This is a genomic window from Enterobacter sp. ECC-249, from assembly GCF_043965265.1.
In the GTDB taxonomy this organism is placed as follows: Bacteria; Pseudomonadota; Gammaproteobacteria; order Enterobacterales; family Enterobacteriaceae; genus Enterobacter; species Enterobacter quasiroggenkampii.
The window spans coordinates 969,684-1,027,086 of the sequence record NZ_CP143660.1 but is presented as its reverse complement, the minus strand read 5'-3'; the positions used below and the strand labels follow the sequence as shown (position 1 = coordinate 1,027,086).

The window sequence follows — 57,403 nt, the reverse complement described above, 5'->3', positions numbered from 1 at the left end:
AACACCCCTATGCCTGTGGCGACCTTACACGCAGTCAATGGCCATTCCATGACCAACGTGCCGGATGGCATGGAAATCGCCCTGTTCGCTATGGGCTGTTTCTGGGGCGTTGAGCGCCTCTTCTGGCAGTTGCCCGGCGTTTATAGTACGGCGGCCGGCTACACGGGCGGTTATACGCCGAATCCTACCTATCGCGAAGTCTGCTCCGGCGAAACCGGGCATGCGGAAGCGGTACGCGTGGTCTATGACCCTGCGGTAATCAGCTACGAACAGCTCCTGCAGGTCTTCTGGGAGAACCACGACCCGGCGCAGGGCATGCGTCAGGGCAATGACCACGGCACCCAGTACCGCTCGGCTATTTATCCGCTCACGCCTGAGCAGGATGCCGCCGCGCGCGCCAGCCTTGAGCGTTTCCAGCAGGCCATGCGTGAAGCGGGCGATACGCGCGAGGTAACGACGGAAATCACCACCGCGAAACCGTTCTACTATGCCGAGGACGACCACCAGCAGTATCTGCATAAAAACCCGTACGGCTACTGCGGCATTGGGGGCATCGGCGTTTGCCTGCCGCCACAGCTGGCCTGATCACCGATCCAGCGCCACGCGAGCCGCGTGGCGCTCAAAGAGGCGACAGCGTTGTCTCATAACGTAACAACCACTCCCCGGACGCTCCCCTCAGGCACTTTCGCCAAAAATGTGACCTCTGGCAGATTTACATCTCTTTACGCTATACTACCCGCTGAAATAATCGGCTCAACGCTACGAGCTGACGTTCAATGTGTTTTCACACAAATGGTATCAACTCCCCTTCTGAGGATCTGGCGAGAAGCCGGATAAACTATGTTAAACAGTATTTTAGTAATACTTTGTCTGATTGCCGTCAGTGCATTTTTCTCGATATCTGAGATCTCGCTGGCCGCGTCCCGTAAAATCAAACTGAAGCTGCTTGCCGATGAAGGCAACATCAATGCCACCCGCATCCTGAAAATGCAGGAAAACCCCGGCATGTTCTTCACCGTGGTGCAAATTGGCCTCAACGCGGTCGCCATTCTCGGCGGTATCGTGGGTGATGCGGCGTTTTCCCCTGCGTTTTATAGCCTCTTTGTTAAGTACATGTCCGTTGAGCTGGCCGAACAGCTGAGCTTTATTCTCTCCTTCTCGCTGGTAACCGGCCTGTTCATTCTCTTTGCAGACCTGACCCCGAAACGCATCGGTATGATTGCGCCAGAAGCTGTGGCTTTGCGTATCATCAACCCGATGCGCTTCTGTCTGTACGTGTTTCGTCCGCTGGTGTGGTTCTTCAACGGCCTGGCGAACGTGATTTTCCGCATCTTTAAGCTGCCGATGGTGCGTAAAGACGACATCACCTCTGACGATATTTATGCGGTCGTGGAAGCCGGCGCGCTGGCCGGGGTGCTGCGCAAGCAGGAACATGAGCTGATTGAGAACGTATTCGAACTGGAATCCCGTACCGTGCCCTCTTCCATGACCGGCCGCGAGAACATTATCTGGTTCGATTTACATGAAGATGAGCAGAGCCTGAAGAACAAAGTGGCGCAGCATCCACACTCCAAGTTCCTGGTCTGTAATGAAGATATTGACCACATTATCGGTTACGTCGACTCCAAAGACCTGCTGAACCGCGTGCTGGCAAACCAGAGCCTGGCGCTCAACAGCGGCGTGCAGATCCGCAATACCCTGATTGTGCCGGACACTCTGACGCTCTCAGAAGCGCTGGAAAGTTTCAAAACCGCCGGGGAAGACTTCGCGGTGATCATGAACGAATACGCGCTGGTGGTGGGTATTATCACCCTCAACGACGTCATGACCACGCTGATGGGCGACCTGGTAGGCCAGGGGCTGGAAGAGCAGATTGTTCAGCGTGACGATAATTCATGGCTGATTGATGGCGGCACGCCGATTGAAGACGTGATGCGCGTGCTGGATATCGACGAGTTCCCGCAGTCCGGAAACTACGAGACCATCGGGGGCTTTATGATGTTTATGCTGCGTAAAATCCCGAAACGCACCGACTCGGTGAAGTTCTCCGGCTACAAGTTTGAGGTGGTGGATATTGATAACTACCGCATCGACCAGCTGCTGGTGACGCGTATCGACAACAAACCGACCGTACTGGTGCCAAAGCTGCCGGATGCGGAAGAGAAGGTGTCGGCGTAAGGTTCCTGCCCCCACAAACATCAACGGCTCCCATCGGGAGCCGTCTTTTTATCTACTACTACTGCATAGCACGTTGGTTAAGCCATCTCAGTTTGCAGACGCATAACCTGACGGTTGACTTCGGACATCACAGACAGGTGCTGTTTGTCCTTCACTTTTGGGACAAGGATTTTGCCCTTATCAAACTCAAAAGCGCCAACATCCTTGATGTACAACCGTCCACGGAACAGGATCTTCACGTACTTCGCCACCTGAAGCGGGTTGTAGCGTTGGAAAATTTTCATTCTTGTATCTCCTGCGAATCATACGCTCTTGCGGTGCCACAATCGGCCCGACTGTCCTGAGCGCAAATTTTAATGCCCAATGACTATAGACCAGAACTACGGTGTTACCCAGTGTGCATAAGTTTATTTACCGTTTGATTACAATTATTCAGAATAATCTTTGCAAAGCGTGACTGAGCGCAGTATAAGCCGTCGTTTTTTCATGGATATGTGCGTTCGCCCGCAAACTGGCATCGGGATTGCGGGAAAACCACATTGATCGCACTTATGATTAAAAGCGCAAGACCAAGTGGTCGGATCACCTGCAAACAATAAGGAAACGCCATGACCCTACGTAATATCCTTACAGCAGCCTGCCTGCTGCTGCCCCTGTGGGCTTCCGCTCACAGCATTGAAAAAGGACAACGTGTACCGCCAGTCGGCATTGCTGACCGGGGAGAATTGATTCTCGACAATGATAAGTTTAGCTACAAAGCCTGGAATAGCGCGCAGCTTGCGGGCAAAGTGAGAGTTGTACAACATATTGCCGGTCGTACATCCGCAAAAGAGAAAAATGCCAACCTGGTGGAAGCGATCAAGGCCGCAAAATTCCCTCATGACCGCTACCAGACGACCACCATTGTTAACACCGATGACGCCATTCCGGGCTCCGGGATGTTTGTGCGCTCAAGCCTTGAGAGCAATAAAAAGCTCTACCCGTGGTCGCAGTTTATCGTCGACAGCAACGGCGTAACCCGTAAGGCCTGGCAGCTGGAGGAAGAGAGCTCCGCGATTATCGTGCTGGATAAAGAGGGCCGCGTACAGTGGGTGAAAGACGGCGCCTTAACCCAGGAAGAGGTGCAGCAGGTTGTCGACCTGCTGCACAAGCTTCTGGCTCAATAAATCGAGACGCGGAAGCCGGGGTTGAGGAAGGATTCGCGCGGGGTATAGTCCAGCGGCTTGCCTTGCCAGTCATGAACGTGCGCCCCGGCGGCCGCGGCAACGGCATGACCTGCCGCGGTATCCCAGACGTTGGTTGGCCCAAAGCGGGGGTAGAGCTGCGCATGGCCTTCTGCCACCAGGCAGAATTTCAGCGATGAGCCAATCGAGGTGGTCTGGTGTTCACCCAGCTGCTGCAGGTACTCCTGCAGCTCGCTGTCGCTGTGCGAGCGGCTAATCACCACCAGCGGCGGACGCGCATCGCGCACCTGGATCTGCTTGCGCACGCCGCACTCTTCCTTCCACGCCTTCCCTTCTGCGGCGCTGTACATCACCTTCATGACCGGCGCGTAGACCACGCCCAGCACCGCTTTACCCTTCTCAACCAGGGCGATATTGACGGTGAATTCACCGTTACGCTTGATGAACTCTTTTGTCCCGTCCAGCGGATCGACCAGCCAGTAGCGCTGCCAGTGCTGGCGCTCGTCCCAGCTTTGCGGCGCTTCTTCTGACAGAACGGGGATGTCCGGCGTCAAGGACTGTAACCCTTTCAGGATCACCTTATGCGCCGCGATATCCGCCGCCGTGACCGGAGAGTCGTCCGCTTTGCTGACGACCTCCATAGGCTTAATACCGTCATACACCTGCATGATGGCGTCTCCCGCATCCCGTGCGAGCTGACAAATTTTATCTAGCATTTTCCACCTCTTTGTTAACGCAGTGAGGTTAACTCTTTGTTTTAGTTATATCGTAATGTGAACAATTCCGCTATCTGTGAAGCAATTCCGGTTTCAGGTTACTTTTTTCTGTCAGGATTCACATTTCTGTAAGCAACAAGCTATAGATACATACTCTTTTGTGGTCTGCATCGAAAAAAGGACTCCTCTGATGATTAAGTTTAGTGCAACGCTTCTGGCGACGCTGATTGCAGCAAGCGTGCAGGCGGCGACGGTAGATCTGCGTATTCTGGAAACGACCGATCTGCACAGCAACATGATGGACTTCGATTACTACAAAGATACCCCAACGGAAAAATTCGGACTGGTACGCACGGCAAGTTTGATCAATGCGGCGCGTGGCGAAGTGAAAAACAGCGTGCTGGTCGACAATGGCGATCTCATTCAGGGCAGTCCGCTCGGAGATTACATGGCGACCAAGGGGCTGAAAAAAGGCGAGATCCATCCTGTTTATAAAGCGATGAACACCCTGGACTACACCGTCGGCAACCTCGGCAACCACGAATTCAACTACGGTCTGAAATACCTGCATGACGCCCTGGCCGGTGCGAAATTCCCGTACGTTAACGCCAATATCATCGACGTTAAGACCCAAAAGCCGCTCTTTACCCCTTACCTGATTAAAGAGACAAGCGTCGTCGATCGGGACGGTAAAAAACAGACGCTAAAAATCGGCTATATCGGTTTTGTCCCGCCGCAGATCATGACGTGGGATAAAGCCAACCTGGACGGTAAAGTGACCGTTAACGACATCACCGAAACCGCGCGCAAATACGTGCCGGAAATGCGTAAAAAAGGCGCCGATCTGGTGGTCGTTGTCGCCCACTCGGGTCTCTCCGCCGATCCGTACCAGGCCATGGCAGAAAACTCCGTTTACTACCTGAGTGAAGTTCCCGGCGTCGACGCGATCCTGTTCGGCCACGCCCACGCGGTCTTCCCGGGCAAAGATTTCGCCAGCATCAAAGGGGCAGATATTGAGAAAGGAACGCTCAACGGCGTGCCGTCGGTAATGCCGGGCATGTGGGGCGACCATCTTGGCGTGGTGGATCTGGTGCTGAATAACGACGGCGACCGCTGGAAGGTGACGCAGTCAAAAGCCGAAGCGCGCCCGATCTACGACGCTGCGGCTAAAAAATCTCTGGCGGCTGAAGATAAAAAACTGGTCGACGTGCTGAAGCACGATCACGACGCCACGCGCGAATTCGTCAGCAAGCCGATCGGCAAATCCGCCGACAACATGTACAGCTTCCTGGCGCTGGTTCAGGACGACCCGACCGTTCAGGTCGTCAACATGGCGCAGAAAGCCTATGCCGAACACTTTGTGCAGGGCGATCCAGATCTGGCAAAACTGCCGGTCCTGTCAGCCGCTGCGCCATTCAAGGTGGGCGGGCGTAAGAATGACCCGGCAAGCTATGTAGAGGTCGAAAAGGGCCAGCTCACCTTCCGTAATGCCGCCGACCTCTATCTCTATCCGAATACGCTGGTGGTGGTTAAAGCCACCGGGAAAGAGGTAAAAGAGTGGCTGGAGTGCTCAGCCGGACAGTTTAACCAGATTGACCCGCACAGCAGCAAGCCGCAGTCGCTGATTAACTGGGACGGCTTCCGCACCTACAACTTCGACGTGATCGACGGCGTGAACTACCAGATTGACGTCACCCAGCCGGCGAAATATGACGGTGAGTGTCAGACAATCAACCCGCAGGCGGAGCGCATTAAAAACCTGACCTTCAACGGCAAGGCAATTGACCCGAATGCCACCTTCCTGGTCGTGACCAATAACTACCGTGCCTACGGCGGTAAATTTGCCGGTACGGGGGATAGCCACATCGCCTTTGCTTCTCCAGATGAGAACCGCTCGGTGCTGGCGGCGTGGATCAGCGCGGAGTCGAAAAAGGCGGGAGAAATTCATCCGGCAGTGGACAACAACTGGCGTCTCGCGCCGATCCACAGCGATACGCCGCTGGATATCCGCTTTGAAACGTCACCGTCCGACAAGGCTGCCGCGTTTATTAAGGAGAAGGCGCAGTATCCGATGAAACAGGTTGCGACGGATGATATTGGGTTCGCGATTTATCAGGTGGATTTGAGCAGGTAGCGGCGATTGTGCCGGGTGGCGCTTCGCTTACCCGGCCTACGGGATGGAAGATTACGGGTAGGCCGGGTAAGGCGAAGCCGCCACCCGGCTTTTACGCCGCACGATCGTCCCGATTCGCCATCACCTTCGGCGTATTCACCTCAATCCAGTCCGCCAGCGCGGCGACCTTCTCGCTCACCTCAATACCCAGCGGCGTCAGGCTATACTCTACGTGCGGCGGCACCACTGGATACGACACGCGATCGACAAACCCGTCCTGCTCCAGCGCCTGAAGCGACTGGGACAGCATCTTTTCACTCACCCCGCCCATTTTACGGCGCAGATCGCTAAAGCGATGCGTTCCCTGGCGCAGGGCCAGCAGAATCAGGACTCCCCAGCGGCTGGTCACGTGTTTGAGCACCTCGCGCGAAGGGCACTGTTCCGCGAAAAGATTGCCATCGCGCATTTGTTCGCTGAGCGTCGGTATCGTTGTTTTCATACTTACCTTTTTGTACGTACTTACTAAAAGTTAGCTATGGTGCTAGTGTGCCACAACACCAGACAAACACGAAGGAGATTCATCATGATCGCGATTACCGGCGCCACCGGCCAGCTTGGCCATCTCGTTATCGAACAGCTGTTGAAAACAGTACCGGCCAGCCAGATTGTGGCCATCGTGCGTAACCCGGCGAAAGCGCAAGCCTTAAGCCAGCAGGGGATTGTGGTGCGTCAGGCAGACTACACGGATGAAGCCGCCTTCGCCGCCGCGCTGAGCGGCGTGGATAAACTGCTGCTGATCTCGTCCAGCGAAGTCGGCCAGCGCGCAACCCAGCACCAGAACGTGATTAACGCCGCCAAAACGGCAGGCGTGAAATTTATTGCCTACACCAGCCTGCTGCATGCGGATACATCGCCGCTCGGCCTGCACGTAGAACACGTTGCCACTGAAAAAGCGCTGGCGGCGTCCGGGATTCCTTATGCCCTGCTGCGCAACGGCTGGTATACCGAAAACTACCTGGCGAGCGCGCCGCCAGCACTGGAACACGGCGTGTTTATTGGTGCGGCAGGCGAAGGCAAAATTGCCTCTGCCACCCGCGCAGACTATGCCGCAGCGGCAGCTAAAGTGATTGCTGAAGAGGGCCATGCGGGCAAGGTGTATGAACTGGCGGGCGACCACGGCTGGACGCTGAGCGAACTGGCGGCTGAACTCAGCAAACAGAGCGGAAAGCCGGTCAGCTACCAGAATCTCAGTGAAGCGGATTTTGCCGCCGCGCTGAAGAGCGTCGGCCTGCCTGCCGGTCTGGCCGATATGCTGGCGGATTCCGATGTCGGGGCCTCCAAAGGCGGACTCTTTGACGACAGCCATACGCTGAGCAAACTGATCGGACGCGCCACCACGCCGCTGGCGCAGAGCATTAAAGCCATTCTGTAACGGCCTGACCGTTATCTCCCGCGGCCGGGTGATTCCCCTTACCCGGCCCGCTCAAATTTATTAATAATAAAATCAGATATAACAATTAAAAATCCGGGTATTCTTTTTCCGTCGCGTACGTTATCGGTTTTTCAAATCCGGGAAGGGTGATGCCGTTCATATCAATCTTAATATCTTCCTCATTTATCCCCTGCTGGCCGAACAGATAAATGACGTTGAGTTCACCCTGCGAAGCCGCCTCGTCGTAGGCGTTCGCCTGACGCCGCACCTGGCGGTTACGCTGCTGATAATCCGCATACACCGCGTCCCCGTAGCGTTTGCGCAACCATTGATGGGTCAGCTTTGGCGAGTAAACCACCCCCGTGGCGTTATTCCCGCCAAAGCCTTTTGAATTAATAAAGGCGATTTGTCCCTGGCCTTCCTCTAATTTGCAGTCCTGAAGAGGAATGGTTAAGCGTGCGTTATTCACCTGCGGCGCGATGTGCGTCACGCTTTTAATTCCCGGTAAAATGCCATAGCGGAAGACGCCAAGGCAGCTGATGAGCTGGTCGCCGCTGGCGGATCCCAGGGAGTGACCGAGATACGATTTTACCGCCGTCACCGGCCAGTCGCGGATCGCAAAGGCTTGCGCAACGCGGTCAAAAATATCCGCTTCGGAGACGCAATTCTTCGGCGTGCTTGAACCGTGCGCCTGAATAAACGATCCCTTCTGCACCGCCTCCATTCCGACCATCGACACCGCCGAAGCCACGGCTTTCGCCATGGTGATGTAGTTCCCCGGCCCCGGTGATGTAATAGAACGCTTAAAGCCGTCAGCGTTGATGAAGACATTCCCCACCGAACCGTGGATCTCTGCCCCAAGCTGCAGCGCCAGCTCATCGTCCATTAACACGACATACTGGCTGGATTCTGCGATCACAAAACCGCAGCTGTTGCCAAACGGGCGGCTGCTGTTGCTCCAGTCGGCCGTTTCCGTTTCATCAATATGCTTAAGCTTGCTCTCCGTTGCCAGGGCGCCCATGGCGTCGAATCCTTCGATCGCTTCGGAGGTGACCGGCGCTTCGGCGCTGCCCACAACGGCCACGCGAATGCGCCCCGCTTTGATATCTTCAACTGCCGCATTGAGGTTATACAGAAACGTGGCGCACGCCCCCAGCGTGGCGCTGGTATGACCGACGCTACCCAGCACATACGCATTGAGGAAATCAGCGCACATGCTGTTCAGGCCCAGCGGACACTGTTTGGCGCTGACGCGCTGGCCTTTCAGGCGCGACTGGAGCATACCGCCAAAGCCATAATCGTCGAGCTGTCCCATGATATTGCCAGAATAGACCCCGAGCTGATCCGGCGCGATAGCTGCCTGTATCTCGCGCCACGGGATCCCCAGAGCGTTGATGGCATCCGATGCCCCGACAATCGCCATTTGTAACGCCCGCGGATGGAACTGCGAATGGTAATGGTCACCCGGGCGGAATCCCTGCGGCAGCAAGCCTGCAGCCTGAACCTCGGTGCGCAACAACGCCTCAATTTTACAGTCCATCTCTCCCTGAACGGTAATGCGCACGCGCTGATCCGGTAATTCCTCGGCCTGCCATCCCGCCGGTAAGGGATGAGGTAACTGTCTGGCAGAGATATTAAAACTGAATCCTTCTTCGCCAGAAACCATATTCAATTTTGCATGGCTGGCGATAGCATCGACATCAAAATAGTCGCGCGTAATTTTTCTGATAAGGGTTCCTTCCAGCGCCTCGTCTTTTATATTTGCGGCAGCCTGAGCAGGGGTAAATCTTTTACCGGAACTGTCGCAATACCCACCTTTGTCATATTTAAGCACGCCCATCAGGATGGCTAACGATAATAAAGCCTGCTGCCTTTCCTCTTCCGACAATGATTCAATAATCATTCGGCGAAATGCATGATGATAAGAACTACGACCAGCTGGACTATAGCCACCAAAAGCCGTTATTACGGGTAATTTCGCCATAATTCATCCTGTAGTGGTCGTGGATTTATTTTGTTAAGCAAGTACGATCATTTCAGATATTAGTTTACAAATTACCGACAAAAGCTAATATGAAAATCCAGCCAAAATACTGACTTTTTTGGCCAGGGTAACGATGAGCCACCAAAAATAATAGTCAAAACAGGTATTAATCAAAAAATGACAAATACACAAATAGGATTTGTGTTATGCGAACGCATGCTAAGTTCCGGTCTCAGTCTGCCGATTGAAATGTGGAAAGCCGCAGCCAGTAGCTATTTAGCCGAGCAAAAAACAACATCCCACGCAGACACGCACAAACCGGAGACGTCTTCATTCAGGCTCTGTCGTCCGGAGAATATACTGAAAGTTCATACTATTGGCATAAATAACGAGCCCATCCTGACGCACAGTGGCTTTAGCATTACCGCCGATACCACCCTTGCCGCAGACAGGCACTACGACGTTATCTATCTTCCTGCCCTGTGGCGCAATCCTCGCGCAGTGGTCAGACAACAGCCTGAACTCCTGGCATGGTTGACCGAAAAGGCTGCGCAAGGAACACGCATCGCGGCCGTTGGAACGGGCTGCTGTTTTCTGGCGGAATCAGGATTGCTCAACGGAAAACCCGCCACCACCCACTGGCACTACTTCAAACAGTTCTCGCGTGACTACCCCAACGTAAAATTACAAACCAAACATTTTCTCACGCAGGCCGATAATATTTACTGTGCCGCCAGCGTTAAAGCCCTCTCAGATTTGACCATCCATTTCATCGAAACGATATACGGGAAATGTGTAGCCACGCATACCCAACGGACCTTTTTCCATGAAATTCGGAGTCAGTTCGATCGCCAGTGTTACAGTGAAGAAAACAAACCGCATCCGGATGAAGATATTGTTCAAATTCAGATCTGGATAAAAGCCAACTGCGCCTCGGATATATCCATGCAGGATCTTGCCGATATGGCTGGCATGAGTTTGCGCAACTTCAACCGTCGCTTTAAAAATGCCACCGACATGTCCCCCCTGCAGTATTTATTAACCGCCAGAATTGAATCCGCCATGACGATGTTGCAATCCACCAATCTGAGCATTCAGGAGATCGCCAATGCGGTGGGATATCAGGATATTGCGCATTTTAACCGCCAGTTTAAGCATAAAACCACGGTGTCACCGGGGGATTATCGTAAGACGGTGCGGGCAAAGATGTTTAGTGCATAAACTCCGGTCATCTCTGATAATGAAAAGATGACCGCGAGGAGGCTCACCGTGCAAGGCGTACCGGAACAGTTTAATGATGAAAGAGACAGCGCGCGCTTTCGCCATCTGGCGCAGCTGCCGGGCCTGGAGCTTTATCATGCCCATATTTCTGACTACGCCTTTGAGCCTCACACCCATGAAGCCTTCGGGATCGGCACAATTGAAACCGGTGCCGAACGCTTTCGCTATCGCGGCACCCAGCATCTCGCGGCGGAAAAATCCGTCGTCACCATGAACCCGGACGAGATCCATACCGGCGAATCCGCCACCGAAGGCGGCTGGCGCTACCGGATGGTCTATATCGAACCCAATCTGCTGGAAGAGATGACCGGTCTGCGGCACTGGTGGTTCAGCGACGTGACCCGTCATGACCCGTTGCGCTCGCAGCAAATCGGCAGGCTTATTTACGGCCTGTGGCACACGGACGATCCGCTTGCGCAAAAAGGATTGCTGCTGGATCTGATTGAGACCTTCCAGCCGTTTGCCCATCACGCGCCGCAGGTCCAGGAAGGCGCGCACCGCTTCGAACGGGTACGCGAGTACCTGCACGACAACTATATGCGCGCCCTGACGCTGGACGAGCTGGCCAGCGTCGTTTCACTCAGCCCGTATCATTTCCAGCGCCAGTTCAAAGCCCATTTTCACGTGACGCCGCATCAGATGCTGATGGCCATTCGCCTCTGGCGCGCCAAAGCGTTCCTCACCCACGGCATGCCCGCCGCAGAGGTCGCCGCCGCAACCGGACTGACCGATCAGTCGCATCTCACACGCGCGTTTACCCACCGCTATGGCATTACTCCCGTGCGCTACCAGAAGCAGGTCACCCGGCGCTAATGCGCAATCTCATACAATACGCGCGCACTTGCCCCTCCTACACTGGCTACAGCGTAAATACCTGTGGATGGAAAAATGATTAGTGGAGTGTTGTATGCCCTTCTGGCCGGGATGATGTGGGGGCTGATTTTTGTCGGCCCGCTGATCGTGCCCGAGTATCCGGCAATATTGCAGTCGACCGGACGATATCTGGCGCTGGGGCTGATTGCCCTGCCCCTGGCGTGGCTGGGGCGCGCGCGCTTGCGTCAGCTCAGCCGTCAGGACTGGGGGACCGCGCTGGCGCTGACCATGATGGGCAATCTTATCTATTACGTTTGCCTGGCGAGCGCCATTCAGCGTACCGGTGCGCCGGTGTCGACCATGATTATCGGTACGCTGCCGGTCGTCATCCCCGTCTTTGCTAACCTGCTCTACAGCCACCGCGATGGCAAACTGGCGTGGTCAAAAATGGCACCGGCGCTGGTCTGCACTGTCCTGGGGCTGATATGCGTCAATATTGCCGAGCTGCGTCATGGCCAGGCGGATGTTGACCTGTGGCGTTACGGTTCTGGCATTCTGCTGGCGTTCATTTCCGTGGCGTGCTGGGCATGGTATGCCCTGCGCAACGCGCGCTGGCTGCGGGAGAACCCGGACAAGCACCCGATGATGTGGGCGACAGCGCAGGCGCTGGTCACGCTGCCCGTATCCGTCGTAGGGTATCTCGGCGCATGCCTCTGGCTGGGCCATCAGCAGCCGGACTTCGCCCAGCCTTTCGGGCCAAGACCGTGGGTGTTTATCGGCCTGATGGTGGCGATTGCGGTGCTGTGCTCGTGGGTGGGCGCGCTGTGCTGGAACATTGCCAGCCAGAAGCTGCCGACGGTGATCTTAGGACCGCTGATAGTCTTTGAAACCCTGGCCGGGCTGCTTTATACCTTCCTGATGCGCCAGAGCGTACCGCCGTTGTTCACGGCCTGCGGGATCGTGCTGTTGGTCGTAGGGGTAGTGATGGCGGTGAGAGCGAAGCCGGAAAAACCAAGTGTTGTTCCGGCGTCGGAGATGTGATTTTTGCCCAGCGGCGCTGCGCTTGCAGGGTCTACAAAACCGTAGGCCCGGTAAGGCGTAGCCGCCACCGGGCAAGCCCTTAAAACGTTTCCCAGTTCCCTTCTGACGCCGCGGCTACGGGCTGCGCTTTTGGCACATAGGTTTTCACCGGCGCCGCTTTAACCGCCTGGTTGCGGGTGATTTTGAACACCGCTACCGCTTCGTTCAGACGTGCAGCCTGATCTTCCAGCGCCGCCGCCGCGGCCGCAGATTCCTCCACCAGCGAGGCGTTCTGCTGGGTCACGCGGTCCATCTCGGCTACCGCCTGGCCCACCTGGTCAATACCGCGGCTCTGCTCGTCAGAAGCCGAGGCAATTTCGCCCATGATGTCCGTGACGCGGGTAACCGCATTAACGATCTCGGCCATCGTCTCCCCGGCTTCGTTAACCAACTGCGAGCCCGCGTTCACGCGCTCGCCGGAATCATCGATCAGTGCTTTGATCTCTTTCGCCGCCTGGGCGCTGCGCTGGGCGAGGGTACGTACTTCCCCAGCCACCACCGCAAAACCGCGGCCCTGCTCGCCCGCACGCGCCGCTTCCACCGCCGCGTTCAGCGCCAGAATGTTCGTCTGGAAGGCAATGCCGTCGATCACGTTAGTAATTTGCGCGATTTTGCTGGAACTGGTGGCGATTTCGTCCATTGTACGCACCACGCCTTCAACCACGTTACCGCCCTTCTTCGCCGTTGAGGAGGCGTCCAGCGCCAGACGGGAAGCCTGACGCGCGTTATCGGCGTTCTGCTTCACGGTTGCCGTAAGCTGCTCCATGCTGGCTGCCGTCTCTTCCAGAGACGCGGCCTGCTGCTCGGTGCGGGAAGAGAGATCGTTACTGCCTACAGAGATTTCGCCTGCACCGGTGTAAATGGTATCTGCGCCTTCACGCACTACGCCCACGGTGTTTGCCAGCGAGGTTTGCATCTCCTGCACGTTGCGCGCCAGGATAGCCATTTCATTTTTACCGTCGGCCTGAATCGGCTGGGTGAGATCGCCTGCCGCAATGGCGCGAATATGGTTAATCACCTCTTCCAGCGGCAGCAGCAGCACGCGGCGCATAGCAATCCAGCTGGAGATAATCACCACAATCACCAGCAGCATGACCGCAGAGAGGATCCACAGAATGCGTTTGTAATCACTTTCGTTATCCTGAATGCCTTTATCCGTGAGCGCGGCCTGCGCTTCACGCCATTCACGATAAACCTTCTGCATCGCGTTCTGTTTTTGTTCGGCATTCTGCTTGAACATATCTTCCAGATTGCCCTGACTCAGCAGAACGTTCATTTGCGTGAGCGTTGCAGAGTAAATGCGATACTGCTCTTCGAGTTGGTTGGTCAGGTTCTCATCCATGCCTGGCGTATTCGGCAAGGCATAGTATTTATCATAATGAACCTGCGCTTCAGTCAGCAGATTTTTCGCCGTGGTCACCAGCTCATTCAGCTGACCGCCGTTAATTTGCGAGGCCATGCTGCTTTGCAGGCGCAGCATCCCGCGGTTCAGGGTGACACGCGCCTGGTTCAGACTGATCCACGCATCGGTAAACTCCGCCACGTTCTTGCTGGAGAGCTGCGCCACGGTGAAGTTGTCTTTATCGTTGTTAAGGGCGTTGATAAAGATACCGGCGGAAATCACTTGCATGATGCCGAGCACAAGCAGCACCGAAATCAGAAGGGTAATGACTTTTATACGTTTAAACATGCGTTGCCTTTGTTATATGCAGGTTTGTCTGACGTGGATATATCGGCAGGCGCCGCGGGTTGTTTACTGTTTCTCCACCTTTAAAAAGTTTCGAAACCACTTTCCTAAGGCCATTCAGAGAGTTAAATCAGATATTTTTTTGTGATCTGTCTCTCATTTTTACCCATCCCTCTAAAGGGTTATAGCGCCTGCTTAAAGATGCATTTAATATGCATCTTATATTATTGACGACGAGGTAACTGCTATGGCCTTTCGCGACCAACCCCTCGGCGAGCTGGCGCTCTCCATTCCTCGCGCTTCTGCGCTGTTTCGTAAATATGATATGGACTACTGCTGCGGCGGTAAGCAAACCCTGGCACGTGCGGCGTTACGCAAAGAGCTGGACGTTGAGGCGATTGAAGCCGAGCTGACGCAGCTGGCCGCGCAGCCCATCGACAAAGACTGGCGAACCGCTCCGCTCGCGGAAATCATCGACCATATCATCGTGCGTTATCATGACCGTCACCGTGAACAGCTACCGGAGCTGATCCTCCAGGCGACCAAAGTCGAGCGCGTGCATGCCGACAAACCTTCCGTACCGCGCGGTCTGGCGAAGTACCTGACCCTGCTGCACAAAGAGCTTTCCAGCCATATGATGAAAGAAGAGCAGATCCTCTTCCCGATGATTAAACAGGGAATGGGAAGCCAGGCGATGGGGCCCATCAGCGTGATGGAAAGCGAGCATGATGACGCAGGCGAACTGCTGGAGGTGATCAAACATACCACCCACAACGTCACGCCGCCGCCAGAAGCGTGCACAACGTGGAAAGCGATGTACAACGGCATTAACGAGATGATTGACGACCTGATGGAACACATCAGTCTTGAGAACAACGTTCTGTTCCCGCGGGCATTAGCGGGGGAATAAAAAAGGCCGCTGCGGCCTGATGCCCTCACCCCGGCCCTCTCCCACGGGGAGAGGGTGCAAAACTAAAAACGGCAACCGAAGTTGCCGTTTTGCTTTTACCTTACGCCAGCCATCCGTTTCTTACCGATAAACATCCAGCCCAGCCCCAGCGCAATAAACCACAGCGGCGTGACGATCAGCGCCTGACGGGTATCATCTTCCAGCGTCAGCAGAACCAGCACGAAGACGAAGAACGCCATGCACACCCAGCACATCAGCTTGCCCAGCGGCATCTTGTAGATCGATTTTTCATGCAGGTGTGGGCGCTGTTTGCGGTACACCAGATAGGAGCAGAGGATGATGGTCCAGACGAACATAAACAAGATCGCAGAGACCGTGGTGATCATGGTGAACGCGCCAATCACGCTTGGGTTCACGTAGAGCATCACCACACCACCCAGCAGACACATGCAGGAGAAGGTCAGCCCTTTTGCCGGTACGGCACGCTTAGAGAGCTTGGCGAACGCGCTCGGCGCCACGCCTTCCTGCGCCAGACCAAACAGCATACGGCTGGTTGAGAACACGCCGCTGTTTGCGGAAGAAGCCGCAGAGGTCAGCACCACGAAGTTAATCAGGCTCGCTGCCGCAGGCAGACCTACCAGCACGAACAGCTCAACGAACGGGCTCTTGCTCGGCACCACCGAGCTCCACGGCGTCACGGACATAATGATAATCAGCGCGAAGACGTAGAACATGATGATACGCACCGGAATGGAGTTGATGGCGCGCGGCAGGGACTTCTCCGGATCTTTGGTTTCCGCAGCGGTCGTTCCGACCAGCTCAATTCCCACAAACGCGAACACCGCAATCTGGAAGCCGGCAAAGAAGCCGCTAATGCCTTTCGGGAACCAGCCGCCGTCATTCCACAGATGGGTAAACGACGCCTGAACGCCGGTTGGTGACTGGAAGTGGGTGAGCACCATCACCAGACCCACCACGATGAGCCCGACAATTGCCACGATTTTGATCATCGCGAACCAGAACTCCATCTCACCGAACATTTTAACGGTGGCGAGGTTCAGGCTCAGCAGAAGAACGATGACCGCCAGCGAGGCGACCCAGTCCGACAGCCCCGGGAACCAGAACTGCGCATAGGCGGTAATCGCCACGACGTCCGCCATACCGGTGACGACCCAGCAGAACCAGTAGGTCCAGCCGGTAAAATAGCCCGCCCACGGCCCGAGCAGGTCTGATGCGAAGTCGCTGAAGGATTTGTATTCAAGGTTCGAGAGCAGCAGTTCACCCATTGCACGCATCACGAAGAACAGCATAAAACCGATAATCATATAGACGAATATGATTGACGGTCCGGCGAGACTGATGGTTTTGCCTGACCCCATAAACAGCCCGGTACCGATGGCACCCCCAATCGCGATGAGCTGAATATGACGGTTTGTGAGATTGCGCCGTAGCGACTGTTCAGACGACGCCTCTTCGTCGGCGACGACTTTGACCTGATCTACCATGTGATATTTTCCTGTTTATGCCTGTCTGTGTTGTTAAGGCTCTTCTGGCCTTTAAATACGTCAAAAAAATGACGTTCCCTTGTAAGGGCTAATCGATATTAGGTAAGAATCGGCGGGATGAATACTATGATTTAGATATTATGTTAATAATATGTTGAAAGTGAGTGTCATATCACTCATACAGCGCGAAACAGCTCACAAAAATACACGCAACAGTTTCGTTTGCAAGATAAAATATTGATAGCAACGTAACTATAGGTTTTTACACTATTTTCCTCTCCCCAACCGGGGAGAGGAAATAAGAAAATTCGATTACAGAATTTCCAGCAGCTCAACTTCAAAGACCAGGGTGCTGAATGGCGGGATGGACGCGCCAGCGCCGCGCTCGCCGTAGGCCAGGTTGTGCGGAATAGTCAGTTCCCATTTAGAACCGACCGGCATCAGGGTCAGTGCTTCGATCCAGCCTGCGATAACGCCGTTAACCGGGAACTCAGCCGGTTCGCCGCGCGCCACGGAGCTGTCGAAGACGGTACCGTCGATCAGCTTACCGGTGTAGTGTACGCGAACGTGGTCGGTACGCGCCGGGATTGCGCCGTCGCCCTGATTGATCACGCGGAACTGCAGACCGGATTCGGTGCTGTTCACGCCTTCACGCTCGCGGTTCTCTTCCAGATATTTCACACCTTCGGCCGCCATCTCTTCGAAGCGCGCACGACGCACGGCGTCAGCACGTTCGTGGATTTCACGCAGCGCACGGTGCACAACGTCAACCGGAACGGCTGGCTGTTTGCCTTCCAGCGCGTCAGCAATACCCGCCACCAGCGCTTCAGGTAACAGACCTTCCAGGCCGGATTCGCTCAGCTGCTGTCCTACCTGCAAGCCGATACCGTAACTTGCCTGCGCTTCGATAGTGTCAAAAGTCGGGGTGGTCATGGGTTTTCCTTCCATCACATTTAAAGTAGCGGGCAGCATATCAGCCATGCCCTTATGGGTAAAACTTTGTCTGAAGTTAAGGTGACAAACCGCGACGAAACAGAAACAATAGAGAGAACCAGGATTAATCCCGAACTGATGTCACGGATGTCGGGTTTACTACGCCGTTCAGGCAGTTAGCAAACTATACTTCGGGGCACAGGATAAAAAATACGCGGAGCAGGAGGAGTGCCATGCCCGGGCGATTTGAACTGAAACCTACCCTGGCGAAAATCTGGCAGGCGCCGGACAATTTTCGCATCATGGACCCGCTGCCTCCTCTGCATCGCAGAGGGATCATCATTGGTGCGCTGATGGTGATTGTGGGCTTCCTGCTTCCTTCCGGTGGCGATGATGTTGATACCGCCCCCGTCACCCACAATGCTCAGCTGGATATTCAGTCGCAGACGCGGCCGCAGCCTGACGCACAGCCGATGCAGACGCAGCTCGTCACCCCGTCTAACGATCCGGGTCAGGTCGCGCCGGTTGAACCAGAACCCATTCAGGATGAACAGCCGCAGGATCAAGCCGCGGCCCCGTCTCAGCCTCAGACGCAGCAGCCCACCGGCATTGAGCAACAGTGGCGTTCCTATCGCGTCGAGCCGGGCAAAACCCTGGCACAGCTTTTCCGCGACCACAACCTGCCGCCAACTGACGTGTATGCCATGGCAAAGGTAGAAGGTGCGGGTAAACCGCTCAGTAACCTGCAGAATGGTCAGATGGTACAGATTCGCCAGAATGCCAGCGGGGTAGTGACAGGGTTAACGATTGATACGGGAAGTGGACAACAGGTACTGTTTACCCGCCAGCCAGACGGCAGTTTTATCAGGGCGCGTTAAGGACTGGAGTCTGTAAAAAGCAAAACGCCGGCACAAGGCCGGCGTTTCAACGTGAGCAGAGTAAAAAATTACTCAGCTACAACGTTAACAACCAGTTTAGCGAACACTTCGCTGTGAACCTGGAAGTCAACTTCGTGCTCACCAGTGGTACGCAGAACGCCGTTCGGCAGACGAACTTCGCTCTTAGCCACTTTAACGCCTGCTGCAGAAACTGCATCAGCGATATCGCGGGTACCGATGGAACCGAACAGTTTACCTTCGTCGCCAGCTTTGGACGCGATGGTAACGGTGCCCAGTGCGTTGATTGCTTCAGCGCGAGCGTTAGCAGCCGCCAGAACGTCAGCCAGTTTGGCTTCCAGTTCAGCGCGACGTGCTTCGAAAAACTCTACGTTTTTCTTGGTAGCTGGAACAGCTTTACCCTGTGGAACCAGGAAGTTACGTGCGTAACCCGCTTTAACGTTAACCTGATCACCCAGGCTGCCCAGGTTTGCTACTTTATCAAGCAGAATAACTTGCATTACCTTATCCTCTTAAAGTCGTATTAATGGACCGTGCCCGATTACTGATGACGATCAGTGTACGGCAGCAGGGACAGGTAGCGAGCGCGTTTGATAGCGCGAGCCAGCTGACGCTGGTATTTTGCACGAGTACCGGTGATACGGCTTGGGACAATCTTACCGCTTTCGGTGATGTAGTTTTTCAGCGTTGCGATATCTTTATAGTCGATCTCTTGAACGCCTTCCGCGGTGAAACGGCAGAACTTGCGACGACGGAAATAACGTGCCATATGGCTAGTCTCCAGAATCTATCAAATCAATCTGCTCGGCATGCAGAACCATTTTGCTCAGGCCGTTCTTTGCCTTGTGGCAAGAGATGAACCCCTGAACGATTACTGCGCTACCGACCGTTAAACTGTGAGTAATGGCCTGGTTTTCGTGTCCGCTAATAATAACGGGCATTTGGCACCACGCCTGCCGGTGAAATCCGGCTTCCTCTTGCACAGAACGATGCTCAAGCACGAACTGGCAATGCGGAATTCCTGATGGACTGACCTTTCGAAGGGGAGCCCTGCATACGATGCCGGACAACGCCAGACGGTTGGTCATCAGAAATTACTCTTCAGAATCCCCAGCATCAGAATCATCTGCGGTTTCGTTTGCGAAATCATCGCGACGCTCACGGCGCTCGTCTTTCGCTTTAACCATCGGAGATGCTTCGGTAACTGCGTTTTTGGTACGCATAACCATGCTGCGGATAACGGCATCGTTGAAGCGGAAGGTAGTTTCCAGCTCATCGATCACTTCCTGCGGCGCTTCAACGTTCATCAGAACGTAGTGTGCTTTGTGCAGTTTGTTGATCGGGTAAGCCAGCTGACGGCGGCCCCAGTCTTCCAGACGGTGGATCTTGCCTTCTGCACCAGTGATGGCAGCAGAGTAACGCTCGATCATACCCGGAACCTGTTCGCTCTGGTCAGGATGGACCATAAAAACGATTTCGTAATGACGCATCGAATTGCTCCTTACGGATTATTCAGCCTCCTGTCTGGGTCAGCCGAGGCCCGGGGAGGCAAGGAACGTGTTAAAGGTCGGCTGAAAAATTGACGCGTCATAATACTTGCGCGCCCCTGGAAACTCAAGCTGATTGCACAAATAATTCGCACAAAGCGCGAAGCGGCTCTAAGTGGGTGATTTAAAATTGGTCACACCCGGAATCGCTGTTTTTTTGAACAACTGCATCAGAAATGGTCACGCATCCCCGCCGGATGAGTGATTACACTTTAATCAGAGATCGCCTGAATTAAGAAGGAGCATCCCCTCTCTCGCAGCACGTAGTCGTGGAGCGCATATCATGAAAAAAATCGCATTAGCCATAATGGCGGCGCTTTTGCTCAGTGCAAACGCGATGGCAGCCATCAAGATAGACAGCCGACAGGCCAGAAACATGGATGATGTGCAAAGCTTGGGCGTAATTTACATCAATCATAATTTCGCCACGGAAAGTGAAGCAGATCAGGCATTAAATGAAGAAACCGATGCGCAGGGCGCAACCTATTACCACGTGATGTTAATCCGTGAGCCCGGCAGCAACGGCAATATGCACGCCAGTGCAGATATTTACCGATAACGCGTTAACGCTAGCACCAGGAAAGCCAACAACGAGAACATAGCCATAGTTGACGTTGCCCCCTGCCCGGGGGCTTTTTTTGTGAATTGCTCCAAAAGCCCCGCGGTTACAGCCGCTTGTAGTAGCGATCGCCGGCAAAGGCGCCAACCCTGAGATCCTCCAGAAGCGGGAAGATAAAGGCATCAAAGTCCTGGGCGTCTAAAGATGCTGGCGGAAAAACGCTACCGTGGCGTCCAGCGCGGTGGGCGTGATGCGGTGGCGGACGCCCGATTCCCACAGACAGGTCAGATTACCGTCCAGCCCTTCATTCATTAACGCCTGCTGCAGACGGAAGGTGCCCTCGGGCGGGACCACATCATCCGCATCACCGTGCCACAGCAGCAGCGGGCGATCGGCCACCCGCGGCAAAGCCCGGGTCACTTCCCACTCTGCCAGCGTCGCGGTGATTTCCGCTAAATCCTGAGGAGGAAAAAGGGTCTTCGCCAGCAACGTAAAATAGCCCGAGCCCATCAGACAGGCGACAGACTTCACTTCAGAATGATGCGTCATAATCCCCAGCGCCGTCATACCGCCCATCGATGCCCCGGCGACAGCCAGACGACGGTCGGCCACCAGCCCTGCCTCATAAAGCGCATCGCGCAGCCCGGCAAATTCGGTCAGACTCCCGTGCAGAATCTGCCAGAACTGCCCCAGCCGCGCCTGTTCATTACCCGTAAAGCGCGCGCCGTGGTCGGGTGCATCCGGCATCACCACGCGAAAACCTGCCTGCGCCAGCGCGACCGCAAAATAACTGTAAACCAGCTTCGATGAGGTAAACCCATGATAAAAAACCACAACAGGCAGCGGTTTATCACGTTTACCCGCTGGCATTGCGTGTAAAATTTCATGGTCGCCGAGATGGCGTATTTCAATTTCAATCATTGTCGACCCTGTGCGAATGTATGATTCATAATGTTGAGAACTGGGTTACGCTTTCACGTCATTTTCATTCGAAATATACGTCCCAGATAACACTTCGGGAACATTCCCCCAAAACTAAATACACAGACAACTACACTATGGCTATCAGGAAACGAGATATGGTTATGCGCAGGTTTGCTGCTTTATTGCTGGTGTTTCTGCTGGGTGGCTGTAGCGCGCTGCAGGGAACGCCGCAACCCGCTCCACCGGTCGCCGATCATCCACAGGAGATTCGTCGTAATCAGACGGAAGGATTACAACGAATGGGCACCATCTCCGCGCTGGTTCGCGGCTCTCCGGATGACGCAGAAGCGGCAATAAAAGCACAGGCCGTCGCCGCCAAAGCAGATTATTACGTCATCATTATGATCGACGAAACCATCATAACGGGACAGTGGTATTCACAGGCCATTTTGTACCGTAAATAATGGTTTTCCTTTGAACGAGATTTACACTGCTTTGCGTCCATAGACATTTTCCTGTCCACAATAAACTCCATGCCCGCGTTAATGGAAGGGAGTTTATTTGCGAAGGATTGCCCGGCGGATACCGGATATATGTGAAATGGAGCTGACGATGAAACGAACTCTTGCTTTGACCTCACTGTTGCTCTCAGCAGGCCTGGTGAGCACCACCGCGCAGTCAGCAGAATTCGCCAGTGCTGATTGTGTGACTGGCCTGAATGAAATTGGCCAGATCTCCGTGAATAATATCTCGGGGAGCCCGCAAGACGTTGAACGTGTCGTAGCATTAAAGGCCGATGAGCAGGGTGCTTCATGGTATCGCATCATCCAGATGCAGGAAGATAACCATATCGACCACTGGCGGGTACAGGCCATTCTCTACGTGTAATCTCCCTCCCGATAAAAGCCACTTACTTTTAGTGGCTTTTCGTGTTTGCAAATTTTTTATCTTATATAAAACCAATAAAGAACAATTAAATAACATTTTGTTACATTAAAACAGTAAACGTAATCCCCGCTCTGCCGTTGAAGAACCATAACTTTTCAATGATGAGCAATTTATGATCAACTTTTTCCGCCGTGCGGGCCTGGGATCGAAACTCTCGCTGCTGACTGGCGTCAGTGTCGCCACGCTGTTTCTGCTTTTCACCTTTCTGCTCAGCCAAAAAGCGAGCCAGCAGCTTGAAGCCCTTGCGGTCGAAGACCTGCATAATCAGTCCACCGGCATGGTCGACATGGTGCAGATGTTTAACACCAGCCTGAGTGAAGAGGTGGAGAGCTATACCCGGCTGTTTACCACCTTTTTACCGCAGCCCCTGAACATTGATACTTCCCAACCCCAGACGATTAACGGACTTAGCGTTCCGCTTCTGAAAGGCGGAGACACCGGGCTGCATGAAAACAACACGCTTTCGGACGAGTTCCTGAATCGTACGGGAGCCATTTCGACGCTGTTTGTACGCAGCGGAAACGACTTTGTTCGCGTAGCGACCTCTCTGCGCAAAGAGAACGGAGAGCGGGCAATGGGTACCGTTCTGGATAACGCCAGCCCGGCCTTTGCCGCCATTAACAAAGGTGAAGTCTACCGCGGCCTGGCGCTGCTGTTTGGCAAACGCTACATCACCCAGTACCAGCCGGTTAAAAACGCCGAAGGACAGGTCATTGCGATCGTCTTTGTCGGGGTGGACATCACCCACTCCTGGAACGTCATGCGCGAGAAAATCCTTAACCGCCGCCTGGGTGAGAGCGGTCACTTCTTCGTGCTGGATCGCAGCAATGGCAAAACGCGCGGGCAATACCTGTTCCACGCCAGCGGAGAGGGAAAACTGCCGAAGTGGGACGACGCGACGCAGCAGCAGCTTCTTAGTGACAAACCCGGCACGCTGGAACGCGTAAGCGACGACGGTCGCACGCTGAAAATGGCCTATACCCCGCTGCCAGGCTGGAACTGGACTATTGTCGGCGAAGTGGATAAATCAGTGCTGCTCTCAAGCGTTACCGCCATGCGCGATCGTTTCCTGCTGGCCGGCGTGGTCGTATCTATCCTGTTTGCTGGTCTGTTCGTGGTCCTTATTCGCCGCGTGCTGACCCGACCGCTGCGCAATGTGATCCACCTTGCCCGTCAATATGCCGCAGGGGATCTCCGTTCCAGCCTGCCCGTGACGCGTCAGGACGAAGTCGGTCAGCTGATCGATGCTATCAACGGTATCGGCGGCGGCCTGCAAAAAATTGTCCTGCAGGTCCGCGAGGCCGCAGGCGAGATCCATTTGGGCACCAACGCGCTGGCCGCCGATACCGGCGAGATTTCAGAGCAGATCAACAAGCAGGCCAGCAGCGTGGAAGAGACGTCTGCCAGCATGGAGCAGCTGGCCGCGACCGTACAGCAAAATGCCGCCAATATGGAGCAAACGCAGCAGCTGGTGGGTGAAACCTCGCTCGCGGTCCATCAGGGCGGTGAGACGGTCACCCACGCGGTGTCGACCATGGACGACATTCGCGAAGCGTCAAAACGCATCGAAGACATCACGCGCGTGATCGAATCTATCGCTTTCCAGACCAATATTCTGGCACTGAATGCGGCAGTGGAAGCGGCCCGCGCAGGCGAGCACGGAAAAGGGTTTGCGGTAGTCGCGCAGGAAGTTCGCGCCCTGGCGGGACGCAGCGCTAACGCGGTGAAGGAGATTGAACAGCTGATTGGCGATACGCTCAGAAAAGTCAGTGAAGGTCATGCGCTGTCTGAACAGACGCGCCTGGCGATGGATGACATCATCATTCATATCGATAACATCAGCCAGCTGGTCACCGAGATTAACCATGCCTCACGCGAGCAGTCCGCAGGTATCGGCCAAGTTAACCTCGCCATGACTCATATTGGCGAAGCGTCGCATATCAATGCCGATCGCATCTCACGCAGCGAACAAACCGCTCAAGCGCTGCGCGAGAAGGGTTCACACCTGGCTCAGCTGGTGAGTCTGTTCCAGCTGAAAGGCTAACCGACTCTGCCCGTCGCACGCAGCAGCAGGTCATTTTGCACCTGCTCGCTCATCAGCGTGCCGCCACGGGTATCCAGCATCATGCGGCACCACGCCTGCGCCACCGGGGGCGATGCGTGCCGCAGCATCTGGCTTCCGGCACCCAGCAGGAAAAGCTGCTGCGCGATCTCCCGCCCCTGCGCTTCCTGAGGCTTACGCAGCTTTTGCTGAAGCTGTCGCCAGCTGCGGTCGAAGTGTCTGTCCTGCCCTTTCACCTGCGCAAACTCTTCGGCAAGCAGGTCGTGAATACCCGGCTGCTTCGCCAGCACGCGCAGCACGTCCAGGCACATAATATTTCCTGACCCTTCCCAGATGCTGTTCACCGGCATTTCGCGGTACAGGCGGGGAAGTTCGCTCTCTTCGCAATATCCGATCCCACCCAGCACCTCCATCGCTTCAGCCACAAACGGGATGCCCGCTTTACAGACGCTAAATTTCGCGGCCGGAGTAAAAAGCCGTGCCCATGCCGCCTCCTGCGGATCCGCGCGTTTATCCCACGCCCGGGCCAGGCGGAACAGCAGCGCAGTTTGCCCCTCCAGCACCAGCGCCATCCGGCTTAGCACTTCGCGCATGAGCGGCTGATCGATAAGATTTTTGCCGAAGGTCTGGCGCTGATGCGCATGGTACAGCGCCACGGACAGTGCCCGACGCATCAGTCCGTGGCTGCCCAGCGCGCAGTCAAAGCGCGTCAGACCGCCCATTTTGAGGATCTGCCGTACCCCTTCGCCCTCTTCCCCCAGCAGCCAGCCGGAGGCATCAAGGAATTCCACCTCGCTGCTGGCGTTGGAGCGGTTCCCGAGCTTGTCCTTAAGGCGCTCCAGCCGGACGGCGTTGCGCTGTCCGTCAGGCAAAAAGCGCGGCACAAAAAAGCAGGACAACCCGCCCTTCGCCTGCGCCAACACCAGATGCGCATCGCTTTGCGGGACGGAGAAAAACCATTTATGCCCCACCAGCCGGTAGCTGCCGTCGCCGCATTTTTCCGCTTTGGTGGTGTTGCTGAGCACGTCCGAGCCGCCCTGCTTTTCCGTCATCCCCATGCCGATCAGCAGGCCGCGCTTTTGCGCGCCGGGAGCAAGATGAGGATCGTAGCGATCGCTGAGCAGCGGCGTCAGCCAGTCGTGAAATATTTTGGGGAGCGCCTGCTGCAGCAGCGGTGTCGCGGCAAACGTCATGGTGGCCGGGCACAGCGTGCCCGCTTCTACCTGAGCATGAAGCACAAAGCGTGCGGCCCGCGCGACAAACGACCCTTTACGCGCCTCCTCTTCCCATGCCAGGTTATGTACCCGATTGGCACACAGCCCCTGCATCAGCAGGTGCCATGCCGGGTGAAAGCGGACGTCATCCAGTCGCTCTCCGGTGGCGTCATAGCGAAGCAACTCCGGCGGATTAACGTTTGCCAGCCTGCCCAGCTCAAGCGACTCTGCGGTACCTAACTGCTGTCCGATGCTGGCGAGCAGCTCGATATCCCACTCGGCACCCTCGCGCGAAACTGCGTCACGCAGCGCGCAGTCCGAGAGGAAAAGGTTGCTGTTGGAAAGCGGTGCAGGTTGATTGAAAACGGTATGGGTCTGCCAGTGCATGCTGTCTCCCTCCTTCAGTGGCAATGACGATAAGTATGGACAGACCGCGCTCGCGCTGCATGGGAGGGGAGTCACACGTTCACGATCCCGCTGATATCATTCGTGAAATAGCTCACAGAACATAAGAATAAACTATTTCATGACTTCGCTTTTGTTGAATAATTTATTCTTACCCTTTTCAGTGAGGATCGTTATGCAACCGGATGCGCACAAGCGAGCATTAATTGCAGGCTCCATTGGTAACTTTATCGAGTGGTATGAGTTTGCGGTCTACGGTTTTCTGGCGACCGTCATTGCGAAGAACTTCTTCCAGCTTGAAGGGGAAGCGGGGCTTACCAGCCTGATCCTCACCTACGCCTCATTCGCCATCGCCTTCTTCTTCCGTCCGCTGGGTGCGGTGGTGTTTGGACGCATCGGCGACCGAATTGGCCGTAAGCCGACGCTCATTATTGTGCTGGTGCTGATGACGCTCGCTACCGCCGCCATCGGCATTGTGCCGGTCTACGCCAGCATCGGGATTGCCGCACCGCTGATCGTTACGCTGCTGCGCATCCTGCAGGGGCTGTTCGCGGGCGGCGAATACGGCGGTGCGGTCTCGCTGATGACGGAGTTCGCCCCGCGCGGCAAGCGTGGGCTCTATGGCGCCTGGCAGTCTTTTACCGTGGCGCTGGGGCTGTTAGCGGGTGCAGGCATCGTGGCGCTGCTCTCCGCCCTCCTCACACCTGAGGCCCTGCACGACTGGGGCTGGCGCATTCCTTTCTTCCTGGCGCTGCCCATGGGCGCTGTGGCGCTGTGGCTTCGTGTCAGTATGGAAGAGACACCCAGCTTTGTGCAGCAGCAGGACAAACCGGCCGTCGCGCAGGCGGATATTGCCGCCACGCTCCGGGCCATCGTGATGGGGATTGGCCGCGTGATGGTCTGGTCAGCGGCGGGGTATACCTACCTGGTGATTATGCCGACCTATCTGCAGTCGGCGCTGCACACCGGGTTTAACCAGGCGCTGCTGATCGCGGTAATTTCGAACGTTGGGTTTGCGCTGACCATCATTCCATCGGGGATCCTCAGCGATCGGATCGGGCGTCGCATGGTGATGATTATCGCCACCGCGCTGCTGCTGATCCTCGCCCTGCCGCTGCTGAAACTTCTGCAGGCGGAATCCAGCACGCTGGCGGTGAAAGCGATAGTGGTACTGATTGCGGGCGGTCTGGTGGGGATGCTGGCGGGGCCGGGCCCGGCGATGCTCTCTGAGATGTTCCCGACGCGCGTGCGCTATACGGGCCTGGGGCTGGCCTACTCGTTGTCGAACGCGATTTTCTCGGGCTGTGCGGGGCTGATCATTACGGGCTTAATTAAAGAGACGGGTAACCTGGATATTCCGGCCTACTACGTGATGGCAACGGCGGTCGTGAGTATTTTCGCGCTGATGACGCTGAGGAAGGATGACCATCTGCGGTCGTTAGAGGAGTGAGGTTGTCACCGTCTGGTGCCCTCACCCCGGCCCTCTCCCACGGGGAGAGGGAGAAAACACTAAAGGCCGTCCTTTGGACGGCCTTGCTGTTTATTCTCCGCGCTGACGCACCGCTTCAAACAGACAGATGCCCGTCGCAACGGACACGTTCAGGGACGACACGCTGCCCGCCATCGGGATGCTGATCAGCTCGTCGCAGTGCTCGCGGGTCAGACGACGCATGCCTTCGCCCTCCGCGCCCATTACCAGCGCCAGACGGCCGGTCATTTTGCTCTGGTACAGAGTATGATCCGCTTCACCGGCGGTACCGACGATCCAGATGTTCTCTTCCTGCAGCAGACGCATGGTGCGCGCCAGGTTGGTCACGCGGATCAGCGGCACGTTTTCCGCCGCGCCGCAGGCCACTTTCTTCGCCGTCGCGTTCAGCTGCGCGGAGCGATCTTTTGGCACGATCACCGCATGCACGCCCGCCGCATCCGCGCTGCGCAGACACGCGCCGAGGTTGTGCGGATCGGTAACACCATCGAGGATCAGGAAGAACGGATTGTCCAGCTCAGCGATCAGATCCGGCAGATCGTTTTCCTGATACTGACGACCCGGCTTCACGCGGGCAATAATGCCCTGGTGCACCGCCCCGTCACTTTTTTCATCCAGGAACTGGCGGTTCGCCAGTTGGATCACCACGCCCTGTGCTTCCAGGGCGTGGATCAGCGGCATCAGACGCTTATCTTCACGCCCTTTCAGAATAAACACTTCCTGAAAACGCTCCGGTGCGCGCTCGAGAAGGGCCTGCACCGCGTGGATGCCGTAAATCATTTCACTCATTGATGGTTCTCGTAATAAGTATTTCCCCTCCCCCGCTGGGAAGAGGGTCAGGATGAGGGGAGATTTTACTCCGCCTGCTTTTTCTTGGCCGCGCGCTTCGCTTTGGTGGCGGCCGCTATTTTCTGTGTCTTCGCAGAAGGTTTCTTCGCTGAACGGGCCTCTTTCTTCGCCGCCTTCGGCTTCTGCTTCTTCTCGCCGCGGAACGCGCTGTCCGGCTCGAAGTTTACTTTCTTGCCCGCCTGACGACGTTTACCGCCGCCCGGTTTACCGTTACCGGTTTTTTTCGCCCTTTCACGCTCGGTTTTACCCACGTTACGCGGCGCGCGCTCGCTGGAGATCAGGCTGAAGTCGATCTTACGGTCGTCCATATTCACGGCTTCGACCTTCACTTCCACACGGTCGCCCAGACGATAGGTCTGACCGCCAGATTCGCCGATCAGACGCTGGCCGACCTGGTCGAAGCGGTAGTAGTCGTTATCCAGGCTGGAGACGTGCACCAGACCGTCGATGAACAGCTCGTCCAGACGAACGAAGAAACCAAAGCCGGTCACGCTGGCAATCACGCCTTTAAAGACGTTGCCCACCTGATCGAGCATAAAGTCACACTTCAGCCAGTCCGCCACGTCACGAGTGGCTTCATCGGCACGACGTTCGGCCATGGAGCAGTGCTGACCCAACTGCAGCATCTCTTCCATCGAATAGTGGTAGCCACCGGTTTCGGTGGTGTTCCCTTTATGGCCCTGCTCTTGCGCCAGCAGATACTTGATCGCACGGTGCAGAGAGAGGTCAGGATAACGACGGATCGGCGACGTAAAGTGGGCGTAAGACTGCAGCGCCAGGCCGAAGTGCCCGCGGTTTTCCGGATCGTAAATCGCCTGCTTCATTGAGCGCAGCAGCATCGTCTGCAGCATTTCGGCATCAGGACGATCGCTAATGGATTCCAGCAGCTCGGCGTAATCGCGCGGCTCTGGCTTATTGCCGCCCGGCAGCTCCAGACCAAGTTCGGCCAGCACGGAGCGGAACGACGTAATAGCTTCCGTGGTCGGCTTATCGTGAATACGGAACAGTGCCGGTTCTTTGGCTTTTTCGACGAAGCGTGCCGCCGAGATATTCGCCAGAATCATACACTCTTCGATCAGCTTGTGCGCATCGTTACGCTGGGTCTGTTCGATACGCTCAATGCGGCGCTCGGCGTTGAAAATGAATTTCGCTTCTTCACTCTCAAACGAGATCCCGCCGCGCTCTTCGCGCGCCTGATCCAGCGTTTTGTAGAGGTTATGCAGCTCTTCGATGTGTTTGACCAGCGGCGCGTACTGCTCGCGCAAGTCCTGGTCGCCCTGCAGCATATGCCAGACCTTGGTATAGGTCAGACGCGCGTGCGAGCTCATCACCGCTTCGTAGAACTTGTAGCCGGTTAAACGCCCTTTGGTGGAGATGGTCATCTCGCACACCATACAGAGGCGGTCAACCTGTGGGTTCAGGGAGCACAGGCCGTTAGACAGCACTTCCGGCAACATCGGTACAACCTGAGACGGGAAGTAAACCGAGGTACCGCGGCTGCGCGCTTCGTTATCCAGCGGAGTATGCGGACGGACATAGTAGCTTACGTCTGCAATCGCTACCCACAGACGCCATCCGCCGCCGCGTTTTTTCTCGCAGTAGACGGCGTCATCGAAGTCGCGGGCGTCTTCACCGTCGATCGTGACCAGCGGCAGGGAACGGAGATCCACGCGGCCCACTTTGGACTCTTCCGGAACTTCTTCACGCAGGCTTTCGATCTGCTCTTCAACCGCTTTCGGCCAGATGTACGGAATTTCATGGGTGCGCAGCGCCATATCAACGGCCATCGTGGTGCCCATGTTATCGCCCAGCACTTCAACGATTTTACCTACCGCTTTGGTGCGGCGGGTTGGGCGCTGGGTGAGTTCCACCACCACCACAAAGCCCATGCGGGCGCCCATCACCTCTTCAGGTGGGATCAGAATGTCGAAGCTCAGACGGCTGTCGTCCGGCACCACAAAGCCCACGCCCGCGTCGGTAAAGTAGCGGCCAACAATCTGGCTGGTTTTAGGCACCAGAACGCGCACGACGCGCGCTTCGCGGCGACCTTTACGGTCAGCGCCCAGCGGCTGCGCCAGGATCTGATCGCCGTGGATGCACATTTTCATCTGTTCAGATGAGAGGTACAGATCATCTTTGCGGCCTTCCACGCGCAGGAAGCCGAAGCCATCGCGGTGACCAATGACGGTCCCTTTCAGCAGATCGAGGCGTTCTGGCAGCGCGTAGCACTGGCGGCGGGTAAAGACCAGTTGCCCGTCGCGCTCCATCGCACGCAGGCGGCGGCGAAGGGCTTCAATTTGCTCTTCACCTTCAATGTTTAATTCAACGGCAAGTTCTTCACGATTGGCGGGTTTTTCGCGTTTTGTTAAGTGTTCAATGATGAACTCGCGGCTGGGAATAGGATTCGCGTATTTTTCGGCTTCGCGTTCCTGGAAAGGATCATGTGACATGTCGGTTCCTCCGTTGTCAGCTCCGGTGGAAATTTTCTTCATTCCACCAGCAATAATTTATAAAGCGGTTGATTCTCTTCAACCAAATCGGCCAGCGTGTAGTTATCCAGTTCCTTGAGAAAACTTTGCACGGCCTTAGAAAGCGCCTGTTTCAGGCGGCAAGCGGGCGTAATGTGGCAGAACTCACTGCTGCAGTTCACCAGAGACAGCGGTTCCAGTTCACGTACCACATCGCCAACACGAATACTCTGCGCCGGTTTACCGAGACGGATCCCACCATTCTTCCCGCGGACGGCAGCAACGTACCCGGCACGACTAAGTTGATTGATTATTTTGACCATATGATTACGGGATACGCCGTAGACCTCTGTAACTTCAGAGATACTGGTCATCTTCCCATCGGGTAACGACGCCATATAGATCAGCGCACGTAAGCCGTAATCGGTGAAACTTGTTAACTGCACATCAACCTCAGGAAAAAGGGAAATCGCGGACAAACCGCAGAGATATTCATTAATGATGATAAACCAGCCAGATAGTTAGCGGCTAATTTATTTGACAGACGGGGCGAAAAAGCGGAGATCCAGGAGCGGTCGCCGGATGGCGCTACGCTTATCCGGCCTGCGGGTCACCCCGCAGGCCAGCAGTCACGAAGATTATGCGTCGAACGGGTCGCGCAGGATCATCGTTTCAGTACGATCCGGGCCGGTAGAAATAATATCGATCGGCACTTCGGTCAGTTCTTCAATGCGCTTGATGTAATCCAGCGCCGCCTGCGGCAGGCCGCTACGCTCTTTCACACCGAAAGTGGTCTCAGACCAGCCCGGCATGGTTTCGTAGATTGGCTCAATGCCTTCCCAGTCGTCAGCAGCCAGCGGCGTGGTGGTCACTTCGCGGCCATCTGGCATACGGTAGCCTACGCAGATTTTCACTTCTTTCAGGCCGTCCAGTACGTCCAGCTTGGTCAGGCAGAAGCCAGACAGGGAGTTGATCTGCACTGCACGACGCACTGCAACCGCATCCAGCCAGCCGGTACGACGACGACGACCGGTGGTCGCGCCAAACTCGTTACCCTGCTTGCACAGGAACTCGCCGGTTTCATCAAACAGTTCGGTCGGGAATGGACCCGCACCCACGCGAGTGGAGTACGCTTTGATGATGCCCAGAACGTAATCCACATAACGTGGACCCAGGCCAGAGCCGGTCGCCACGCCACCCGCGGTGGTGTTAGAGGAGGTGACGTACGGATAGGTACCATGGTCGATGTCCAGCAGCGTACCCTGCGCACCTTCGAACATGACGAAATCGCCACGCTTGCGCGCCTGGTCCAGCAGATCGGACACATCAACAACCATACCGGTCAGAATGTCAGCGATCGCCATGACGTCATCCAGCACTTTCTGGTAGTCAACAGCGTCAGCTTTGTAGAAGTTCACCAGCTGGAAGTTGTGATATTCCATCACTTCTTTCAGTTTTTCAGCGAAGGTTGCTTTGTCGAAGAGGTCGCCCACGCGCAGACCGCGACGTGCAACTTTATCTTCGTAAGCCGGGCCGATACCACGACCGGTGGTGCCGATCGCTTTCGCGCCGCGCGCTTTCTCACGCGCTACGTCCAGCGCCACGTGATAATCCAGGATCAGCGGGCAGGCTTCGGAGAGCAGCAGACGCTCACGAACAGGGATACCACGGTCTTCCAGACCTTTCATCTCTTTCATCAGAGCCGCTGGAGACAGCACAACGCCGTTACCGATGATGCTGGTGACGTTTTCGCGGAGAATGCCTGATGGAATAAGATGGAGGACGGTTTTTTCACCGTTGATTACGAGAGTATGGCCTGCGTTGTGACCGCCCTGGTAGCGTACAACATATTTAGCCCGTTCAGTCAGAAGATCAACAATCTTCCCTTTACCTTCGTCACCCCATTGGGTGCCCAGTACGACGACGTTGTTACCCATTTTTTTCAAAATCACCGTTTGCTTAAAAATGGATTCTACCATCGCTTTTTCAGATATACAGCACTTTTTGACCTCAAAATACGCCGATTGCGCATACTTTTTGATCAGCCAATCGTTTTCCTCAACATGTAGTAGATCACGATGCCCGCAACCACAAGACCACCGCCAAAACGACGCAAAATATTATCCGGCAGTTGGCTCATGGTGGCGATCATTCGACGCCAGGCGCGCGGATAAAGCATCGGTCCAAGACCTTCCAGCACCAGGACCAGAGCAAGTGCGAGCCAGATCGTTGAATTCATTTTTGTTCCTTATAAAAGAAAACCACCGCTCCGTTGAGAGCGGTGGTTTGAATACTCAAACGAGCCTGAGTTTATCGCGTTGCGTTAGTCGGCGTCTTCATATAACGGAAGAAATCGCTGTCCGGGCTGAGCACCATCACATCCTGGTTGCTCTGGAAGCTATTCTCGTAAGCACGCAGGCTACGGATAAAGGCATAGAAGTCAGGATCCTGGCTGAAGGCATCAGCGAACAGCTTCGCCGCTTCGGCATCACCTTCACCGCGCAGGATACGGCCCTGACGTTCAGATTCCGCCAGCGTCTTGGTGACTTCATAGTCCGCTGCTGCACGCAGCTTCTCAGCCTCTTCCTGGCCCTGTGAACGGTGACGACGAGCTACCGCTTCACGCTCGGCGCGCATACGGTTGTAAATCGCCTCGGACACTTCTACTGGCAGGTTGATCTGCTTGATACGCACGTCAACCACTTCGATACCCAGCGCAGCCATACTGTTCGGGTTGATCACCGGCACTTTACCGTTGGTCTCCGCCTGAACGCGTTCAGCCGCTTTAGCAATTGCATCATCCGCTGCCGGGGTTGAAACTTCATCTTCAGTGCCCGCTGTACCGGAGTTCAGCGCATCGCGAACTTCCAGGGTCAGACGACCACGGGAGTCGGTCACGATGTCTTTTACATCCAGACGACCAATCTCGGAACGCAGACGGTCAGAGAACTTACGTTTCAGCAGCACTTCTGCCTGAGAAACGTCACCACCGCCCGTTGCCAGGAAGTAACGGCTGAAATCGCTGATGCGCCATTTGATATAGGAATCAACGATCAGGTCTTTCTTCTCTTTGGTCACGAAACGGTCGGCCTGGTTATCCATGGTCTGGATACGTGCATCAAGCGTTTTCACTGACTGAATGAAAGGCACCTTGAAGTGCAGGCCCGGCTCGTAAATTACCGGGCGTTTGTCGCCGTCACGCACGACGCTGCTGAACTGGAACTTAATCCCACGCTCGCCTTCTTTCACCACAAAGATCGAGGTATAAAGCGCGACCAGTACGATGACGATGATCGCAATAACTGACTTACGCATCCTTATTCCCCCTGACGCTGGTAGTCGTTACGCTGCGCGTTGGCACGGCGTTGGTCCATAATGTCACCATCGTTCGAAGAAGGCGTTGTGTTCGTGCTGGCGCTGCCTGTTGCGGCTGGCGGCAGACGCAGCAGGTTATTCGCTCCGCTGGTGTCGCCTTTCGCTGCTGGTGCAGAACCGCCTTTCAGCATCTGGTCCAGCGGCAGGACCATCAGGTTTCCGCCTTTACTGTCGTTAACCAACACTTTGCGGGTGTGGCTCAGCACTTTTTCCATGGTCTCGATATAGAGACGCTCACGGGTAATTTCCGGTGCCGCTTTATATTCCGGCAGGATCTTCGCAAAGCGAGCCACTTCACCCTGAGCTTCCAGGATGGTCTGGGTCTTATACGCACGCGCTTCTTCCAGAATACGCTGCGCCTGACCGTTAGCGCGTGGCTGAACTTCGTTGGTGTACGCTTCAGCTTCACGGATGTACTGCTGTTCGTTTTCACGGGCAGCAATCGCATCGTCAAATGCGGCTTTCACCTCTTCCGGCGGACGCGCAGCCTGGAAGTTGACGTCCAGCAGGGTGATACCCATGTTGTACGGACGAATGGTCTCTTCCAGCTCGCGCTGGGTATCGCTACGAATAACGGTACGACCCTCGGTCAGGATACGGTCCATGGTGTATTTACCGATCACGCCACGCAGGGCGCTGTCGGTTGCCTGACGCAGGCTGTCATCGGCGCTGGTCACGCTAAACAGATAACGCTCAGGATCGGTCACGCGGTACTGCACGTTCATCTCAACGCGCACCACGTTTTCGTCAGAGGTCAGCATCACGCCTGAAGCGGCCAGTTCACGGACGGATTCCACGTTAACCGCGGTCACGTCGTCAATGAAGGTCGGCTTCCAGTTCAGACCCGGCTCAACCAGATGGCTGAACTTACCGAAACGGGTAACTACGCCGCGTTCCGCTTCTTTAATGGTGTAGAATCCGCTGGCTGCCCAGATGATGACCACCGCAGCGGCCACGATGCCCACTACGCGGCCACCCATTGGCGGACGCGAGCTCTGAGTGGAATTGCCACCCGAGCCAGAACCTTTTCCTCCGCCAAGGCCACCAAGCTTCTTGCTCAGTTTGCGGAAAATATCATCCAGATCAGGCGGCCCCTGCTCGCGACCACCTTTGTTGCCATTTCCCTCAGAGTTGCCGCCAGGTTTGCTGCTTCCCCACGGGTCGCGGTCTTGTCCGTTATTACCGGGCTGATTCCACGCCATGTATATGCTCCATATTTGTTATGCAAGGGCGAATTATTCAGGCATCCCCTTTCTGATCAGACGATATAGTCGACCAGCGCAGGTTCTTGTTTACAGAGGCGACGCCAGTCAACGATCGGCATACGCACCTGCATCCCCACGCTGCCGTCATCCTCCATCCACTCTTTTTCTATCGCCTGAAGCTGATAAAACCGGCTGCGCAGCCTGCCTTCCTGTGGCGGCAGTCGCAGCGTGTGCTGAGCTACCTCACCGGAAAGACGTTCTGTCAAAGCCTGGAAAAGCAGTGGCACACCAATACCGGTCTGGGCAGAAAGCCAGACCCGAATCGGTTTGTTTTCTTCATCTCTGTCGATACGCGGTTCGAAATCGTCCAGCATATCGATCTTATTCATGACCAACAGCGTTGGGATCTCATGGGCGTCGATCTCTTCGAGCACCACATTTACCGCGTCGATGTTCTCCTGCACGCGCACGTCTGCTGCATCAATCACGTGCAGCAGCAGAGTCGCCTGTCGCGTCTCCTGCAGGGTGGCTTTAAACGCCGCCACCAGGTCATGCGGCAGGTGGCGGATAAACCCTACGGTATCCGCCAGCACCGTTTCACCGACGTCTGCAACGTCAATACGGCGCAGCGTAGGGTCCAGGGTCGCAAACAACTGGTCTGCGGCATAAACCTGGGCCTCGGTTATCTGGTTAAACAGGGTGGATTTACCGGCGTTGGTATAGCCCACCAGCGACACCGTCGGGATGTCGGCTTTGGTTCGCGCCCGACGTCCCTGTTCACGCTGTTTCTCTACACGTTCCAGACGTGAAAGGATCTGGGTAATTCGGCCACGCAGCAAACGACGGTCGGTTTCGAGCTGGGTTTCACCCGGGCCGCGCAAACCAATCCCGCCTTTTTGTCTTTCAAGGTGTGTCCAGCCACGCACCAGACGCGTTGCCAGATGGCGCAACTGCGCCAGCTCAACCTGCAGTTTCCCTTCGTGGGTACGTGCACGCTGAGCAAAAATATCTAAAATCAAACCCGTGCGATCGATAACACGGCATTCGCAAAGAGCTTCCAGGTTGCGCTCCTGGGCTGGAGACAGCGCATGATCAAACAACACGACTGACGCGCCGGTTGCTTTTACGGCATCCGCAATTTCGACTGCTTTACCTTCACCAACAAAATACTTTGGGTGCGGCGCTTTACGGCTACCGGTAATCACCTGCATTGCTTCGACACCGGCGGAAGAGACCAGAGATTCAAACTCCTGGAGGTCTTCCATATCTTTGTCTTGCGAAAAATAGATGTGTACCAGCACCGCCTGCTCACCGGCATCATAACGGTCAAACAAGCGTAAACCTCTCTAAAAAGATCAGCGGGGAACGCAGGATCCCTGGCTCCCCGTGTGGATAACAGTGCGAAACCTTATTCGGTTTCGTCGCTGTCCTGCGCTGGCGTTGAAGAACCCTGCGCGTTGCTGCCATGATGGTAGTTACTACCTGTGCCGCCGCCAGCGTTATTGCTGTGATGAGATACCGGACGGGACGGAACAACAGTAGAAATAGCGTGCTTGTAGACCATCTGACTGACCGTGTTTTTCAACAGAATCACAAACTGATCGAAAGACTCAATCTGACCTTGCAGCTTAATACCATTCACCAAATAAATAGAAACTGGAACACGTTCCCGACGCAATGCGTTCAGGAACGGATCTTGTAAAGATTGCCCCTTAGCCATTCTATCTTTTCCTTATATGCTTGTTTTGTACTTAGAACCTTGCGATTCTGAAAAATTGCGCACGATACGTCTCAATTGTACACATTCAGTGAGCGATATCACCAACAACCTCAATCACTTCGTTTAACGCCTGTTGCGGTTTTTCACTGTCTAACCAGTGAACACCCTCCCAACCGCGCAACCAGGTGATCTGGCGCTTCGCTAACTGTCTCGTGGCGCAAACACCTCTATAAACCATTTCATCGTATGAAATTTCACCTTCAAGATACGACCACATCTGGCGGTATCCCACACAACGAATGGAAGGCATGTCCGTATGCAAATCTCCACGGGCAAAAAGCGCCCGCACTTCTGCTTCAAAATCTGAAGCTAACATCTGATGAAAACGCTGCTCAATTCGCTGATGGAGCAGTTCACGGCTCGCCGGGGCGATGGCGAACTGATGCACCTGATACGGCAGAGCGTCTCCTGACGTTTGCGTCAGTTCCGTTAAAGTTTTACCCGAAATGAAAAAAACTTCCAGTGCCCGGGAAAGCCTTTGCGGATCATTTGGATGGATCCGTGCTGCAGCAACCGGGTCAATCTCCGCCAGTTGCTGATGCAAAACCTCCCAACCCTGCTCTGCCGCCTGCTGCTCAATTTTCGCTCTTATTTCCGGATCCGCGGATGGCAGAGGTGATAACCCCTCCAGCAACGCCTTGAAATAAAGCATGGTTCCGCCAACCAACAGCGGTATACGTCCCGCCGCCGTTATCTCGGCCATCTCGGCTAAGGCATCCCGGCGAAAATCCGCTGCGGAGTACGCCTGAGCCGGGTCGAGAATATCCAGCAAACGGTGCGGTGCCGCACGCAGCTCTTCTGCGTCAGGCTTCGCCGTGCCGATGTCCATCCCTCGGTAGATGAGGGCGGAGTCGACGCTAATCAACTCTACAGGCAAAACTTTACGCAACTCAATGGCTAGCGCCGTTTTGCCGGAGGCCGTTGGGCCCATTAAAAAAATTGCCTTAGGCAGGCTCGCCTTACTTACGTCAATCATGTTTCAGGGCGTTCATCGCCGTTTTTAAATCAACAGGTTGTATTAATCCACCCGGCGGCGTTTTCACCAGATGCGGACAGAGGCGTTCCACCTCCGCCAGCACGCTAATGGCCTGTGCCATACTCCACGGCGCGTGTTCGCTTGCCAGATGGCGGGCGATCCACTGCGCGGTGTTGGCGGCATCAAACGATGTTTGCTGCGCCAGGTAGCCTATCAGTTCAGGAATCAAGTTTTGTAAATTTTGTTGGCGTAAGGGTAAAGGCACTGCACGAATTGTCACATGTTGTGGTTCGAGCACAGTTTCAATACCCATTTGCGCCAGCTGCGGCTCTGCACGCTGCAACACCCTTGTTTCTTCAGGGGATATTTTCAGGCGAACAGGAATTAAGAGCGGCTGCGCGCAGGCTGCATTTTCGCCTGGCGTGAGCTGCACCTGCCTGAGCCAGCGTTCGGCGACCGGCAGTGACAGAAGCATCAATTTGCCGTCACGCTCAAGCAGCGCCATATCGGGCGCGATAATCGTCAGCACTCGGCCAAAACTCTGGCTATGGCCGTCCAGAGAAGGCTGAGCGGTCGGGATGTGCTCTTTACGCTCCACGGCCGGCGTTTCCAGCAGTTTGCGGTACAACGCGCCCTGCTGCTTTTGATAGCCAGGCTGGGCATTCGGGTAGTTGGCACCCGTTGGACGCGGTGCGCCCCCGGCGGAAGAAAAGCGCGGCGCTTCCGGTTCACGCGCGACGGCGGGCTCCGCAAAATGGTTGCGGCCCGCAGCGACGCGGTTTTCCGGGATCGGGCGTGGCGTTGGTTCTGCATGTTCCAGCGGCAACGGCGTTTCAACCTGCTGCTGCAGCACGCTCAGCACGCCCTGATAGATAAAATCATGCACAAGTCGCGACTGATGGAACCGCACCTCATGCTTGGCGGGATGGACGTTCACATCCACCTGATGGGGGTCGATTTCCAGATAAAGCACAAACGCGGGCTGCTGATCGGCCCCGAGTTTGTCTTCGCAGGCCTGCCGAATGGCGTGATTGATGAGACGGTCGCGCATCATGCGGCCGTTGACGTAGCAATACTGGATCTCCGCAAACGCAGCGCTGCTCGCGTTCGGATCGGCAACCCAGCCGCGCAGCGCCAGATCGCCGTGCTGCCACTCAATGGCCAGCGCCTGTTCCAGAAACGGGGTCCCGCAAATGGCGCCCAGCCGACGCTCTTTCTGTCCACCTTCCGCCACCGCGCGGTACTGTCGCATCACCTTGCCGTTGTGGCTGAGGTTAATGGTGACATCGAAACGCGCCAGCGCGATACGGCGGATGATCTCGTCGATGTGTCCGAATTCGGTCTTCTCGGTACGCATGAACTTGCGTCGGGCGGGGGTGTTGTAGAAGAGATCTAATACTTCAAGCGTCGTGCCGACAGGATGCGCCGCGGGTTTGACCGTGACATCCATATCGCGCCCTTCGGCGTAGGCCTGCCAGGCTTCCTGCTGTTCGGCGGTACGGGAGGTCAGCGTTAAGCGCGAAACCGAGCTGATACTCGCCAGCGCCTCACCGCGAAAGCCGAGGCTAATAATCGCTTCCAGGTCGTCCAGCGAGGCAATTTTACTGGTGGCGTGACGAGCCAGCGCCAGCGCCAGCTCCTCTTTTTTTATGCCACAGCCGTTATCGCGAATGCGGATAAGCTTCGCGCCACCGCGCTCGATATCAATATCAATACGGGTCGCGCCCGCATCGAGGCTGTTTTCCACCAGCTCCTTCACTACCGACGCAGGGCGTTCCACCACCTCACCGGCGGCGATTTGGTTCGCAAGCTGCGGCGGCAGAACCTGAATCGGCATGAATTCTCCTTAGTTGGTCGCGGTCATCTCACCCGGCAGCGCTGCGCTGGCCGTCTGGCCTGTGCCACTCTGTGGCGCAGACTGCAGCGGATGGGCATCAAAGTATTTACGCAGACCGTTATAAATCGCTTCGGCAATTTGCTGCTGATAGCTGTCGCTTCCCAGCAGACGCTCTTCACCGTTGTTACTGATAAAGCCCGTCTCTACAAGGATGGACGGGATATCTGGCGAGCGCAGAACGCCGAGGCTGGCATGTTCAGGACGACGCTTATGCAGCACGCCAATGCTTTGCAGCTGGTTTAATACGTTAGTAGCCACATCATACCCGACGCGCTGAGAATGACCGAATTGTAAATCCAGCACCGCCTGGCTGAGGTACGGGTCTGACTGGCTGTTTGCCAGCACATCGCCCGCGCCGCCTAACAGTTCAGACTGCTTCTCGTGCTCTTCCAGCCAGTTGGCCATTTCGCTGTTGGCGCGACGGTTCGACAGCACCCAAACCGAGGCGCCGGTCGCGCTACGATTCGGTGCGGCGTCCGCATGAATGGAGACCAGGAAGTTCGCGTTTTGCTTACGCGCCACATCCGAGCGCCCCATTACGGAGATAAAGTAATCCCCGTCGCGGGTCAACACGCCTTTGAACATAGGGTCGTCGTTAAGCAGCGCACGCAGCTTACGGGCAATGGCGATGGTGACATTTTTCTCTTGCGTTCCACCCGGGCCAATCGCACCAGGGTCCTGTCCACCGTGACCCGCATCGATGGCAATAATCACTTTGTCACCGCTGACCGTCGCGCGTCGCGCGCTGGCCGCCGGACGCGTCACCGTATTGCTGCTGGTTGCCGCAGTAATGCGATCGTTCTGCGATTTAAACGGATTACGCGCAGGTTCAGAAGGACGCGGCGTATACACCGGTTCTTCCACGCGCTTCGCTACGACCGGCGGCGGTGGAGGCGGTGGCGGTGCGTCGGCGTTAATGGTAAACACCACCGTATAATTCGCCCCGTTTTGCTGCTTCACCGCCTTCGTTTTGCCCTTTTCGGTCAGATCGACAACCAGGCGTAACGACTGGCTATCCTGCGGCGTACCCGAACGGATACTTTTCACCAGGTTGTTACCGCTGAACCGCAGCGGTAGCCCCTGGATAACGCCAGTCTGTTTGATATCCAGCGCCACGCTGTGGCTGTCTGGCTGTGAAAACGCATATTCAGGGTCGCCCATAAAGCTGAACGTGATCCGGGCCTGGCTTTCGCCGTTAGATACCTGAATATCTGAGAGGTTTGCCGCCCCGGCCTGCGCGCACAGCAGCACGGTGGCAGCCAACAACCAACCTTTAACGCGATTTATCATCCCGTCATCCCTACGCTTAACCGGCCAGTCGCGCCAGTAAGGAACTGCCTGATGAGGAAACAGCACTAATGCGTGCCTCACGCCCTTGTGCCTGGTAATCTAAGTGAATTTCGACATCCGGGTCAGGCAGCACACCCGCACCTTGTTGCGGCCACTCCACCAGGCAAATGGCGTCGTTGGCAAAATAATCACGGATCCCCATAAATTCCAGCTCCTCAGGATCCGCAAGGCGGTATAAATCGAAGTGGTACACCATGAGATTTTCAAGGGTGTACGGTTCTACCAGCGTGTAGGTTGGGCTTTTCACGTTCCCGTTATGCCCTAACGCCTGCAAAAAACCCCGGCTAAAGGTGGTTTTACCCGCACCTAAATCACCATACAGATAAATGACGGTTGCCCCCTGACAGGCCTGCGCCACGCGCTTGCCGAGTTCTAAAGTGGCTTGTTCATCAGGTAAAGGAATCGCTCGATTAGTCATTTTCTACGTCAATCACATCCGGGTTAACAACACGCCGCAGCGTGCAAAAAAGATCGGTGGCCAGCATACCGCGTGTACCGTAACGCGCGGCCAGTTTATCTGCCGCGACACCGTGGGCCACGCAGCCCGCGCAGGCTGCATCATAAAGGGGAAGTTTCTGTCCAAGCAATGCGCCGATGATGCCGGAAAGCACATCGCCCATGCCGCCGCTTGCCATGCCCGCATTTCCAGCATCAATAATGCCCTGCGTCTCGTCACTGGCGACAACGGTTCCTGCCCCTTTCAAAACAGCAACACCTCCGTAACGTTTTACCAGACGCTGAGCAGAAAGTAAGCGATCGCTTTCAATTTCTGCCACGCTGCAGTTAAGCAGCCGCGCGGCTTCGCCGGGGTGTGGCGTCAGAATGCGATTGTGACGCTTATCCGGGTTTATTGCCAGAAGGTTAAGCGCGTCGGCATCCCACAGCATCGGCTTACGAAAATTTTCGACCTTTTGCAGGGCCTGTTTACCCCACGCCTGCTGCCCAAGCCCGGGGCCAATCACCACCACATCCGCCCATTCCAGGCTTTCTTCAAGCGCCTGGGGCGTAAGCTCATGGACCATCAGCTCCGGTCGGGCTGTAACGATTGGCGCAATATTCTCAATGCGAGTGAGTACTCGCACTAATCCGGCGCCGCAGCGCAAAGCCGCTTCGCCGGTCATGCGAATCGCACCTGCCGTACCGTGGTCTCCACCCACAATCACCAGCCTGCCGTGATCGCCCTTATGGGACGTTGGTCGGCGCGGCGGGAGCCACGATGCAAGCTGCGAGGAATCAAAGCGCGCGAGGTGCGTTTCCTGCCCACCCAGCCAGCTCTCCAGCCCCAGCGCACGGTGGTGCAGCACGCCAACGACGTCTCGTGCTTTACCGGTCAATAACCCCGGCTTGAGGGCGATGAAGGTCACCGTATGTGCAGCCTGAATCACCGCCCCCGGCGTCGCGCCGGTTTGAGCAATCAGGCCAGAGGGAATATCCAGGGCGACTACCGGCGCGGAATGTCTGTTAGCGTGTTCAATAAGCGCGGCAATGTTCTCACGAGGCGCGCTGCGTAGACCGGTACCCAGCAGACCATCAACAATCAGATCTACCTCTTCCGGCCAGACGATATCAGGCGCATGAATCACACCGCCTGCGTTAAGCCACGCCTCCCGCGCCGCGTCGGCCTCTTCCGGCAGAGGTTTATCACTTTCCAGGGCCAGCAACGTGACGCGGATACCTGCCGCAACCGCCAAACGGGCGACGACGTAGCCGTCGCCGCCGTTATTACCGTGACCGCACAGAATCAGCCAGCGGGTGGCCTGCGGGTAAGCGCTGCGGGCAACGTTAAACGCCGCCTCGCCCGCGCGCAGCATCAGTTCATAAAGGGTAATTCCGAGGCCGTCTGCGGCCTCTTTTTCGGCGCGCCGGAGGTCATCCGCATGCCAGATGGAATGTGGTATACTTGCGGGGTTTTTCTTCACCGTATGGTCCGTCATGTCACAGCCCCTCGATCTCAATGAATTAGCGCAAAAAATAAAACAGTGGGGTGCTGAGCTTGGCTTCCAGAAGGTGGGCATTACCGATACCGACCTTTCCGCCAGCGAGCCAAAACTGCAGGCCTGGCTGGACAAACAATACCACGGCGAAATGGAATGGATGGCGCGTCATGGCATGATGCGCGCCCGCCCTCACGAGCTTTTGCCGGGCACATTACGCGTCATCAGCGTGCGCATGAACTATCTGCCCGCCAACGCGGCCTTTGCGCGCACGCTAAAAAATCCCTCTTTGGGTTACGTCAGCCGGTACGCCCTGGGACGTGATTACCATAAGCTTCTGCGTAACCGTTTAAAAAAACTCGGGGAAACTATTCAGCAGCACTGTGTTTCGCTGAATTTTAGACCCTTTGTCGATTCTGCGCCTATTCTTGAACGCCCGATCGCCGAAAAAGCCGGGCTTGGCTGGACAGGTAAGCACTCACTTATTCTTAGCCGCGACGCCGGATCGTTCTTCTTCCTGGGCGAACTGCTGATTGATTTACCGCTGCCGGTAGACGGCCCGGTAGAGGAAGGCTGCGGGCGCTGCGTGGCCTGCATGACCATCTGCCCGACGAGTGCTATCGTCGAGCCTTACACCGTTGATGCACGCCGCTGCATCTCCTACCTCACTATCGAACTGGAAGGGGCCATTCCAGAGGAATTTCGACCGCTTATCGGCAACCGCATCTACGGCTGCGACGACTGCCAACTAATCTGCCCGTGGAACCGCTATTCGCAGCTCACGGACGAAGAGGATTTCAGCCCGCGTAAGGCGCTGCATGCGCCGCAGCTCATTGAGCTGTTCGCCTGGACCGAAGCCTGGTTCCTGAAAGTGACGGAAGGTTCGGCCATTCGCCGTATCGGACATCTGCGCTGGCTGCGTAATGTTGCCGTCGCGCTGGGTAATGCCCCGTGGGATGAAGCCAATATTCGCGCGCTTGAAAGCCGTAAAGGTGAGCACCCACTTCTTGATGAACACATAGAATGGGCGATTGCGCAGCAAATAGAGAAGCGTAATGCCTGCGCGATCGAGGTGCAGCTACCGAAGAAGCAGCGTCTGGTGAGGGTGATTGAAAAAGGGCTTACGCGGGATGCCTGAACTATTCACAGCCTGTGAATAAAATTACAAACTCAAGCGCCATCTGGTCTGGAGAAGAGGTCAAGTGATCTCAATAACATTTTGAAATCAAAATTTATTCAAAAAATACAGTGTGTTGCAAGGATATTATTCACCCTGCTAAGTTTTAACCCTGTTACGGTTAAGCGTAGTTTCTGTGGATAACTCTGTTCACAAGAGTATTTCAGAGACAATAGAAAACGTCCCCAACGAGTCTTTTCGCTGTGGATATTGTAGAAATTAAGAAGAATTTGGAGCGGGAAACGAGACTCGAACTCGCGACCCCGACCTTGGCAAGGTCGTGCTCTACCAACTGAGCTATTCCCGCTTGGGTGGTCCGTGCTGTGGAAGCACTTTCAAATTTTGGAGCGGGAAACGAGACTCGAACTCGCGACCCCGACCTTGGCAAGGTCGTGCTCTACCAACTGAGCTATTCCCGCTTGGGTGGTCCGTGCTTTGGAAGCACTTTTCAAATTTTGGAGCGGGAAACGAGACTCGAACTCGCGACCCCGACCTTGGCAAGGTCGTGCTCTACCAACTGAGCTATTCCCGCAAATCTGCACTGCTTTTGTTGCTGTCGTAACGTGTAATTCTCTGTCGTTACGGGAGGCGCATTATACGAGAAATCCTTTTAGCTGCAACCCCCCTCAAAGCGATTTTTTCGAAATTAAGTTCAAATGCTTAATTAATCGGCAAGCTGAACAATTTAACGACAAAAACCCGGCCACGCAAGGCGCCGGATCGCAAAATCACAGCTTAATAAAGTTTTCGCGGTAGTAAGAAAGCTCCGCCACGGACTCTCGGATATCGTCCATCGCCTGGTGCGTCCCCTGCTTTTTAAAGCCGTCGAGGATTTCAGGTTTCCAGCGACGCGCCAGCTCTTTCAGGGTGCTGACATCCAGATAACGGTAATGGAAGTAAGACTCCAGCTCCGGCATATACTTAAACAGGAAACGGCGATCCTGGCCGATGCTATTGCCGCAGATAGGTGATTTGCCTGCCGGAACCCATTGTTTCAGGAACTCAAGCGTTGCCAGCTCCGCCTCGCGGTCACCCATCGTGCTTGCCTTCACGCGCTCCACCAGGCCACTGCCGGTGTGGGTGCGCACGTTCCACTCATCCATCAGGGCAAGTTGCTCGTCTGACTGATGCACCGCAATGGTCGGTCCTTCAGCCAGAATATTCAGGTTGGCATCAGTGACCAGCGTTGCAATTTCAATAATGCGATCGCGCTCGGGATCCAGCCCGGTCATTTCAAGATCGATCCAAATCAGGTTGTTTTCATCCGCGCTCATGTTATTTTCCACCCTTCTCGCATAACCAGCAGTAGCAGGTTAACTAGTATTAATTAGAGTGTATCATAGAGGTTTTGCCCATCATGGGCGACCAGGAGCCAGCGCGATTGAGTAAAAATAAACTCTCCAAAGGGCAGCAGCGCCGCGTAAACGCCAATCACCAGCGCCGTCTTAAAACCACTTCGGAGAAGCCGGATTATGACGACAACCTGTTTGGCGAAGCGACAGAAGGCGTAGTCATCAGCCGTTTCGGTATGCATGCCGATGTCGAATCCGCCGACGGGGATATTCACCGTTGCAATATCCGTCGCACCATCCGTTCACTGGTCACCGGCGATCGCGTGGTGTGGCGACCAGGTAAAGAGGCAGCGGAAGGCGTTACGGTAAAAGGTATCGTTGAAGCGGTTCATGAGCGCACGTCAGTGTTAACCCGTCCCGATTTCTACGACGGGGTCAAACCGATTGCCGCCAATATTAACCAAATCGTCATTGTTTCGGCGATTTTGCCCGAACTTTCGCTCAATATTATCGACCGTTACCTCGTCGCCTGCGAAACGCTGCAGGTTGAACCGATTATCGTGCTGAACAAAATCGATCTGCTGGATGAAGACGGGATGGCTTTCGTCAATGAGCAGATGGATATCTACCGTAAGATCGGTTATCGCGTGCTGATGGTCTCCAGCCACACAAAAGATGGCCTTAAACCGTTAGAAGAGGCGCTGACCGACCGTATCAGCATCTTTGCGGGTCAGTCCGGCGTGGGCAAATCGAGCCTGCTGAACAACCTGCTTGGCCTCCAGCAAGAGATCCTGACTAACGATGTGTCCAACGTCTCGGGTCTGGGCCAGCACACCACCACCGCCTCGCGTCTGTATCATTTCCCGCATGGCGGCGACGTGATTGACTCCCCAGGGGTCCGTGAATTCGGTTTATGGCATCTTGAGCCGGAACAAATCTTTAACGGATTTGTCGAATTCCATGATTATTTAGGCGCTTGTAAATACCGCGACTGTAAACACGATAACGACCCAGGCTGCGCTATCCGTGAAGCGGTTGAGAAAGGCGAAATCGCGGAAACCCGCTTCGAGAATTACCACCGCATTCTTGAGAGCATGGAAGACGTAAAAACGCGTAAAAACTTTTCTGATTCTGATAACTGACAACTAAGCTAAGCATCGCTAAAATCGTCCCCTTTTTTCAGGTTCCGGCGGCTTAACGCCGGATCAGGAACGACAAAACAATGGCCTGGAGGCTACCTTGTTAAACGCATTTAAACTTTCGCTTCAATACATTCTGCCAAAACTGTGGCTCACTCGCCTGGCGGGCTGGGGCGCAAGCAAACGCGCGGGCTGGCTGACCAAACTGGTCATCGACCTTTTCGTAAAATATTACAAAGTCGATATGAAAGAGGCGCAAAAACCGGACACCGCCAGCTACCGCACCTTCAACGAATTCTTCGTGCGCCCGCTGCGTGACGACGTGCGCCCGCTGAACACCGACCCTAACGTCCTGGTGATGCCGGCAGACGGCGTGATCAGCCAGTTGGGTAACATCGAAGGCGACAAAATTCTGCAGGCGAAGGGCCATAACTACAGCCTGGAAGCGCTGCTGGCGGGTAACTACCTGATGGCGGATCTGTTCCGCAACGGTACCTTTGCCACCACCTATCTGTCACCGCGCGACTACCACCGCGTGCATATGCCGTGTAACGGCATCCTGCGTGAAATGATTTACGTCCCGGGCGATCTGTTCTCCGTGAACCACCTGACCGCGCAGAACGTGCCGAACCTGTTTGCCCGTAACGAGCGCGTCATCTGTCTGTTCGATACTGAATTTGGCCCTATGGCACAGATTCTGGTGGGTGCGACCATCGTTGGCAGCATCGAAACCGTCTGGGCCGGCACCATCACCCCACCGCGCGAAGGCGTGATCAAACGCTGGACCTGGCCTGCCGGTGAAGCGGAAGGCTCGGTGGCCCTGCTGAAAGGTCAGGAGATGGGTCGCTTCAAGCTGGGCTCTACCGTCATCAACCTGTTTGCGCCGGGCAAAGTGAAGCTGGCTGAACAGCTCGAAAGCCTGTCGGTCACCAAACTGGGCCAGCCTCTGGCAATCTCTACCGAAACCTTCGTGACGCCGGATGCAGAACCAGCGCCGCTGTCACAGGAAGAGATCAATGCCGAGCATGACGCCAGCCCGCTGGTTGATGACAAAAAAGACGAAGGCTAACAACAGAAGGATCGCTGACGTGCGCCCGATTATCGTTCTACTGATGGCCTGGTGCCTCAGCATGGGGGCGTACGCAGCGACAGCCCCCGACGCCAAACAGATAACCCAGGAACTGGAGCAGGCCAAAGCGGCCAAACCCGCTCAGCCAGAGACCGTCGAGTCGCTCCAGGCTGCCCTGAACGCGCTTGAGGAGCGGAAAGGCTCGCTTGAGCGCGCTCAGCAGTATCAGCAGGTTATCGACAACTTCCCCAAACTCTCGCAGACGCTGCGCGCGCAGCTCAATAATTTGCGTGACGAACCACGCGATGTGCCCGCAGGCATGACCTCCGACGCGCTGAATCAGGAGATCCTGCAGGTCAGCAGCCAGCTTCTGGAAAAGAGCCGCCTTGCTCAGCAGGAGCAGGAGCGAGCGCGCGAAATTGCCGACTCCCTCAGCCAGCTTCCGCAGCAGCAAACCGACGCCCGTCGCCAGCTTAATGAAGTTGAGCGCCGCGTGGGTACGCAAAGCGGCAATACGCCACAGGCTCAGGCCCAAAATCTGGGCCTGCAGGCAGAATCGGCTCGCCTGAAGGCTCTTGTCGATGAGCTGGAGCTGGCGCAACTTTCCGCCAATAACCGCCAGGAGCTGTCGCGGATGCGCTCAGAACTCGCTCAGAAGCAGAGCGAGCAGCTGGACGCGTACCTTCAGGCCCTGCGCAACCAGCTCAACAGCCAGCGCCAGCGTGAAGCGGAGCGCGCGCTGGAAAGTACCGAGCTGCTGGCAGAAAATAGCGATAACCTGCCTGCCGGCATCGTTGAGCAGTTTAAGGTCAACCGTGAGCTTTCGGCCGCGCTGAATCAACAGGCGCAGCGTATGGATCTGGTGGCCTCGCAGCAGCGTCAGGCCACCAATCAAACCCTTCAGGTTCGTCAGGCGCTTAACACCCTGCGCGAGCAGTCCCAGTGGCTCGGATCGTCAAACCTGCTGGGCGAGGCGCTGCGCGCCCAGGTCGCGCGGCTGCCTGAAATGCCTAAGCCGCAGCAGCTGGATACCGAAATGGCCCAGTTGCGCGTTCAGCGGCTGCACTTTGAAGATCTTCTCAATAAGCAGCCGCAAATCCGCCAGATCCGTCAGGCTGACGGACAGCCCCTGACCAGCGAGCAAAACCGCATTCTTGAAGCCCAGATGCGTACCCAGCGTGAACTGCTGAACTCTCTGCTTCAGGGCGGGGATACGCTGATTCTTGAGCTGACCAAGCTAAAAGTTTCCAACAGCCAGCTGGAAGATGCGCTGAAAGAGGTAAACGAAGCGACGCACCGTTATCTCTTCTGGACGTCAGACGTGCGTCCGATGACCTTCTCGTGGCCAATTGAGATTGTCCAGGATCTGCGCCGTCTGATTTCGCTGGATACCTTCAGCCAGCTGGGACAGGCCAGCGTGATGATGCTCACCAGCAAAGAGACCATTTTCCCGCTGCTGGGGGCGTTGATTCTGGTGGGCTTCAGCATTTACTCGCGCAGACATTTCACCCGCTTCCTCGAGCGTTCCAGCTCCCGGGTGGGGAAGGTTACTCAGGATCACTTCTGGCTGACGCTGCGCACCGTATTCTGGTCGATTCTCGTCGCCTCACCTCTGCCGGTGCTGTGGATGACGCTGGGCTACGGACTGCGTGAAGCCTGGCCCTATCCGCTCGCGGTTGCGATTGGCGATGGCGTCACCGCCACGGTGCCGCTGCTGTGGGTGGTCATGATTTGCGCCACCTTTGCGCGACCCAATGGTCTGTTCATCGCCCACTTTGGCTGGCCGCGTAATCGCGTGGCGCGCGCCATGCGTTACTATCTGATGAGCATCGGGCTGATTGTGCCGCTGATTATGGCGCTGATCATGTTCGATAATCTCAACGACCGCGAATTCTCAGGCTCGCTGGGCCGCCTCTGCTTTATGCTGATATGCGGAGCGCTGGCCATCGTCACGCTCAGCCTGAAACGCGCCGGGATACCGCTCTATCTGGATAAAACCGGCAGCGGCGACAATATGTTCAACCGGCTGCTCTGGAACCTGCTGCTTAGCGCGCCGCTGTTTGCGATGCTGGCAGCCGCGGTGGGCTATCTGGCAACCGCGCAGGCGCTGCTGGCGAGGCTGGAAACCTCGGTGGCCATCTGGTTCCTGCTGCTGGTGGTGTACCACGTGATCCGCCGCTGGATGCTGATCCAGCGCCGCCGTCTGGCCTTTGACCGAGCCAAGCATCGTCGGGCGGAGATCCTCGCCCAGCGTGCGCGGGGTGAAGAAGAACCAAACCACGTCAACAGTACGGAAGGCACGACGGAGGCGGACGAAGTCGAACTGGATCTGGATGCCATCAGTACCCAGTCCCTGCGTCTGGTTCGTTCTATCCTGATGCTGATTGCCCTCCTGTCGGTGATCTTCCTGTGGTCAGAGATCCACTCCGCATTTGGCTTCCTGGAGAACATCTCGCTGTGGGACGTGACCTCCACGGTGCAGGGTGTTGAAAGCCTGGAGCCGATTACCTTAGGGGCGGTGCTGATTGCCATTCTGGTGCTGATCATCACCACCCAGCTGGTGCGCAACTTCCCGGCGCTGCTGGAGCTGGCGCTGCTGCAGCATCTGGATTTGACGCCGGGTACGGGATATGCGATCACGACCATTACCAAGTATCTGATCATGCTGTTTGGCGGGCTGGTTGGCTTCTCGATGATCGGCATTGAGTGGTCGAAGCTCCAGTGGCTCGTTGCAGCGCTCGGCGTCGGGTTAGGTTTTGGTTTACAGGAGATCTTCGCCAACTTCATCTCTGGCCTGATCATTCTGTTCGAAAAACCGATCCGTATAGGCGATACCGTCACGATCCGCGATCTGACCGGCAGCATCACCAAGATCAACACCCGTGCGACGACGATCAGCGACTGGGATCGGAAAGAGATCATCGTGCCAAACAAGGCGTTTATTACCGAGCAGTTCATCAACTGGTCGCTGTCAGACTCCGTTACCCGTGTGGTGCTGACGGTATCGGCACCGTCGGACGCTAACAGCGAAGAGGTCACCCAGATCCTCTACACCGCCGCTGAGCGCTGCTCGCTGGTGATCGACAACCCGGCACCTGAAGTCTTCCTTGTGGATTTACAGCAGGGGATCCAGATTTTCGAGCTGCGTATCTACGCCGCTGAAATGGGACACCGTATGCCGCTACGCCATGAGATCCACCAGCTGATTCTTGCGGGCTTCCGCGCGCACGGTATTGATATGCCGTTCCCACCGTTCCAGATGCGTCTGGAAAGCCTGGACGGGCGTAAAACGGGAAGAACGCTGACATCAGCGGCGCGTACGCGCCCGGCGGGGAGTTTGTAAGATAAGCGGGGCTACCCTCTCCCACGGGAGAGGGTTAACTGGCGTCAGGCTCGATCCACGGTAAACGCAATCACATCGCCAAGCTGCTCTGCGCCCAAGGCCAGCATCACCAGACGGTCAACACCCAGCGCCACGCCGGAGCAATCCGGCAGACCTGCTTTTAATGCTTCAAGCAGATTAACATCAATAGGCTGCTGCGGCAGACCGCGCGCGCCGCGCTTGCGGTTATCCTGCTCGAAGCGCTGCTGCTGCTCGCGGGCGTCAGTCAGTTCATGGAAGCCGTTCGCCAGCTCGATGCCTTTGTAATAGACCTCAAAACGCTCTGCGACACGATGATCTTCGGTACTGATCTGCGCCAGTGAGGCCTGGCTTGCCGGGAAGTGATAGACAAACGTCGGACGGTCTTTGCCAATCTGCGGTTCAACGCCGAAAGTGAACAGCAGCTGCAGCAGCGTGTCGCGATCTTCTTCGGTATCCGCCACGTTGCTCAGATCCAGTTTTGCCGCCACTTCGCGCAGCTGGGTTTTGTCCGCCGACAGCGGATCGATTTCCAGATAGCGCTGGAAGGCCTGCTGATAAGAGAGCGTTTCAGCTTCTGAGCACTCCAGGACCTGCTGCAGCAGATCGTCCACCTCGTTCATCAGGCGGTACATATCATAATGCGGGCGGTACCACTCCAGCATGGTGAATTCCGGGTTGTGGTGACGACCCATCTCTTCATTACGGAAACTACGGCACAGCTGATAGACCGGACCACACCCCGCCGCCAGCAGGCGTTTCATGTGGTATTCCGGGCTGGTCATCAGATACAAATTCATGCCCTGAGAGTGGCCGGGGCCAACAAAACGGGTTTCAAACGGGACCAGATGAATATCCGTTACCGTTGCCTGACTCATGCACGGGGTTTCCACCTCCAGGACGCCTCGGTCGGCAAAGAAACGGCGGATCTCCGTCATAATTGCAGCGCGTTTTAACAGATTAGGGATGGATGCGCTCGGCTGCCAGGTGGCCGTTTCGCTCATGAGTTGTTCTCCGATTTCAGACAAGGGCACGAAGTCTACTCGTTAGCAGGGACAGAGACAAATTTTGCGCAGTAAAAAAGCGCATTTCACTTAGGTGAACAATTGCGTGACGCATTTCATCAATCTCAATGATAAATCGCCGGACAGAACAGCAAAAAAATCGAACACGTCAAATTTCCCTGACTTCTACGCGGTTATACTGTTTTACCCATAAAGGAGCAGTGGAAACGCTTTCGCAATCGTCCTTTTGGACGGGTGAACTACCTTTAGTTTGTCGCGTTGCGAAATAACAAAAATCTGGAGGAATGTCGTGCAAACTTTTCAGGCCGATCTTGCCGTAATAGGCGCTGGCGGGGCTGGATTACGTGCTGCGATTGCTGCAGCGCAAGCTAATCCCAACGCTAAAATCGCATTGATTTCAAAAGTCTATCCAATGCGCAGCCACACGGTGGCCGCAGAAGGAGGATCCGCCGCCGTTGCGCAGGATCATGACAGCTTTGAATACCATTTCCACGACACGGTTGCAGGGGGCGACTGGCTTTGCGAACAGGATGTCGTTGACTACTTTGTTCATCATTGTCCAACAGAAATGACCCAGCTTGAACAGTGGGGATGTCCGTGGAGCCGCCGTCCGGACGGCAGCGTCAACGTTCGCCGCTTTGGCGGAATGAAGATTGAACGCACCTGGTTCGCCGCCGATAAAACCGGCTTCCACATGCTCCATACCCTGTTCCAGACCTCCCTTCAGTTCCCACAAATTCAGCGCTTCGATGAACATTTCGTCCTCGACATTCTGGTCGATGATGGACACGCGCGCGGCCTGGTGGCGATGAACATGATGGAAGGCACGCTCGTCCAGATCCGCGCCAATGCGGTGGTAATGGCAACGGGCGGTGCGGGTCGCGTTTATCGTTATAACACCAACGGCGGCATCGTCACCGGTGACGGCATGGGCATGGCGCTGAGCCACGGCGTACCGCTGCGCGATATGGAGTTCGTACAGTATCACCCAACCGGTCTGCCGGGCTCCGGCATTCTGATGACGGAAGGCTGCCGCGGTGAAGGCGGTATTCTGGTCAATAAAAACGGCTACCGCTATCTGCAGGATTACGGCATGGGCCCGGAAACCCCGCTCGGCGAGCCGAAGAACAAATACATGGAACTCGGCCCGCGCGACAAAGTCTCTCAGGCCTTCTGGCACGAGTGGCGCAAAGGCAACACCATCTCCACGCCGCGCGGCGATGTGGTCTATCTCGACCTGCGTCACCTGGGCGAGAAGAAACTGCTGGAGCGTCTGCCGTTCATCTGCGAGCTGGCAAAAGCCTACGTTGGCGTCGACCCGGTGAAAGAGCCGATTCCCGTACGCCCAACGGCGCACTACACCATGGGCGGGATCGAAACCGACCAGCAGTGCGAAACCCGCATTAAAGGCCTGTTCGCCGTCGGCGAGTGTTCCTCCGTGGGTCTGCACGGCGCCAACCGTCTCGGGTCTAACTCGCTGGCAGAGCTGGTGGTCTTTGGCCGCATGGCGGGCGAGCGCGCGATGGAGCGGGCGGCTACAGCAGGCGAAGCCAACGGTGCAGCGCTGGATGCGCAGGTCGCAGACGTTGAAAAACGCCTGAAAGATCTGGTGAACCAGGAGGGTAACGAGAACTGGTCTAAGATCCGCGACGAGATGGGCCTGTCGATGGAAGAAGGCTGCGGTATTTACCGTACGCCAGAGCTGATGCAAAAAACCGTCGACAAGCTGGCTGAGCTGCAGGAGCGCTTCAAGCGCGTGCGCATCACCGATACCTCCAGCGTATTCAACACCGACCTGCTCTACACCATCGAGCTGGGCCACGGTTTGAACGTCGCGGAATGTATGGCGCACTCTGCGCTGGCGCGTAAAGAGTCGCGTGGAGCCCACCAGCGTCTGGACGAAGGCTGTACCGAACGTGACGACGTCAATTTCCTGAAACACACTCTCGCCTGGCGCGATGCGGATGGCACCACACGTCTGGACTACAGCGACGTGAAAATCACTACGCTGCCGCCGGCTAAGCGCGTGTACGGTGCAGAAGCAGAAGCCGCCGAGAAGAAGGAGAAGGCGAATGGCTGAGATGCAAAAAATGAAGGTTGAAGTGGTGCGCTACAACCCGGAAGTGGACGCCGCACCCCACAGCGCGTTCTATGAAGTCCCTTACGACGAGCAAACCTCCCTGCTGGATGCGCTCGGCTATATCAAAGACAACCTGGCGCCAGACCTAAGCTACCGCTGGTCCTGCCGCATGGCAATCTGCGGATCCTGCGGCATGATGGTCAACAAAGTGCCGAAGCTGGCCTGTAAGACCTTCCTGCGCGAATACACCAAGGGCATTAAGGTCGAAGCGTTGGGCAACTTCCCGATTGAACGCGATCTGGTGGTCGATATGACCCACTTTATCGAAAGCCTGGAAGCGATTAAGCCGTACATCATTGGTAACCCACGCACGCCGGATCAGGGGCCAAACACCCAGACGCCGGCGCAGATGGCGAAATACCATCAGTTCTCAGGCTGCATCAACTGCGGTCTTTGCTACGCCGCCTGTCCACAGTTTGGCCTGAACAAGGAGTTCATCGGCCCGGCCGCCATTACCCTGGCGCACCGCTATAACGAGGACAGCCGCGACCACGGCAAAAAAGAACGTATGGCGCAGCTAAACAGCCAGAACGGCGTCTGGAGCTGTACCTTTGTGGGCTACTGCTCCGAAGTCTGTCCGAAGCACGTCGACCCGGCCGCCGCTATTCAGCAGGGTAAAGTGGAAAGCTCGAAAGACTTTCTTATCGCTACCCTGAAACCACGCTAAGGAGTGCATGATGACGACTAAACGCAAAGCCTATGTGCGGCCAATGCCGTCCACCTGGTGGAAAAACCTGCCGTTTTATCGCTTCTATATGCTGCGTGAAGGCACGGCGGTACCGGCGGTCTGGTTCAGCCTTGAGCTGATGTACGGCGTTTTTGCCCTCAAGCACGGTCCGGAAACCTGGGCCAGCTTTGTCGGTTTCCTGCAAAACCCGATCATTGTCATTCTGAACCTGATCGTACTCGCGGCGGCGCTGCTGCATACCAAAACCTGGTTTGAACTGGCGCCAAAAGCGGCGAACATCATCGTAAAAGACGAGAAAATGGGGCCTGAGCCGGTGATTAAAGGGCTCTGGGCAGTGACGATTCTGGTCACTGTGGTCATTCTGTTTGTCGCACTGTTCTGGTAAGGAGACTAAAGTGATCAATCCAAATCCAAAACGTTCTGACGAGCCGGTCTTCTGGGGCCTCTTTGGCGCAGGCGGCATGTGGAGTGCCATCATTGCCCCCGTCATCATTCTGCTGGTCGGCATTATGCTGCCGCTGGGGCTGTTCCCGGGCGATGCGCTGAGCTACGAGCGCGTACTGGCGTTCGCGAGCAGCTTTATCGGCCGCGTGTTCATCTTCCTGATGATCGTCCTGCCGCTGTGGTGTGGCCTGCACCGTATTCACCATGCGATGCATGACCTGAAAATCCATGTCCCGAGCGGTAAATGGGTGTTCTACGGTCTGGCGACCATCCTGACCGTGGTGACGCTGATTGCCGTGGTCACCATCTGACGCTTCAGGCCCGCCATCCGGCGGGCCTTTTATTTCTGCATCTTCCCCACCAGCCACTGGGCAAACTCGCGCATTGCGGGGGTTTCTGTCCGTGACTGTAGTCTTGTCAGCCAGTAGCTGCCGAGGTCAATCTGCGTTACAAACGGCTGCACGATGCGCTCGCTGCTGAGTAAATGGGTAAACATGTCGACAGGCGCAATGGCAATCCCTGCGCCTGCCTGCGCGGCTTCCAGCATGGTCACGGACGAATCAAACACCATCACCCGGTGCGTCGGCGAGGGAGGATGTTCACCCGCTGCCTGCATCCACGCCGCCCACTCGTCGCGCCGGTAAGAACGCAGCAGGGTAAACTTCAGGATATCTGCCGGGCTTTTAAGAACTGAGGCTATGTCAGGTGTACAGAGGGGAGACAGCGGCGCAGGGCAAAGGAACTCAGCATCGGTTCCATGCCACGCCCCACCACCGTAGCGAATGGCGTAATCAAGCCCTTCAGCCGCAGGATCGACGCGATTGTTATGGGTGGAAAGCTGAAGATCTATATGCGGATAGCAGCGGCGAAAGTCCGCGAGCAGCGAGAATAAAACACCCGTGGCAAAAGTCCCTACCACACCTATTTTGAGCTTCTCCTGAGCGCGCTGGCTGGCAAAGCGATCCAGCATTCCGGCGATACGATCGAACGAGTCATTCAGCACCGGCAGCAAATTTTCGCCTTCGGTAGTCAACATCAGCCCTCGCGAAACGCGGACAAACAGCTGGCAGTTAAGGTGCTGCTCAAGCGCCTTTACGTGCTGGCTAATCGCGGAATGGGTGACATTCAGCTCGATAGCGGCATGAGTAAAACTGAGGTGCCTGGCAGCAGCTTCGAACGCCCGCAGTGAATTAAGAGGAAGATAGCTGCGCGTCATGGTCTCGTCCGTTAGAAAAATTAACAGCTAATGCTAAATTTAACCGTTTGTCAGCCATAGTCAAATCCAACAGACTACAGCGGTCTGACGGGCCCGGACACTCCCTTGAACTGCTATTACGGAAGATAACTGATGATGACAAAATCCCTAAGCTGTGCCCT

General features: G+C 55.9%; 54 protein-coding genes and 3 tRNA genes (2 of these 57 only partly in view). 24 read left to right on the top strand and 33 right to left on the bottom strand.

From position 1 onward, the window contains the following. Positions 1–585, top strand: partial view of a peptide-methionine (S)-S-oxide reductase MsrA gene (gene msrA, locus V1587_RS04965; protein ID WP_371899591.1) — the 3' portion only. It extends 57 nt beyond the left edge of the window; 585 of the gene's 642 nt are visible here — the last part of the coding sequence; the start codon falls outside the window, past its left edge; it ends in the stop codon at positions 583–585. Between the two features lie 255 nt (positions 586–840). Continuing rightward, positions 841–2,178, top strand: coding sequence for a hemolysin family protein (locus tag V1587_RS04960; RefSeq protein ID WP_032662457.1), 1,338 nt, complete (start codon positions 841–843; stop codon positions 2,176–2,178). 77 nt (positions 2,179–2,255) lie between these two features. On the opposite strand, the gene V1587_RS04955 is transcribed toward V1587_RS04960, so the two are convergent. Then, positions 2,256–2,462: a DUF1107 domain-containing protein gene (locus tag V1587_RS04955; RefSeq protein ID WP_008501430.1), complete on the bottom strand. Its 207-nt coding sequence runs from the start codon at positions 2,460–2,462 to the stop codon at positions 2,256–2,258. 324 nt (positions 2,463–2,786) lie between these two features. Between V1587_RS04955 and V1587_RS04950 the strand changes: the two genes are divergently transcribed. Beyond that, positions 2,787–3,344, top strand: a complete 558-nt coding sequence (locus tag V1587_RS04950) for a YtfJ family protein (protein WP_371899593.1) — start codon at positions 2,787–2,789, stop codon at positions 3,342–3,344. On the opposite strand, the gene cysQ is transcribed toward V1587_RS04950, so the two are convergent. Continuing rightward, positions 3,338–4,078: a 3'(2'),5'-bisphosphate nucleotidase CysQ gene (cysQ, locus tag V1587_RS04945; protein ID WP_371899594.1), complete on the bottom strand. Its 741-nt coding sequence runs from the start codon at positions 4,076–4,078 to the stop codon at positions 3,338–3,340. The genes V1587_RS04950 and cysQ overlap by 7 nt on opposite strands. 190 nt (positions 4,079–4,268) lie before the next feature. Here cysQ and V1587_RS04940 point away from each other — a divergent pair, with 190 nt between their 5' ends. Further along, complete coding sequence (locus tag V1587_RS04940; protein WP_371899595.1) at positions 4,269–6,212, top strand: bifunctional 2',3'-cyclic-nucleotide 2'-phosphodiesterase/3'-nucleotidase; 1,944 nt, start codon at positions 4,269–4,271, stop codon at positions 6,210–6,212. 91 nt (positions 6,213–6,303) lie between these two features. Here the strand turns inward: V1587_RS04940 and V1587_RS04935 are convergent, their stop codons facing one another. Beyond that, positions 6,304–6,690 (bottom strand): winged helix-turn-helix transcriptional regulator, encoded by a 387-nt coding sequence (locus V1587_RS04935; protein ID WP_371899596.1) that lies wholly within the window; start codon positions 6,688–6,690, stop codon positions 6,304–6,306. Between the two features lie 84 nt (positions 6,691–6,774). Between V1587_RS04935 and V1587_RS04930 the strand changes: the two genes are divergently transcribed. Further along, a complete protein-coding gene (locus V1587_RS04930; protein WP_127729371.1) occupies positions 6,775–7,623 on the top strand; it encodes an SDR family oxidoreductase in 849 nt (282 codons plus the stop codon). An 85-nt stretch (positions 7,624–7,708) separates the two neighbouring features. On the opposite strand, the gene V1587_RS04925 is transcribed toward V1587_RS04930, so the two are convergent. Further along, on the bottom strand, positions 7,709–9,526 hold the full coding sequence (locus V1587_RS04925; protein WP_395314521.1) for a beta-ketoacyl synthase: 1,818 nt from the start codon (positions 9,524–9,526) through the stop codon (positions 7,709–7,711). Between the two features lie 258 nt (positions 9,527–9,784). Between V1587_RS04925 and V1587_RS04920 the strand changes: the two genes are divergently transcribed. The 3 genes from V1587_RS04920 to V1587_RS04910 all read left to right on the top strand — a co-directional run bounded on the left by V1587_RS04920 (position 9,785) and on the right by V1587_RS04910 (position 12,742). After that, positions 9,785–10,828, top strand: coding sequence for a GlxA family transcriptional regulator (locus tag V1587_RS04920; protein ID WP_371899598.1), 1,044 nt, complete (start codon positions 9,785–9,787; stop codon positions 10,826–10,828). Between the two features lie 48 nt (positions 10,829–10,876). Further along, the gene (locus V1587_RS04915; protein WP_371899599.1) at positions 10,877–11,701 is read left to right on the top strand and encodes an AraC family ligand binding domain-containing protein; all 825 of its coding nucleotides are present in this window, start codon (positions 10,877–10,879) and stop codon (positions 11,699–11,701) included. A 75-nt stretch (positions 11,702–11,776) separates the two neighbouring features. Then, the gene (locus V1587_RS04910; protein ID WP_371899600.1) at positions 11,777–12,742 is read left to right on the top strand and encodes a DMT family transporter; all 966 of its coding nucleotides are present in this window, start codon (positions 11,777–11,779) and stop codon (positions 12,740–12,742) included. 79 nt (positions 12,743–12,821) lie between these two features. Here V1587_RS04910 and V1587_RS04905 read toward each other — a convergent pair whose 3' ends face one another. Beyond that, a complete protein-coding gene (locus V1587_RS04905; RefSeq protein WP_371899601.1) occupies positions 12,822–14,471 on the bottom strand; it encodes a methyl-accepting chemotaxis protein in 1,650 nt (549 codons plus the stop codon). Between the two features lie 244 nt (positions 14,472–14,715). On the opposite strand from V1587_RS04905, the gene ytfE reads away from it, so the two are divergent. Beyond that, complete coding sequence (ytfE, locus tag V1587_RS04900) at positions 14,716–15,378, top strand: iron-sulfur cluster repair protein YtfE (protein ID WP_371899602.1); 663 nt, start codon at positions 14,716–14,718, stop codon at positions 15,376–15,378. A gap of 95 nt (positions 15,379–15,473) precedes the next feature. Here ytfE and cycA read toward each other — a convergent pair whose 3' ends face one another. Both cycA and fklB read right to left on the bottom strand, forming a co-directional pair. Then, on the bottom strand, positions 15,474–16,883 hold the full coding sequence (gene cycA, locus V1587_RS04895) for a D-serine/D-alanine/glycine transporter (RefSeq protein ID WP_047957602.1): 1,410 nt from the start codon (positions 16,881–16,883) through the stop codon (positions 15,474–15,476). Positions 16,884–17,195: 312 nt separating this feature from the next. Continuing rightward, entirely contained in the window at positions 17,196–17,816 is a 621-nt protein-coding gene (gene fklB / locus V1587_RS04890; RefSeq protein ID WP_008502892.1) for an FKBP-type peptidyl-prolyl cis-trans isomerase, read from the bottom strand. A gap of 233 nt (positions 17,817–18,049) precedes the next feature. Here fklB and V1587_RS04885 point away from each other — a divergent pair, with 233 nt between their 5' ends. Continuing rightward, on the top strand, positions 18,050–18,694 hold the full coding sequence (locus V1587_RS04885) for a LysM-like peptidoglycan-binding domain-containing protein (protein WP_371899603.1): 645 nt from the start codon (positions 18,050–18,052) through the stop codon (positions 18,692–18,694). Positions 18,695–18,762: 68 nt separating this feature from the next. On the opposite strand, the gene rplI is transcribed toward V1587_RS04885, so the two are convergent. Genes rplI through rpsF form a run of 4 tightly spaced genes read right to left on the bottom strand, consistent with a single transcriptional unit; the run spans position 18,763 to position 20,202 of the window. Continuing rightward, the gene (rplI, locus tag V1587_RS04880) at positions 18,763–19,212 is read right to left on the bottom strand and encodes a 50S ribosomal protein L9 (RefSeq protein ID WP_008502894.1); all 450 of its coding nucleotides are present in this window, start codon (positions 19,210–19,212) and stop codon (positions 18,763–18,765) included. Positions 19,213–19,253: 41 nt separating this feature from the next. Continuing rightward, positions 19,254–19,481 (bottom strand): 30S ribosomal protein S18, encoded by a 228-nt coding sequence (rpsR, locus tag V1587_RS04875; RefSeq protein ID WP_000135199.1) that lies wholly within the window; start codon positions 19,479–19,481, stop codon positions 19,254–19,256. A 4-nt stretch (positions 19,482–19,485) separates the two neighbouring features. Continuing rightward, positions 19,486–19,800 (bottom strand): primosomal replication protein N, encoded by a 315-nt coding sequence (gene priB / locus V1587_RS04870; protein ID WP_008502895.1) that lies wholly within the window; start codon positions 19,798–19,800, stop codon positions 19,486–19,488. Between the two features lie 6 nt (positions 19,801–19,806). Further along, on the bottom strand, positions 19,807–20,202 hold the full coding sequence (gene rpsF, locus V1587_RS04865; RefSeq protein ID WP_152083215.1) for a 30S ribosomal protein S6: 396 nt from the start codon (positions 20,200–20,202) through the stop codon (positions 19,807–19,809). Positions 20,203–20,542: 340 nt separating this feature from the next. Between rpsF and yjfY the strand changes: the two genes are divergently transcribed. After that, positions 20,543–20,818: a DUF1471 family protein YjfY gene (gene yjfY, locus V1587_RS04860; protein ID WP_371899604.1), complete on the top strand. Its 276-nt coding sequence runs from the start codon at positions 20,543–20,545 to the stop codon at positions 20,816–20,818. A 198-nt stretch (positions 20,819–21,016) separates the two neighbouring features. Here the strand turns inward: yjfY and yjfP are convergent, their stop codons facing one another. Beyond that, positions 21,017–21,739 (bottom strand): esterase, encoded by a 723-nt coding sequence (gene yjfP / locus V1587_RS04855; protein ID WP_371899605.1) that lies wholly within the window; start codon positions 21,737–21,739, stop codon positions 21,017–21,019. A gap of 137 nt (positions 21,740–21,876) precedes the next feature. Between yjfP and bsmA the strand changes: the two genes are divergently transcribed. From bsmA to V1587_RS04840, 3 genes are all read left to right on the top strand, one after another. Next, positions 21,877–22,206, top strand: coding sequence for a biofilm peroxide resistance protein BsmA (gene bsmA / locus V1587_RS04850; RefSeq protein ID WP_371899606.1), 330 nt, complete (start codon positions 21,877–21,879; stop codon positions 22,204–22,206). A gap of 136 nt (positions 22,207–22,342) precedes the next feature. Beyond that, positions 22,343–22,630 carry a DUF1471 family protease activator YjfN gene (gene yjfN, locus V1587_RS04845; protein WP_021240708.1) on the top strand — a complete coding sequence of 96 codons (288 nt, stop codon included), beginning with the start codon at positions 22,343–22,345 and terminating at the stop codon, positions 22,628–22,630. Positions 22,631–22,802: 172 nt separating this feature from the next. Beyond that, entirely contained in the window at positions 22,803–24,734 is a 1,932-nt protein-coding gene (locus V1587_RS04840) for a methyl-accepting chemotaxis protein (protein WP_395314520.1), read from the top strand. On the opposite strand, the gene V1587_RS04835 is transcribed toward V1587_RS04840, so the two are convergent. After that, the gene (locus V1587_RS04835) at positions 24,731–26,353 is read right to left on the bottom strand and encodes an isovaleryl-CoA dehydrogenase (RefSeq protein ID WP_371899608.1); all 1,623 of its coding nucleotides are present in this window, start codon (positions 26,351–26,353) and stop codon (positions 24,731–24,733) included. The genes V1587_RS04840 and V1587_RS04835 overlap by 4 nt on opposite strands. Positions 26,354–26,546: 193 nt before the next feature. On the opposite strand from V1587_RS04835, the gene V1587_RS04830 reads away from it, so the two are divergent. Next, a complete protein-coding gene (locus tag V1587_RS04830) occupies positions 26,547–27,821 on the top strand; it encodes an MFS transporter (RefSeq protein WP_371899609.1) in 1,275 nt (424 codons plus the stop codon). A 90-nt stretch (positions 27,822–27,911) separates the two neighbouring features. Here the strand turns inward: V1587_RS04830 and rlmB are convergent, their stop codons facing one another. From rlmB to nnr, 14 genes are all read right to left on the bottom strand, one after another. After that, on the bottom strand, positions 27,912–28,646 hold the full coding sequence (gene rlmB / locus V1587_RS04825; RefSeq protein ID WP_048989501.1) for a 23S rRNA (guanosine(2251)-2'-O)-methyltransferase RlmB: 735 nt from the start codon (positions 28,644–28,646) through the stop codon (positions 27,912–27,914). 65 nt (positions 28,647–28,711) lie between these two features. Next, a complete protein-coding gene (gene rnr / locus V1587_RS04820; RefSeq protein ID WP_033144465.1) occupies positions 28,712–31,156 on the bottom strand; it encodes a ribonuclease R in 2,445 nt (814 codons plus the stop codon). Positions 31,157–31,194: 38 nt separating this feature from the next. Beyond that, complete coding sequence (gene nsrR / locus V1587_RS04815) at positions 31,195–31,620, bottom strand: nitric oxide-sensing transcriptional repressor NsrR (RefSeq protein ID WP_014068620.1); 426 nt, start codon at positions 31,618–31,620, stop codon at positions 31,195–31,197. Positions 31,621–31,812: 192 nt separating this feature from the next. Continuing rightward, complete coding sequence (locus V1587_RS04810) at positions 31,813–33,111, bottom strand: adenylosuccinate synthase (protein WP_006178975.1); 1,299 nt, start codon at positions 33,109–33,111, stop codon at positions 31,813–31,815. Positions 33,112–33,215: 104 nt separating this feature from the next. Beyond that, positions 33,216–33,413, bottom strand: coding sequence for a DUF2065 domain-containing protein (locus V1587_RS04805; RefSeq protein ID WP_003855996.1), 198 nt, complete (start codon positions 33,411–33,413; stop codon positions 33,216–33,218). Positions 33,414–33,484: 71 nt separating this feature from the next. Then, positions 33,485–34,489, bottom strand: a complete 1,005-nt coding sequence (gene hflC / locus V1587_RS04800; protein WP_023334250.1) for a protease modulator HflC — start codon at positions 34,487–34,489, stop codon at positions 33,485–33,487. A gap of 2 nt (positions 34,490–34,491) precedes the next feature. After that, a complete protein-coding gene (gene hflK / locus V1587_RS04795) occupies positions 34,492–35,751 on the bottom strand; it encodes an FtsH protease activity modulator HflK (protein WP_371899610.1) in 1,260 nt (419 codons plus the stop codon). A 56-nt stretch (positions 35,752–35,807) separates the two neighbouring features. Next, positions 35,808–37,088, bottom strand: coding sequence for a ribosome rescue GTPase HflX (gene hflX, locus V1587_RS04790; protein ID WP_023310136.1), 1,281 nt, complete (start codon positions 37,086–37,088; stop codon positions 35,808–35,810). Positions 37,089–37,162: 74 nt separating this feature from the next. After that, positions 37,163–37,474, bottom strand: coding sequence for an RNA chaperone Hfq (gene hfq, locus V1587_RS04785; RefSeq protein ID WP_008502919.1), 312 nt, complete (start codon positions 37,472–37,474; stop codon positions 37,163–37,165). 85 nt (positions 37,475–37,559) lie between these two features. Continuing rightward, positions 37,560–38,510: a tRNA (adenosine(37)-N6)-dimethylallyltransferase MiaA gene (gene miaA / locus V1587_RS04780; RefSeq protein ID WP_371899611.1), complete on the bottom strand. Its 951-nt coding sequence runs from the start codon at positions 38,508–38,510 to the stop codon at positions 37,560–37,562. Further along, a complete protein-coding gene (gene mutL / locus V1587_RS04775; protein WP_371899612.1) occupies positions 38,503–40,347 on the bottom strand; it encodes a DNA mismatch repair endonuclease MutL in 1,845 nt (614 codons plus the stop codon). The genes miaA and mutL overlap by 8 nt, the downstream gene beginning before the upstream one ends. Before the next feature lie 9 nt (positions 40,348–40,356). Next, positions 40,357–41,697, bottom strand: a complete 1,341-nt coding sequence (gene amiB / locus V1587_RS04770; RefSeq protein ID WP_371899613.1) for an N-acetylmuramoyl-L-alanine amidase AmiB — start codon at positions 41,695–41,697, stop codon at positions 40,357–40,359. Between the two features lie 16 nt (positions 41,698–41,713). Then, positions 41,714–42,175, bottom strand: a complete 462-nt coding sequence (gene tsaE, locus V1587_RS04765) for a tRNA (adenosine(37)-N6)-threonylcarbamoyltransferase complex ATPase subunit type 1 TsaE (protein WP_013095283.1) — start codon at positions 42,173–42,175, stop codon at positions 41,714–41,716. Beyond that, positions 42,168–43,691, bottom strand: coding sequence for a bifunctional ADP-dependent NAD(P)H-hydrate dehydratase/NAD(P)H-hydrate epimerase (nnr, locus tag V1587_RS04760; RefSeq protein ID WP_371899614.1), 1,524 nt, complete (start codon positions 43,689–43,691; stop codon positions 42,168–42,170). Before nnr ends, tsaE begins: the two co-directional genes overlap by 8 nt. Between nnr and queG the strand changes: the two genes are divergently transcribed. Beyond that, on the top strand, positions 43,690–44,829 hold the full coding sequence (gene queG / locus V1587_RS04755) for a tRNA epoxyqueuosine(34) reductase QueG (RefSeq protein WP_371899615.1): 1,140 nt from the start codon (positions 43,690–43,692) through the stop codon (positions 44,827–44,829). The two genes, nnr and queG, sit on opposite strands and share 2 nt — an antisense overlap. Before the next feature lie 270 nt (positions 44,830–45,099). On the opposite strand, the gene V1587_RS04750 is transcribed toward queG, so the two are convergent. The 4 genes from V1587_RS04750 to orn all read right to left on the bottom strand — a co-directional run bounded on the left by V1587_RS04750 (position 45,100) and on the right by orn (position 46,142). Continuing rightward, positions 45,100–45,175 (bottom strand) — tRNA-Gly (locus V1587_RS04750). A 36-nt stretch (positions 45,176–45,211) separates the two neighbouring features. Then, positions 45,212–45,287 (bottom strand) — tRNA-Gly (locus V1587_RS04745). A gap of 37 nt (positions 45,288–45,324) precedes the next feature. Continuing rightward, positions 45,325–45,400: transfer RNA gene (locus tag V1587_RS04740), tRNA-Gly, on the bottom strand. A 196-nt stretch (positions 45,401–45,596) separates the two neighbouring features. Continuing rightward, positions 45,597–46,142, bottom strand: coding sequence for an oligoribonuclease (gene orn, locus V1587_RS04735; RefSeq protein ID WP_371899616.1), 546 nt, complete (start codon positions 46,140–46,142; stop codon positions 45,597–45,599). A gap of 107 nt (positions 46,143–46,249) precedes the next feature. Between orn and rsgA the strand changes: the two genes are divergently transcribed. The 3 genes from rsgA to mscM all read left to right on the top strand — a co-directional run bounded on the left by rsgA (position 46,250) and on the right by mscM (position 51,711). Then, positions 46,250–47,302, top strand: coding sequence for a small ribosomal subunit biogenesis GTPase RsgA (rsgA, locus tag V1587_RS04730; RefSeq protein ID WP_371899617.1), 1,053 nt, complete (start codon positions 46,250–46,252; stop codon positions 47,300–47,302). A 97-nt stretch (positions 47,303–47,399) separates the two neighbouring features. Beyond that, positions 47,400–48,368 carry an archaetidylserine decarboxylase gene (gene asd / locus V1587_RS04725; RefSeq protein WP_371899618.1) on the top strand — a complete coding sequence of 323 codons (969 nt, stop codon included), beginning with the start codon at positions 47,400–47,402 and terminating at the stop codon, positions 48,366–48,368. A 19-nt stretch (positions 48,369–48,387) separates the two neighbouring features. Beyond that, entirely contained in the window at positions 48,388–51,711 is a 3,324-nt protein-coding gene (mscM, locus tag V1587_RS04720) for a miniconductance mechanosensitive channel MscM (RefSeq protein WP_371899630.1), read from the top strand. 44 nt (positions 51,712–51,755) lie between these two features. On the opposite strand, the gene epmA is transcribed toward mscM, so the two are convergent. Continuing rightward, complete coding sequence (gene epmA, locus V1587_RS04715; protein ID WP_371899619.1) at positions 51,756–52,733, bottom strand: elongation factor P--(R)-beta-lysine ligase; 978 nt, start codon at positions 52,731–52,733, stop codon at positions 51,756–51,758. A 310-nt stretch (positions 52,734–53,043) separates the two neighbouring features. Between epmA and frdA the strand changes: the two genes are divergently transcribed. From frdA to frdD, 4 genes are read left to right on the top strand one after another with little or no spacing between them, the layout of a single operon-like run. Further along, positions 53,044–54,834, top strand: a complete 1,791-nt coding sequence (gene frdA / locus V1587_RS04710) for a fumarate reductase (quinol) flavoprotein subunit (RefSeq protein WP_045909546.1) — start codon at positions 53,044–53,046, stop codon at positions 54,832–54,834. Then, entirely contained in the window at positions 54,827–55,561 is a 735-nt protein-coding gene (locus tag V1587_RS04705) for a succinate dehydrogenase/fumarate reductase iron-sulfur subunit (protein WP_023310124.1), read from the top strand. Before frdA ends, V1587_RS04705 begins: the two co-directional genes overlap by 8 nt. Before the next feature lie 10 nt (positions 55,562–55,571). Then, positions 55,572–55,967 carry a fumarate reductase subunit FrdC gene (gene frdC, locus V1587_RS04700; RefSeq protein WP_371899631.1) on the top strand — a complete coding sequence of 132 codons (396 nt, stop codon included), beginning with the start codon at positions 55,572–55,574 and terminating at the stop codon, positions 55,965–55,967. Positions 55,968–55,977: 10 nt separating this feature from the next. After that, positions 55,978–56,337 (top strand): fumarate reductase subunit FrdD, encoded by a 360-nt coding sequence (frdD, locus tag V1587_RS04695; RefSeq protein WP_000609653.1) that lies wholly within the window; start codon positions 55,978–55,980, stop codon positions 56,335–56,337. Positions 56,338–56,366: 29 nt separating this feature from the next. Here the strand turns inward: frdD and ampR are convergent, their stop codons facing one another. Then, entirely contained in the window at positions 56,367–57,242 is an 876-nt protein-coding gene (ampR, locus tag V1587_RS04690; RefSeq protein WP_371899620.1) for a LysR family transcriptional regulator AmpR, read from the bottom strand. A 132-nt stretch (positions 57,243–57,374) separates the two neighbouring features. On the opposite strand from ampR, the gene V1587_RS04685 reads away from it, so the two are divergent. Beyond that, positions 57,375–57,403, top strand: the start of a protein-coding gene (locus V1587_RS04685; protein ID WP_367187917.1) for a cephalosporin-hydrolyzing class C beta-lactamase ACT-173. It continues 1,114 nt past the right edge of the window; only the first 29 of its 1,143 coding nucleotides appear in the window; its start codon is at positions 57,375–57,377; its stop codon lies off the right edge, out of view.

Bases quoted from the DNA above. Each gene is read 5' to 3' on its own strand.
- V1587_RS04960 (WP_032662457.1), top strand. From the start codon at position 841: ATGTTAAACAGTATTTTAGTAATACTTTGTCTGATTGCCGTCAGTGCA.
- V1587_RS04955 (WP_008501430.1), bottom strand. From the start codon at position 2,462: ATGAAAATTTTCCAACGCTACAACCCGCTTCAGGTGGCGAAGTACGTG.
- V1587_RS04950 (WP_371899593.1), top strand. From the start codon at position 2,787: ATGACCCTACGTAATATCCTTACAGCAGCCTGCCTGCTGCTGCCCCTG.
- cysQ (WP_371899594.1), bottom strand. From the start codon at position 4,078: ATGCTAGATAAAATTTGTCAGCTCGCACGGGATGCGGGAGACGCCATC.
- V1587_RS04940 (WP_371899595.1), top strand. From the start codon at position 4,269: ATGATTAAGTTTAGTGCAACGCTTCTGGCGACGCTGATTGCAGCAAGC.
- V1587_RS04935 (WP_371899596.1), bottom strand. From the start codon at position 6,690: ATGAAAACAACGATACCGACGCTCAGCGAACAAATGCGCGATGGCAAT.
- V1587_RS04930 (WP_127729371.1), top strand. From the start codon at position 6,775: ATGATCGCGATTACCGGCGCCACCGGCCAGCTTGGCCATCTCGTTATC.
- V1587_RS04925 (WP_395314521.1), bottom strand. From the start codon at position 9,526: ATGATTATTGAATCATTGTCGGAAGAGGAAAGGCAGCAGGCTTTATTA.
- V1587_RS04920 (WP_371899598.1), top strand. From the start codon at position 9,785: ATGACAAATACACAAATAGGATTTGTGTTATGCGAACGCATGCTAAGT.
- V1587_RS04910 (WP_371899600.1), top strand. From the start codon at position 11,777: ATGATTAGTGGAGTGTTGTATGCCCTTCTGGCCGGGATGATGTGGGGG.
- V1587_RS04905 (WP_371899601.1), bottom strand. From the start codon at position 14,471: ATGTTTAAACGTATAAAAGTCATTACCCTTCTGATTTCGGTGCTGCTT.
- ytfE (WP_371899602.1), top strand. From the start codon at position 14,716: ATGGCCTTTCGCGACCAACCCCTCGGCGAGCTGGCGCTCTCCATTCCT.
- cycA (WP_047957602.1), bottom strand. From the start codon at position 16,883: ATGGTAGATCAGGTCAAAGTCGTCGCCGACGAAGAGGCGTCGTCTGAA.
- fklB (WP_008502892.1), bottom strand. From the start codon at position 17,816: ATGACCACCCCGACTTTTGACACTATCGAAGCGCAGGCAAGTTACGGT.
- V1587_RS04885 (WP_371899603.1), top strand. From the start codon at position 18,050: ATGCCCGGGCGATTTGAACTGAAACCTACCCTGGCGAAAATCTGGCAG.
- rplI (WP_008502894.1), bottom strand. From the start codon at position 19,212: ATGCAAGTTATTCTGCTTGATAAAGTAGCAAACCTGGGCAGCCTGGGT.
- rpsR (WP_000135199.1), bottom strand. From the start codon at position 19,481: ATGGCACGTTATTTCCGTCGTCGCAAGTTCTGCCGTTTCACCGCGGAA.
- priB (WP_008502895.1), bottom strand. From the start codon at position 19,800: ATGACCAACCGTCTGGCGTTGTCCGGCATCGTATGCAGGGCTCCCCTT.
- rpsF (WP_152083215.1), bottom strand. From the start codon at position 20,202: ATGCGTCATTACGAAATCGTTTTTATGGTCCATCCTGACCAGAGCGAA.
- yjfY (WP_371899604.1), top strand. From the start codon at position 20,543: ATGAAAAAAATCGCATTAGCCATAATGGCGGCGCTTTTGCTCAGTGCA.
- yjfP (WP_371899605.1), bottom strand. From the start codon at position 21,739: ATGATTGAAATTGAAATACGCCATCTCGGCGACCATGAAATTTTACAC.
- bsmA (WP_371899606.1), top strand. From the start codon at position 21,877: ATGGCTATCAGGAAACGAGATATGGTTATGCGCAGGTTTGCTGCTTTA.
- yjfN (WP_021240708.1), top strand. From the start codon at position 22,343: ATGGAGCTGACGATGAAACGAACTCTTGCTTTGACCTCACTGTTGCTC.
- V1587_RS04840 (WP_395314520.1), top strand. From the start codon at position 22,803: ATGATCAACTTTTTCCGCCGTGCGGGCCTGGGATCGAAACTCTCGCTG.
- V1587_RS04835 (WP_371899608.1), bottom strand. From the start codon at position 26,353: ATGCACTGGCAGACCCATACCGTTTTCAATCAACCTGCACCGCTTTCC.
- V1587_RS04830 (WP_371899609.1), top strand. From the start codon at position 26,547: ATGCAACCGGATGCGCACAAGCGAGCATTAATTGCAGGCTCCATTGGT.
- rlmB (WP_048989501.1), bottom strand. From the start codon at position 28,646: ATGAGTGAAATGATTTACGGCATCCACGCGGTGCAGGCCCTTCTCGAG.
- rnr (WP_033144465.1), bottom strand. From the start codon at position 31,156: ATGTCACATGATCCTTTCCAGGAACGCGAAGCCGAAAAATACGCGAAT.
- V1587_RS04810 (WP_006178975.1), bottom strand. From the start codon at position 33,111: ATGGGTAACAACGTCGTCGTACTGGGCACCCAATGGGGTGACGAAGGT.
- V1587_RS04805 (WP_003855996.1), bottom strand. From the start codon at position 33,413: ATGAATTCAACGATCTGGCTCGCACTTGCTCTGGTCCTGGTGCTGGAA.
- hflC (WP_023334250.1), bottom strand. From the start codon at position 34,489: ATGCGTAAGTCAGTTATTGCGATCATCGTCATCGTACTGGTCGCGCTT.
- hflK (WP_371899610.1), bottom strand. From the start codon at position 35,751: ATGGCGTGGAATCAGCCCGGTAATAACGGACAAGACCGCGACCCGTGG.
- hfq (WP_008502919.1), bottom strand. From the start codon at position 37,474: ATGGCTAAGGGGCAATCTTTACAAGATCCGTTCCTGAACGCATTGCGT.
- miaA (WP_371899611.1), bottom strand. From the start codon at position 38,510: ATGATTGACGTAAGTAAGGCGAGCCTGCCTAAGGCAATTTTTTTAATG.
- mutL (WP_371899612.1), bottom strand. From the start codon at position 40,347: ATGCCGATTCAGGTTCTGCCGCCGCAGCTTGCGAACCAAATCGCCGCC.
- amiB (WP_371899613.1), bottom strand. From the start codon at position 41,697: ATGATAAATCGCGTTAAAGGTTGGTTGTTGGCTGCCACCGTGCTGCTG.
- tsaE (WP_013095283.1), bottom strand. From the start codon at position 42,175: ATGACTAATCGAGCGATTCCTTTACCTGATGAACAAGCCACTTTAGAA.
- queG (WP_371899615.1), top strand. From the start codon at position 43,690: ATGTCACAGCCCCTCGATCTCAATGAATTAGCGCAAAAAATAAAACAG.
- nnr (WP_371899614.1), bottom strand. From the start codon at position 43,691: ATGACGGACCATACGGTGAAGAAAAACCCCGCAAGTATACCACATTCC.
- orn (WP_371899616.1), bottom strand. From the start codon at position 46,142: ATGAGCGCGGATGAAAACAACCTGATTTGGATCGATCTTGAAATGACC.
- epmA (WP_371899619.1), bottom strand. From the start codon at position 52,733: ATGAGCGAAACGGCCACCTGGCAGCCGAGCGCATCCATCCCTAATCTG.
- V1587_RS04705 (WP_023310124.1), top strand. From the start codon at position 54,827: ATGGCTGAGATGCAAAAAATGAAGGTTGAAGTGGTGCGCTACAACCCG.
- frdC (WP_371899631.1), top strand. From the start codon at position 55,572: ATGACGACTAAACGCAAAGCCTATGTGCGGCCAATGCCGTCCACCTGG.
- ampR (WP_371899620.1), bottom strand. From the start codon at position 57,242: ATGACGCGCAGCTATCTTCCTCTTAATTCACTGCGGGCGTTCGAAGCT.